General features: G+C 42.7%; 53 protein-coding genes, 1 tRNA gene and 1 riboswitch. Of the genes, 27 read left to right on the forward strand and 27 right to left on the reverse strand.

The window, feature by feature from the left end:
• On the reverse strand, positions 1 to 313 hold a 313-nt coding region (locus tag BLS28_RS30645; RefSeq protein ID WP_176844571.1), incomplete at its 3' end, for a transposase.
• A 156-nt stretch (positions 314 to 469) separates the two neighbouring features.
• On the opposite strand from BLS28_RS30645, the gene BLS28_RS26680 reads away from it, so the two are divergent.
• Positions 470 to 1,483, forward strand: coding sequence for a sulfatase-like hydrolase/transferase (locus BLS28_RS26680; RefSeq protein WP_256337546.1), 1,014 nt, complete (start codon positions 470 to 472; stop codon positions 1,481 to 1,483).
• Positions 1,480 to 1,857, forward strand: coding sequence for an alkaline phosphatase family protein (locus BLS28_RS31435; RefSeq protein WP_256337547.1), 378 nt, complete (start codon positions 1,480 to 1,482; stop codon positions 1,855 to 1,857). Before BLS28_RS26680 ends, BLS28_RS31435 begins: the two co-directional genes overlap by 4 nt.
• A gap of 228 nt (positions 1,858 to 2,085) precedes the next feature.
• Here BLS28_RS31435 and BLS28_RS26685 read toward each other — a convergent pair whose 3' ends face one another.
• Entirely contained in the window at positions 2,086 to 3,033 is a 948-nt protein-coding gene (locus tag BLS28_RS26685) for a polysaccharide deacetylase family protein (protein WP_091174961.1), read from the reverse strand.
• A 4-nt stretch (positions 3,034 to 3,037) separates the two neighbouring features.
• Positions 3,038 to 3,433, reverse strand: a complete 396-nt coding sequence (locus tag BLS28_RS26690) for a DoxX family protein (RefSeq protein ID WP_091175176.1) — start codon at positions 3,431 to 3,433, stop codon at positions 3,038 to 3,040.
• Between the two features lie 86 nt (positions 3,434 to 3,519).
• Here BLS28_RS26690 and BLS28_RS26695 point away from each other — a divergent pair, with 86 nt between their 5' ends.
• Positions 3,520 to 4,362 carry a helix-turn-helix domain-containing protein gene (locus tag BLS28_RS26695; protein ID WP_091174964.1) on the forward strand — a complete coding sequence of 281 codons (843 nt, stop codon included), beginning with the start codon at positions 3,520 to 3,522 and terminating at the stop codon, positions 4,360 to 4,362.
• 36 nt (positions 4,363 to 4,398) lie between these two features.
• Here BLS28_RS26695 and BLS28_RS26700 read toward each other — a convergent pair.
• Positions 4,399 to 4,470 (reverse strand) — tRNA-Arg (locus BLS28_RS26700).
• Positions 4,471 to 4,737: 267 nt separating this feature from the next.
• Here BLS28_RS26700 and BLS28_RS26705 point away from each other — a divergent pair.
• The 3 genes from BLS28_RS26705 to BLS28_RS26715 all read left to right on the forward strand — a co-directional run bounded on the left by BLS28_RS26705 (position 4,738) and on the right by BLS28_RS26715 (position 8,275).
• On the forward strand, positions 4,738 to 6,267 hold the full coding sequence (locus BLS28_RS26705; protein ID WP_091174970.1) for a glycoside hydrolase family 28 protein: 1,530 nt from the start codon (positions 4,738 to 4,740) through the stop codon (positions 6,265 to 6,267).
• Between the two features lie 293 nt (positions 6,268 to 6,560).
• Positions 6,561 to 7,430, forward strand: coding sequence for an inositol oxygenase family protein (locus BLS28_RS26710; RefSeq protein WP_090527975.1), 870 nt, complete (start codon positions 6,561 to 6,563; stop codon positions 7,428 to 7,430).
• A 251-nt stretch (positions 7,431 to 7,681) separates the two neighbouring features.
• Positions 7,682 to 8,275 (forward strand): RNA polymerase sigma factor, encoded by a 594-nt coding sequence (locus tag BLS28_RS26715; RefSeq protein ID WP_090527972.1) that lies wholly within the window; start codon positions 7,682 to 7,684, stop codon positions 8,273 to 8,275.
• A gap of 15 nt (positions 8,276 to 8,290) precedes the next feature.
• Here the strand turns inward: BLS28_RS26715 and BLS28_RS26720 are convergent, their stop codons facing one another.
• A complete protein-coding gene (locus tag BLS28_RS26720; protein WP_091174974.1) occupies positions 8,291 to 8,932 on the reverse strand; it encodes a class I SAM-dependent methyltransferase in 642 nt (213 codons plus the stop codon).
• Positions 8,933 to 9,140: 208 nt separating this feature from the next.
• Here BLS28_RS26720 and BLS28_RS26725 point away from each other — a divergent pair, with 208 nt between their 5' ends.
• The 3 genes from BLS28_RS26725 (at position 9,141) to BLS28_RS26735 (ending at position 15,298) form a co-directional block, all read left to right on the forward strand.
• Complete coding sequence (locus BLS28_RS26725) at positions 9,141 to 10,145, forward strand: FecR family protein (protein ID WP_091174977.1); 1,005 nt, start codon at positions 9,141 to 9,143, stop codon at positions 10,143 to 10,145.
• A 270-nt stretch (positions 10,146 to 10,415) separates the two neighbouring features.
• The gene (locus BLS28_RS26730; RefSeq protein WP_176844574.1) at positions 10,416 to 13,685 is read left to right on the forward strand and encodes a SusC/RagA family TonB-linked outer membrane protein; all 3,270 of its coding nucleotides are present in this window, start codon (positions 10,416 to 10,418) and stop codon (positions 13,683 to 13,685) included.
• Positions 13,686 to 13,705: 20 nt separating this feature from the next.
• Complete coding sequence (locus BLS28_RS26735; RefSeq protein WP_090527961.1) at positions 13,706 to 15,298, forward strand: RagB/SusD family nutrient uptake outer membrane protein; 1,593 nt, start codon at positions 13,706 to 13,708, stop codon at positions 15,296 to 15,298.
• A 76-nt stretch (positions 15,299 to 15,374) separates the two neighbouring features.
• Here the strand turns inward: BLS28_RS26735 and BLS28_RS26740 are convergent, their stop codons facing one another.
• Positions 15,375 to 16,262, reverse strand: a complete 888-nt coding sequence (locus BLS28_RS26740) for an AraC family transcriptional regulator (RefSeq protein WP_091174981.1) — start codon at positions 16,260 to 16,262, stop codon at positions 15,375 to 15,377.
• 128 nt (positions 16,263 to 16,390) lie between these two features.
• On the opposite strand from BLS28_RS26740, the gene ppsA reads away from it, so the two are divergent.
• The gene (gene ppsA / locus BLS28_RS26745; RefSeq protein ID WP_091174983.1) at positions 16,391 to 18,844 is read left to right on the forward strand and encodes a phosphoenolpyruvate synthase; all 2,454 of its coding nucleotides are present in this window, start codon (positions 16,391 to 16,393) and stop codon (positions 18,842 to 18,844) included.
• Between the two features lie 76 nt (positions 18,845 to 18,920).
• Positions 18,921 to 19,967, forward strand: coding sequence for a class 1 fructose-bisphosphatase (gene fbp / locus BLS28_RS26750; RefSeq protein WP_091174985.1), 1,047 nt, complete (start codon positions 18,921 to 18,923; stop codon positions 19,965 to 19,967).
• A 299-nt stretch (positions 19,968 to 20,266) separates the two neighbouring features.
• Here the strand turns inward: fbp and katG are convergent, their stop codons facing one another.
• Entirely contained in the window at positions 20,267 to 22,543 is a 2,277-nt protein-coding gene (gene katG, locus BLS28_RS26755) for a catalase/peroxidase HPI (protein ID WP_091174987.1), read from the reverse strand.
• 796 nt (positions 22,544 to 23,339) lie between these two features.
• On the opposite strand from katG, the gene BLS28_RS26765 reads away from it, so the two are divergent.
• A complete protein-coding gene (locus BLS28_RS26765; protein WP_091175178.1) occupies positions 23,340 to 25,295 on the forward strand; it encodes a sialate O-acetylesterase in 1,956 nt (651 codons plus the stop codon).
• A gap of 196 nt (positions 25,296 to 25,491) precedes the next feature.
• Positions 25,492 to 25,782 (forward strand): YciI family protein, encoded by a 291-nt coding sequence (locus BLS28_RS26770; protein WP_091174992.1) that lies wholly within the window; start codon positions 25,492 to 25,494, stop codon positions 25,780 to 25,782.
• Positions 25,783 to 25,854: 72 nt separating this feature from the next.
• On the opposite strand, the gene BLS28_RS26775 is transcribed toward BLS28_RS26770, so the two are convergent.
• From BLS28_RS26775 to BLS28_RS26790, 4 genes are all read right to left on the reverse strand, one after another.
• A complete protein-coding gene (locus tag BLS28_RS26775) occupies positions 25,855 to 26,292 on the reverse strand; it encodes a carboxymuconolactone decarboxylase family protein (RefSeq protein WP_091174995.1) in 438 nt (145 codons plus the stop codon).
• Between the two features lie 72 nt (positions 26,293 to 26,364).
• Positions 26,365 to 26,937 (reverse strand): Crp/Fnr family transcriptional regulator, encoded by a 573-nt coding sequence (locus tag BLS28_RS26780; protein ID WP_091174998.1) that lies wholly within the window; start codon positions 26,935 to 26,937, stop codon positions 26,365 to 26,367.
• Positions 26,938 to 27,046: 109 nt separating this feature from the next.
• The gene (locus tag BLS28_RS26785) at positions 27,047 to 27,391 is read right to left on the reverse strand and encodes a hypothetical protein (protein WP_129571323.1); all 345 of its coding nucleotides are present in this window, start codon (positions 27,389 to 27,391) and stop codon (positions 27,047 to 27,049) included.
• Positions 27,392 to 27,550: 159 nt separating this feature from the next.
• Complete coding sequence (locus BLS28_RS26790) at positions 27,551 to 28,042, reverse strand: hypothetical protein (protein WP_091175004.1); 492 nt, start codon at positions 28,040 to 28,042, stop codon at positions 27,551 to 27,553.
• A 193-nt stretch (positions 28,043 to 28,235) separates the two neighbouring features.
• On the opposite strand from BLS28_RS26790, the gene BLS28_RS26795 reads away from it, so the two are divergent.
• Positions 28,236 to 28,592 carry a nuclear transport factor 2 family protein gene (locus BLS28_RS26795; protein ID WP_091175007.1) on the forward strand — a complete coding sequence of 119 codons (357 nt, stop codon included), beginning with the start codon at positions 28,236 to 28,238 and terminating at the stop codon, positions 28,590 to 28,592.
• A gap of 56 nt (positions 28,593 to 28,648) precedes the next feature.
• On the opposite strand, the gene BLS28_RS26800 is transcribed toward BLS28_RS26795, so the two are convergent.
• Positions 28,649 to 28,936: a DUF3892 domain-containing protein gene (locus BLS28_RS26800; RefSeq protein ID WP_091175009.1), complete on the reverse strand. Its 288-nt coding sequence runs from the start codon at positions 28,934 to 28,936 to the stop codon at positions 28,649 to 28,651.
• A 288-nt stretch (positions 28,937 to 29,224) separates the two neighbouring features.
• Between BLS28_RS26800 and BLS28_RS26805 the strand changes: the two genes are divergently transcribed.
• On the forward strand, positions 29,225 to 29,710 hold the full coding sequence (locus BLS28_RS26805; protein ID WP_256337548.1) for a DUF4268 domain-containing protein: 486 nt from the start codon (positions 29,225 to 29,227) through the stop codon (positions 29,708 to 29,710).
• A 77-nt stretch (positions 29,711 to 29,787) separates the two neighbouring features.
• Here the strand turns inward: BLS28_RS26805 and BLS28_RS26810 are convergent, their stop codons facing one another.
• From BLS28_RS26810 to BLS28_RS26850, 9 genes are all read right to left on the reverse strand, one after another.
• The gene (locus BLS28_RS26810) at positions 29,788 to 30,177 is read right to left on the reverse strand and encodes a response regulator (RefSeq protein ID WP_091175012.1); all 390 of its coding nucleotides are present in this window, start codon (positions 30,175 to 30,177) and stop codon (positions 29,788 to 29,790) included.
• Between the two features lie 114 nt (positions 30,178 to 30,291).
• Positions 30,292 to 30,894 carry a TetR/AcrR family transcriptional regulator gene (locus BLS28_RS26815; RefSeq protein ID WP_091175013.1) on the reverse strand — a complete coding sequence of 201 codons (603 nt, stop codon included), beginning with the start codon at positions 30,892 to 30,894 and terminating at the stop codon, positions 30,292 to 30,294.
• A 27-nt stretch (positions 30,895 to 30,921) separates the two neighbouring features.
• A complete protein-coding gene (locus tag BLS28_RS26820) occupies positions 30,922 to 32,463 on the reverse strand; it encodes an MDR family MFS transporter (protein ID WP_091175015.1) in 1,542 nt (513 codons plus the stop codon).
• A gap of 80 nt (positions 32,464 to 32,543) precedes the next feature.
• A complete protein-coding gene (locus BLS28_RS26825; protein ID WP_091175018.1) occupies positions 32,544 to 33,281 on the reverse strand; it encodes an SDR family oxidoreductase in 738 nt (245 codons plus the stop codon).
• Positions 33,282 to 33,529: 248 nt separating this feature from the next.
• Positions 33,530 to 34,123, reverse strand: coding sequence for a LutC/YkgG family protein (locus BLS28_RS26830; RefSeq protein WP_256337550.1), 594 nt, complete (start codon positions 34,121 to 34,123; stop codon positions 33,530 to 33,532).
• Complete coding sequence (locus BLS28_RS26835) at positions 34,123 to 35,508, reverse strand: lactate utilization protein B (protein WP_091175022.1); 1,386 nt, start codon at positions 35,506 to 35,508, stop codon at positions 34,123 to 34,125. Before BLS28_RS26835 ends, BLS28_RS26830 begins: the two co-directional genes overlap by 1 nt.
• Entirely contained in the window at positions 35,508 to 36,245 is a 738-nt protein-coding gene (locus BLS28_RS26840) for a (Fe-S)-binding protein (RefSeq protein ID WP_091175024.1), read from the reverse strand. Before BLS28_RS26840 ends, BLS28_RS26835 begins: the two co-directional genes overlap by 1 nt.
• 436 nt (positions 36,246 to 36,681) lie before the next feature.
• Positions 36,682 to 37,326, reverse strand: coding sequence for an START domain-containing protein (locus tag BLS28_RS26845; RefSeq protein WP_091175026.1), 645 nt, complete (start codon positions 37,324 to 37,326; stop codon positions 36,682 to 36,684).
• Between the two features lie 136 nt (positions 37,327 to 37,462).
• Positions 37,463 to 40,132, reverse strand: coding sequence for an alpha-L-rhamnosidase (locus BLS28_RS26850; RefSeq protein WP_091175028.1), 2,670 nt, complete (start codon positions 40,130 to 40,132; stop codon positions 37,463 to 37,465).
• Positions 40,133 to 40,492: 360 nt separating this feature from the next.
• Between BLS28_RS26850 and argH the strand changes: the two genes are divergently transcribed.
• The 6 genes from argH (at position 40,493) to BLS28_RS26880 (ending at position 46,313) form a co-directional block, all read left to right on the forward strand.
• The gene (argH, locus tag BLS28_RS26855; protein WP_091175030.1) at positions 40,493 to 41,827 is read left to right on the forward strand and encodes an argininosuccinate lyase; all 1,335 of its coding nucleotides are present in this window, start codon (positions 40,493 to 40,495) and stop codon (positions 41,825 to 41,827) included.
• Between the two features lie 42 nt (positions 41,828 to 41,869).
• Positions 41,870 to 42,967, forward strand: coding sequence for a TlpA disulfide reductase family protein (locus BLS28_RS26860; RefSeq protein WP_091175034.1), 1,098 nt, complete (start codon positions 41,870 to 41,872; stop codon positions 42,965 to 42,967).
• 122 nt (positions 42,968 to 43,089) lie between these two features.
• A complete protein-coding gene (locus BLS28_RS26865) occupies positions 43,090 to 43,296 on the forward strand; it encodes a YwbE family protein (protein ID WP_091175037.1) in 207 nt (68 codons plus the stop codon).
• 56 nt (positions 43,297 to 43,352) lie between these two features.
• The gene (locus BLS28_RS26870; protein ID WP_091175040.1) at positions 43,353 to 44,051 is read left to right on the forward strand and encodes a DUF1345 domain-containing protein; all 699 of its coding nucleotides are present in this window, start codon (positions 43,353 to 43,355) and stop codon (positions 44,049 to 44,051) included.
• 216 nt (positions 44,052 to 44,267) lie between these two features.
• Entirely contained in the window at positions 44,268 to 45,902 is a 1,635-nt protein-coding gene (locus tag BLS28_RS26875) for an amidase (protein ID WP_091175042.1), read from the forward strand.
• 6 nt (positions 45,903 to 45,908) lie between these two features.
• On the forward strand, positions 45,909 to 46,313 hold the full coding sequence (locus BLS28_RS26880; protein WP_256337551.1) for a helix-turn-helix domain-containing protein: 405 nt from the start codon (positions 45,909 to 45,911) through the stop codon (positions 46,311 to 46,313).
• A 252-nt stretch (positions 46,314 to 46,565) separates the two neighbouring features.
• Here the strand turns inward: BLS28_RS26880 and BLS28_RS26885 are convergent, their stop codons facing one another.
• Entirely contained in the window at positions 46,566 to 46,775 is a 210-nt protein-coding gene (locus BLS28_RS26885) for a hypothetical protein (protein ID WP_091175047.1), read from the reverse strand.
• Between the two features lie 139 nt (positions 46,776 to 46,914).
• On the opposite strand from BLS28_RS26885, the gene BLS28_RS26890 reads away from it, so the two are divergent.
• Positions 46,915 to 47,628, forward strand: coding sequence for a YdcF family protein (locus BLS28_RS26890; protein ID WP_176844575.1), 714 nt, complete (start codon positions 46,915 to 46,917; stop codon positions 47,626 to 47,628).
• On the opposite strand, the gene BLS28_RS26895 is transcribed toward BLS28_RS26890, so the two are convergent.
• Positions 47,629 to 47,856 (reverse strand): hypothetical protein, encoded by a 228-nt coding sequence (locus tag BLS28_RS26895; protein WP_091175051.1) that lies wholly within the window; start codon positions 47,854 to 47,856, stop codon positions 47,629 to 47,631.
• Positions 47,857 to 47,924: 68 nt separating this feature from the next.
• Positions 47,925 to 48,926, reverse strand: coding sequence for a nucleoside hydrolase (locus tag BLS28_RS26900; RefSeq protein ID WP_091175053.1), 1,002 nt, complete (start codon positions 48,924 to 48,926; stop codon positions 47,925 to 47,927).
• 140 nt (positions 48,927 to 49,066) lie between these two features.
• Between BLS28_RS26900 and BLS28_RS26905 the strand changes: the two genes are divergently transcribed.
• Positions 49,067 to 49,804, forward strand: a complete 738-nt coding sequence (locus BLS28_RS26905) for a proteasome-type protease (protein WP_091175057.1) — start codon at positions 49,067 to 49,069, stop codon at positions 49,802 to 49,804.
• Between the two features lie 4 nt (positions 49,805 to 49,808).
• Entirely contained in the window at positions 49,809 to 50,657 is an 849-nt protein-coding gene (locus tag BLS28_RS26910) for a transglutaminase-like domain-containing protein (RefSeq protein WP_091175059.1), read from the forward strand.
• 75 nt (positions 50,658 to 50,732) lie between these two features.
• On the opposite strand, the gene BLS28_RS26915 is transcribed toward BLS28_RS26910, so the two are convergent.
• Entirely contained in the window at positions 50,733 to 51,134 is a 402-nt protein-coding gene (locus BLS28_RS26915) for a transmembrane 220 family protein (protein WP_091175062.1), read from the reverse strand.
• A gap of 253 nt (positions 51,135 to 51,387) precedes the next feature.
• Between BLS28_RS26915 and BLS28_RS26920 the strand changes: the two genes are divergently transcribed.
• From BLS28_RS26920 to BLS28_RS26930, 3 genes are all read left to right on the forward strand, one after another.
• Complete coding sequence (locus BLS28_RS26920; RefSeq protein ID WP_091175064.1) at positions 51,388 to 52,833, forward strand: DUF3943 domain-containing protein; 1,446 nt, start codon at positions 51,388 to 51,390, stop codon at positions 52,831 to 52,833.
• A 148-nt stretch (positions 52,834 to 52,981) separates the two neighbouring features.
• Positions 52,982 to 53,096: riboswitch (SAM riboswitch) on the reverse strand.
• 280 nt (positions 53,097 to 53,376) lie between these two features.
• Entirely contained in the window at positions 53,377 to 54,138 is a 762-nt protein-coding gene (locus BLS28_RS26925) for an SDR family oxidoreductase (protein ID WP_091175065.1), read from the forward strand.
• A 126-nt stretch (positions 54,139 to 54,264) separates the two neighbouring features.
• Positions 54,265 to 55,203: a DUF72 domain-containing protein gene (locus tag BLS28_RS26930; protein WP_091175066.1), complete on the forward strand. Its 939-nt coding sequence runs from the start codon at positions 54,265 to 54,267 to the stop codon at positions 55,201 to 55,203.
• Here BLS28_RS26930 and BLS28_RS26935 read toward each other — a convergent pair.
• Together BLS28_RS26935 and BLS28_RS26940 are read right to left on the reverse strand one after the other, a co-directional pair.
• Complete coding sequence (locus BLS28_RS26935) at positions 55,195 to 55,698, reverse strand: hypothetical protein (RefSeq protein WP_143020887.1); 504 nt, start codon at positions 55,696 to 55,698, stop codon at positions 55,195 to 55,197. The genes BLS28_RS26930 and BLS28_RS26935 overlap by 9 nt on opposite strands.
• 285 nt (positions 55,699 to 55,983) lie before the next feature.
• A complete protein-coding gene (locus BLS28_RS26940; protein WP_091175070.1) occupies positions 55,984 to 57,564 on the reverse strand; it encodes a GDSL-type esterase/lipase family protein in 1,581 nt (526 codons plus the stop codon).
• Positions 57,565 to 57,671 lie beyond the last annotated feature (107 nt).

Raw genomic sequence — 57,671 nt, forward strand, 5'->3', positions numbered from 1 at the left:
CTGTCTTACGATTGCATCCCAGATCCCTGCTTAACTGACGTGCAGATAACCCCTTTTTCGCATTCAGCATTAATGAAATAGCCAAAAACCATTGCGGCAAAGGAAGTTTGGTGCCCTCGAAAACAGTGCCGACCAAAACGCTATAGCTGCGGTTACAGCTATTGCAAATATGCCGTTGGCTTTCCTGGCGCTTGCTGCTCCGTTTGCTGTTGCAATACGGGCATTCTGGCAATCCTTGCCATCTTAATCCTTCAAGATAGTCTATGCAACTGGACTGATCTGGAAAACGCTTAATCGTCTCTATGATATTCATTATCATAAATATACAAATTATTCCTGCCTTTTCATGGGCTATTACTCTCAAGAGGGGATTTGAAAAACATTATTCAAATAGTTATTCCATTCCCCATTGTAAAAGTTAAGTTATCTTTAACGGTCATCCGTTATAAAAAACTATTTTCACCGGGTAATGAAACGTCTCACCAAATTAACCTGCAAAGGCCTTTTCCTTTTGGCTTTCATATTTTTAATTGTACCTGCTTCGGCACAAAAAAAGCAATTACCTAATATCATTTTTGTTTTGGCCGATGATATGGGGTACTCCGATTTAAGTTGCTATGGTAACCCGGTGATCCGTACGCCATTTTTAGATAAGATGGCGCAAAAAGGTGTGAGGGCAACTAATTACGTGGTAAGCAGCCCAACCTGTACACCATCAAGGGCTTCATTACTAACCGGGCGTTATGCATCAAGGATGAATTTGCCTTACCCTATAGGGCCCGGTTCATCGCTTGGGATTCCTGATCAGGAAGTTACCATTGCCGAAATGCTGAAACAAATTGGCTATAAAACAGCCATGATAGGCAAATGGCATCTTGGCGATCATGCAGCTTACAACCATCCCATGGCGCAGGGTTTTGATTCATACTATGGTTTGCTGTACAGTCATGACTACCGTTCGCCTTATGTTAAAACAGATACAACTATTAAAGTATTCCGCAATCATAAGCCCGAAGTTCTAAGACCTGCCGATTCATCATTGATTGAGTTATACAAGCGCGAAGCTATCCGCTTTATTAAGGAGCAGAAAAAGGGTGATAAGCCGTTTTTCTTATATCTCGCTCACAATATGCCGCATTTGCCGGTAGCCTTTGCATCATCAGCAAAAAATAAAAACAGAAGCGATGGCGGTCATTTAGGCGATGTGGTTGAGCAGCTTGATGAAAGCCTTGGCCAGGTTTGGAACGAGCTGGAAAAACAGGGACTGGCTGATAATACGATATTTATGTTTTCGAGCGATAATGGTCCGTGGATAGATTTCCCTGACCGGATGCTGGGCGATAGCGCCACCAAACATTGGGATGCGGGCACAGCCGGAGTTTTTCGCGGCAGCAAAGGCTTATCTTATGAGGGCGGTGTACGCGAGCCATTCATCGTTTACTGGAAAACCATACCCCGGTTGGCGCAAGCATTACCAGTATGATGAGCAACCTCGATGTATTGCCTACCCTTGCCAATTGGACTGGTGCCCCGCTGCCGAAAGGCCGTACACTGGATGGGCAGTCGATAGCTGATGTGCTGACCGGCAAAGCACCTAAACACCCGGAACACAAACCTATTTATTATTACAACAACAGCGTTTGCGAAGCCGTACGCCTTGGCGACTGGAAGTATCGTGAAGTAAAGGCAAATAACAACGTTGGTGGCGTAGCAGGTTCACCGCTACCTGCAAAAACCGAACTGTTTAACCTGGCTTATGACCCTAGTGAGCGTACTAACGTAATAAAAGAATACCCTGAAATGGCCCAAAAGTTAAAAGCTCTTTTTGACCAATATCCGGGTATGAAGGAGAATTAGGAATGAAAATAAAAATAAAAGTCATGTTGAACTTGTTTCAACATCCCAATAGTTAAGCAACCGTGCTAAGCAAATCGGCTACTTGTTATGTGGGGTGTTGAAACAAGTTCAACATAACCTGTTTATTTAAAATAGGCGTAATGCTGGGCCCGTCGAGGCATAGTGGGCGGGGCTCTACGCGCGAGTCTTCGACAAGCTCAGACTGACAGGCCTGCTTTAGTCAGAGGATTAACTTTCTTTTATCGTCGTTTTATCCTCCAAAGCCATTTTAGCGATCTCATCTTTGCGTTTAAAGCTTACGCCTTTGTGCTGTTGTATGTATTTGATCAGATCATTGGCGGCTTTAACCATTTGCGGGGTACCGCCAATGCGATCGTGGAAACTGATTGACATTTGGCGGCGTTTAAACTCAGCCTCGGCATAAAGCTGGTCGAATTCCATTTTTACCTGTGTGAGAAATTGGTCTGCCGAGAAATTTTTGCCTTCAATCAGCACGATATCGTTGTTACGGATGGTATAAGGCACCACCACGAAGTCTTTTTGATTTACCGGGATGATGAAAGGCTCATCGCGGCTCAAATCGTCAATATGGTATACGAAACCAAGTTCCTGTAATATTTTCAGCGTGTTTTCGCCGCGGCGCAGCCAGTTGGCATTGTAGCCTACGGGAGTAAAGCCGGTTACTTTTTTAATGGCATCGGCGCCATCTTTTATAAACTGCTTTTCCTGTTCATAAGGCATGGTGTACTGCGTTGCCCAGTTCATACCATGCGCTGCTGCTTCGTGCCCACGGTCAACAATTTCTTTGGCTAATCCCGGGTTCTTGAGCACAGCCGAACCAACCATGTGCGATGTTACTTTTATGCCCAGCTTGTCCCAGTTATCCAGCATGCGGGGGATCCCTTCTTTATAACCATATTGAAACCAGGTTGCACCGGGCAAATCAATAAAGCCTTTTTGCATGTTTTGCGGAAACGGGCTTTCGGCGTTATCCGGCTGACCGCCTGCTTCAAACTGCATGGATACTGAAACCACCAGTTTTGAACCATCGGCCCATTTTGAGGTGTTAAAGTTGTTTAAAGGTGTGCTTTGTTTAGCTGATGTTAAATTACTGCCCACAAGGCCGGCCAACCCTAAAAGCCCGCCTTGTTTTACAAAATCTCTTCTTGAGCTCATGATATTATTTATTGAAGAAAAGGTTATCTAATGAATAGGTATTGCTAGCCGCAAACTGAAGAAGTACGGCGAAGAAAGCAGCATGGATCAGTTGTGAAGGAAGGATCTCCCAATTCTCGATCAAACAGCTGCCTAATATTAATATGATCATTACCAGGCCACCGCCAATTAAAGCGGGTTTGGTAAACAGGCCTGATAAGAGCAGTATACCTATGGTAAATTCGGCAATTGGTAACAGGTAACTAAAAGGTGTTACCATAGCTTTAGGCAGCATTGATTTTTCAAATGTGCCAACCATCCACTGGCTAAAACCACTCAATTTAGGTAAGCGAACCAATCCGTGACCAAACATGCTGGCCCCAATAGCCAGTCTTAAAAGCAAAAAAGATGTAGTGTTCATTTCGTTTTGTTTTGATAAGTCAAAGTTCTGTATAATCAGTGCCTTGATCTTGTACATTCAGTGGGATGATCTGTAACTTTACGGGTATGGAAACCAAGAACCTGTACAGGCCTTATGAACTGGAGTTGCTTGAAACAAGCCAGTACACAGCTAAACCGCACCGCAATACTTTTTTTGAAATGGTATTTACGCTGGAAGGCAAGGGGATCCAGATCATTAACGGGCATGAACTGCCTTATGCTTCTAATAAATTCTTTTTGATTTTTCCGGAAGATCACCACGGCTTTGAGGTGCACGAGCTAACCCGCTTTTACTTCATCCGCTTTACTGATAGCTACCTGAAAACACAAAGCGAAAAGTGGGTTAAAAAAATGGAATACATTTTTCATAACCATAACCATTTGCCCGGTTGCATCCTTAAAACAGTTACCGATAAGCCGCTGGTAAGGGCTCTGATAGAAGCACTACAACGGGAAACTTCAAATGATTTTCCACAGCATAATGAGGTAGTTGAGCAATTGATGAATACTATTATAACTATTGCCGCCCGCAATATCACGCTACAGCAGCATGCCAATGTTTTAAAACAACCTTCAACAACTACGTTGCCGCTGCTTAACTATATCCACGAATATATTTACCAGCCCGACCGCCTGAAAGCCGAGTGTATAGCCTCCTCATTTAATTTTTCGCCCAACTACATCAGCGAATATTTTAAGAAAACCACCGGCGAAAGCTTGCAGCAGTATATCACAAGCTATAAACTGAAACTGATTGAAACCCGCCTGCAATACACCGATAAACGCATGAGCGAAATAGCCTATGAGTTTGGTTTTACAGATGAAAGTCACCTGAACCGTATTTTTAAAAAATATAAAGGAGAGAACCCTACGGCGTATAGGAAGAGATATGGGGAGATGAATAGATGACACAAAAAGAGACTTGCAACTTGCAAGTCTCTTTTGTGCTCCCGACGAGATTCGAACTCATATCGATGGTACCGGAAACCATAATTCTATCCATTGAACTACGGGAGCAGACAGGGGCAAAGATATAAAATTGATTTAAACCAAAAGCATTGTTTGATATATTAACGTGTAGTAATAAAGCGTAAGTTTAATAAGGGTTATTGTCAATATTACTGCTTTTACGTAAACGTTTACGTAAATAAAAGTACACCGCCACCGTTAATTAAATTGAAAGTTTAATAGTTTAGGTGTTTAATATACAATTAAACGCTTCATTGTTCGTAAACTCAATAAGCGATAAACCTGCTTGAATTTTTCTTTTAATTATAACTAATAATGAAAATCCTTCATTTTTTAATGCTGCTTATAACGCCATTTGCCTGTTTTGCGCAGCAAAAAGTATTTAACATTACCGATTATGGTGCCAAGGCCGATGGTATGACCAACAATACAATCAGCATTCAAAAAGCTATTGATAATGCAAGCGCACAGGGAGGCGGTACTGTATACGTGCCTGCCGGAAAGTTCTTAACGGCTGCTATCAGCCTAAAATCAAATGTTACTCTTAACCTTGCCAAAAATGCTGTATTGCTGGGCAGCGCAAAAAGAATTGATTATGGCGAAGGCCATGCAGCGCCATTGATAGCCGCCAATAACCTGCAGCATATTGCCATAACAGGTAAAGGCACCATTGACGGAAACGGTGAAGAATTACTGAAAGACCTTTTCGCGATGCTGAAGGCAGGGAAATTAAGAGATTCGTTATGGCAAAAACAAAACCCCTGGGGGCAAACCCAGCCCGAGGAACCTAACCGCCCTAAGCTGATCCATTTTTCCAATTGCACCGATGTGCAGATAAAAGGTGTAACCATGAAAAACGGTTTGGTATGGGTACAGGATTACACCAAATGCCGCGATCTGGTTATTGACAGTATAAAAGTAGAAAGCAATACTTATTGGAATAACGACGGTATTGATTTGGTCGACTGCCAAAATGTAAAGCTTACCAATAGCTTTTTTAATGCCGATGATGATGGCATCTGCCTAAAATCAAGCGACAGGAACAGCTGCTGTGAAAATATTTATGTAGCAAACTGTACCACCAGGTCAAGCGCAAGCGGCATCAAATTTGGCACGGCTTCGCGTGGAGGTTTTAAAAAGATAACGATAAAGAATGTGAAAATTTACGATACCTACCGGTCAGCCATTGCTTTGGAGTGTGTTGATGGTGGCGTGATGGAAGATATTGATATCAGTAATATCAATGCGGTAAATACTGGCAACGCCATTTTTATTCGTCTCGGCCATCGTAATAAGGATACTGTAGTGAGCCGCATCAATGGTATCCGCATCAGTAATGTAACTGTAGATGTACCTAAAGGAAAACCCGATAAAGGTTACCCGATGGAAGGGCCTTTAGTTAAAGGAAACCATAATACCTTTCCTTCGTCAATTGCGGGCTTGCCTGGTCACCCGGTTAAAAATGTAACGCTTGAAAATATTAAGATAGTGTATCATGGTGATGCCAGCAAAGCTGTGGCGAACGTTAGCCTCGATTCATTGACAAAGATCCCGGAAAACCCGCGTGATTATCCCGAGTTTTCCATGTTTGGAGAATTGCCGGCCTGGGGTTTTTACGCACGGCATGCAGAAGGGGTAACGTTTAAAAATGTAACTCTTAGCTGCCTGGGGAATGATTTCAGGGCTGCCGGTGTGTTTGATGATGTGGATAGGTTGACTATTAATGGCCTAAAAATACCGCAGGTTAAATCGTTGCCGGTGGTTGTATTTAACGGGGTAAGCAAATCTTCGGTTAAAGGCATTCAGATTCCCGGAACGAGTAAAAATAAGATCGTTAAGAGGTAATTTCATTTCACATCAGGAATCAGCCTTGCTAAATCAATTTAAGGGCTTTTAAGGTCGTGCGTGCGGCTTTTAACGTTAGTGTAACTTAATCGTTTACGTAAATAAATATTGCATTTAATATAAAAGGACCGTTTTTTTTATCAAAATTTAATCATTATAAAACTAAACGGAGCATTGAATTGCAGCTCCAGTAAAACGTAAAGCCGCAATAATTAATTGGATTTTTCTGTGGTATTTGGTTTGGGAGCGCAATAAATATCAAGGTGCTTAATATTTAATAAAAGCTTTACAGTATGGAAAAGTTAACTGAAAAAGAGATATCGCCATTGCCGAGTCTTGACGTATGGGAAGATGATGTATTGAGCAGGTACCCGGAACCAGGTACCGAAAAGGCCAAAGAGGAGTTCAGGGTTTATAACGACGATGAAAATAACCCGGTGCGGGAATTTTACAGGCTTAACCATACTTATCAAACCTATGGCAATGTATTGGCCAAAAAGGCCAACTTTTTACAGTTTGATAAAAAGGAGATGCCATGGTGGTCGGCAATGGAATACCTGAACACACTGGTTGATGAATCGGATCCGGATATCTCGCTTGATCAGCTGCAGCATTTACTGCAAACATCTGAGGCTATCCGCGCCGATGGACACCCGGATTGGTTTGTATTAACAGGCTTTATACATGATTTAGGCAAGGTACTTTGCCTTTTTGGCGAACCGCAATGGAATGTAGTGGGCGACACGTTCCCGGTGGGCTGTAAATTTTCGGATAAGATAGTTTACCCGGAATTTTTTGCCGCAAATCCTGATAGCTACGATGAGCGTTACAATACCAAATATGGCGTTTATACTCATCAATGCGGGCTCGAAAATGTGCATATGTCATGGGGACATGATGAGTACCTGTACCATATCACCAAAGATTACCTGCCCGAAGAAGCTTTGTACATGATCCGCTATCACTCATTTTACTCACAGCACCGCGAAAAAGCGTATGACCATTTGTTGAATGCGCATGACCAGGAGATGTTTAAATGGGTTGATAAATTTAATCCGTACGATCTGTACTCTAAAAGCCCGAAACCGCCAGTAGTATCCGAGTTAAAACCTTATTATGAGGATCTGATTGCCAAATATCTGCCTGCAACAGTTAAATTGTAATTTAACGGGCTGTAGTTTTAGTCCCGTTTTTATATATTGGTCATTCCAGTTACCTGTTTAGCCCAGGCTATAAAAAATAAGTTTATAGTCTGGGTCAAACTTTACAAAAGGCCATAAACCTCCTGCCTGTTACTAAATAAATAATTAATGGCGCTGCCATGGCGTGGCTTCGTTGATTGAAAAATAGTTGTACTTTTAACAATAATTCCTGCCTGTTGATTAAAGAATAAATAAATAATTATCAGTTTTTTATGGATTCAAATGGAGATAAAGATTTAGTGTTTCGCTTACACGATGATGACATCGGTGCATTTGATATGCTTTATCAAAAGTATCATCAGGCTATTTATCGTAACATATTCAAACTCACTAAGGACGATGATATCGCCCGGGATATTTTGCAGGATATTTTTGTTGCCCTATGGGAAAAACGGGCTGATATTAACCCCGATCAATCGGTAAGCGGCTGGTTATTTGTATTGAGCTTCAATAAATCCATCTCCTATCTCCGCAAAAAAGTACGCGAAACGGCTGTTGTTAACACCATGCCTTTTGCTGAAATGGAAACCGATAACGGCGACGTACAGTTAATGGATGAGCAATATTATTTATTACAACAAGCTATTAACCAATTATCGCCGCAGCGAAAAAAGGTATTTACCCTTTGCAAATTGGAAGGGAAAACCTATGAAGAAGCTGCCGAGAAATTGAACCTTTCTAAACATACTGTTAAGGAATACCTCGGACATGCGGTTGTGGCAGTTAAAAACCACATAAAAGAACACCAGGCCGAATGGAAAACCGCAGGAGTTATAATGGTTTGTTATTGGATTGGAACAAATTGATGATGGGGATTTATTTTAAACAATTGCTCCAACTAATTTCTTTCTTCCTACAAACCTGATAACCGAGCCTTGTCCGCTGTGATAAGGCCCTTCATTTAAATGGATCGCCGTTTCCAGAAGTTCTAAAATCTCGTAATTATTAAAATCTGTTTTAATTTCCTCTAAAGAAAATAGTGATTCGATATCTCTCGGACCGCCCATTTTTTCATCTTTTGCAAGGTAGTCAAGGTGACTTTTACTAAAAGCCTCAAAAATGATAAGCCCTCCGACGTTTAAATATTTATTAAGGCTTTGATGTACAAGTGATTTGATGTTGGGAGGAAAGTGCGCATAAATCAAGGCGATCACGTCAAATTGCCCCGCTGTATAGTTGAGCTCCTGCAACTCTCCAACCTGATAATCAATAGCTACCTGTTTTTGTTCTGCAAGTTTCAGGGCTTTCTTTTGTCCCTCAACACTTATATCGAATGCAGAAACTGCCCAGCCAAGCCCGGCGGCAAAAACAGCATTGCGCCCTTCGCCTTCTGCAGGGAAAAGAATTTTGCCGGGTTTTAAAAGTGACAGTTGTTGTTGTAGAAAATTATTAGGCTGTTCACCATAGGCAAATTCTTCTTCGGCATATCGTTGGTCCCATTTTTCTGTCCAGGCATTTTTCATACAGAGGTAATTATTTAGCTATTTATTGATGATAAAGGTAGTATTTAAGTAAGTTAACACAAGGGCTGCAGTACATTGATGACAATAATGTGGCTGTGAAAAAAAATTAAATGCAGCTCAATTTTATGAGTTTTTATTTTTCTTAAAAATAATTGTAAACCCATCCCCCCGTTTTAAAGCTCCCGGCGTATTTATATAAAAATAGCTTGTGGAAACTATAGTCAAACGCTTAGAAAGGCTTTATAATACCGAGAATTTAACTCCTGAGGACAGGCGCTGGCTTGCCGAATACCTGCAAGGAGATGTTTCAGAATTATATCTTATAGCGCTTGAAGGTTTCAGTAAGGATGCTCTGGAAAAGAAGATCTCTCTGAGTGGAGAGGCATCTGATCAGATACTTAACAATATCCATCAGCGTATAATTAAGCCTCCGCCCAGAAAGGTGTTTCCTCTTTGGCGTTTGCTGGTAAAGCTGGCCGTTGCCGCCTCTGTAACCGCTATTTTTAGTGCCGGCTATATCTTCAGAAAACAGTTGGACAACTGGTTGAACCCTGTTACTTACCAGGAAACGGTGGCACTAAACGGCGAAATTAAACTGATCACTTTACCTGATGGTACGAGCATTTGCCTTAATGCCGGCAGTAGTTTAAAGTACCCGGATAAGTTTAAAGAGAAAACGCGGGAGGTTACACTTACAGGCGAGGCTTTCTTTAAAGTGGCGCACGATAGCAGTAAACCGTTTGTTATTCACTCGGGTAAAATTAAAACCACTGTTTTAGGTACCAGCTTTAATGTTAAAGCTTATACCGAAGATAAATCGGTTAAGATCACCGTGGTAAGCGGAAAAGTAGGAGTTGTTCCAACGGCCTCAAAACATCCTGCTGTATTACTCACAGCGAATATGCAAATGGTTTATAACAAAACCAGCCAAACAGTGCTTACCGAAAAAATAAATGATGCCTCGTCGGTGGTCAGCTGGCAGCAGGGTAAGCTGCAATACCATAATACCCCCCTGTTTGATGTTTTGGCCGATGTGCAGCGAAAATATAATGTAACAATCAGAGCCGACAAAAATTTATTGAACTGTACGTTATACGCCGATTTTAACAATATGCCATTAGAAAAAGTATTGAAGCTGACCGAGGCCCTTATAAATGCCCATTTTAAAAAGGCAGGCGATGCTTATACGTTAAAGGGCAAAGGCTGTAATTAATGTACCTGATATACCAATTATAAAAACAAATAAATGTTTGACAACCTAAAAAAATGAAATTGCTATGAGTTGAACCAAGGAAAAAGAGAAATGATCCTCCAAAATGGCCGGGCCAGTTTTGGAGGAATAAAATGTAAAGATTTTTTAATGGACCATGCACAGGGCCTCTCACAACCGCAGCACGTTCCAGCTTGACCTATAACACTTTAATATAGCAAAAATATGAAAATAAACATACCCGAAAGAGTCTTTCGAGCCATAACATTTGTTATGAAAATTAATGCGATCATTTTATTAGTAGTCTGTTCCCTGTCAACCATTGCCATGGCTGATAATTCATACGGACAAAGCGTGCTGGAAAAGCCAGTTACCGTTAAATTAAAAAATACCCCTCTTGCTGATGCACTGGAGCGGATTTCAGCCAGTACCGGCGTACGGATCATGTACACCGGGAATAACATTGAAAGCGATGTTAAAGTAACCCTTACAGCTCATAACGAAAAGCTGGAGGCTGTTTTGAAAAAAGTTTTATTAGATAACCAGTTTACTTATACCGAAGTTGAAGGAAGTTTGCTGGTTAAACCCGCCCCAAAGCCACCGGTAGAGAAGAAGATCGAGCTCCCGCCGCCTGTTATTGTTACCGGATCTGTAGTAGATGATAAAGGCCAGCCCTTAATAGGTGTTTCTGTTAAAATAGAAGGCCTTGCAACAGGTGCGGTAACCGATATAGATGGTAAATTCAGGGTGCAGGTTGCCAACGAAAAAGCTGTACTGGTGTTTTCTTACATAGGCTTTGAAACTCAAAAAATAGCCGTAGGCAAACAAACATCTATAAAAGTAATTTTACTGCCTTCGGCAAACTCGTTATCTACCGTTGTAGTAATTGGTTATGGTACTACTACCAAAAAGGAATTGACCAGCGCTATTGCAACTGTAAAAGCCGAGCAATTTAATGCCGGTGTTGTTGCAACTCCTGCTGATCTGTTAGAAGGTAAAGTAGCCGGTTTAAATATCACCAACGATGGTAACCCTAATGGTAAAGCTTCGGTAACACTGCGCGGTCCATCTTCAATAAGGGCTGGCGCAGCGTCTGTGCCTTTTTATGTAATTGACGGCGTGCCCGGCGCCGATTTTAACCTATTGGCTCCATCAGATATTGCTTCGATAGATGTGTTGAAGGATGCTTCGGCAGCGGCAATTTACGGAACCAGGGCTACCAATGGTGTAATTATCGTTACTACCAAAAGGGCAAAAGCAGGTCAGTTAAGGATGACTTATAACGGATACGGATCATTTGAGAAAGTATCTAACCAGTTTAAAGTTGCCAGCGCCGACCAGTTAAGGGCCTATGTAAAAGCTAACGGACAAAGTTTTACCCCTGCGAATGACAACGGTGGCAATACCGACTGGCAAAAAGCTGTTGAACGTGGTACAGGTTTCTCTCAAAACCATAACCTGTCTTTTGGCGGCGGTACCGATAAAACTACTTATAACGGAAGCATAAACTACCTGCAAAATCAGGGTATCGTTAAAAGCAGCGATATGAAGCGTGTTATAGGTAGGCTTAATATCACCCAAAAAGCGTTGAATGATAAACTGAAACTGGACTTTTCATTAAGCAATTCGGTAACTAACGCCAATTTGTTAGTTAATGATATCCCGCTGTCATCTGCAAACGGACAAAGCCCCGGCTTGTTTAAATCAATAGTTCAATATTTACCAACACGTACTATTTATAATCCTGATGGTACTTTTTACAACGATCCTACTTTAAAATTAGGTTATAACCCGGTAGGGCTTATTACTAACGATAGCTACAAACAAAAAGTTAACTTGTTGCTGGGTAATATACGCGGTGAGTTGATACTGCCTGCCGGCCTGCTTTACAATTTTAACTTAGCTTACCAGGAAACAAATACCGACAATAATACTTATTACAACTCTGCATCAGAGCTGGCACCTGGCCTCAACGGCAAAGCCATCCGTTCAACTTATGAGGATAACAAAAAGTTGTTTGAAAACTATTTGACCTATGCTCATAAATGGGGCGATAAACATGATTTTAAAGCCCTGTTTGGCTATTCAATAGATCAAACTACCACCGGGAATGGCTTTCAATCAACCAATCAAGGATTTATTTCGGATGCTACGGGTTCAGACAATCTTAGTTTAGGTACGCCTTCCGGGAACTACCGGGTTGATTATGGTAACGTTAACGTCGAAACTTTACGTTTGATATCCTTTTACTCTCGTCTTAATTATAGCTACAGGGGTAAATACCTTTTACAGGCATCTTTACGACGTGACGGTTCAAACGCCTTTGGTACTAATAAACGCTGGGGGTATTTCCCGGCTGCTTCGGCCGCATGGCGGGTTATCGACGAGGGCTTTATGAAATCTCAATCCTTATTTGATGATTTGAAATTGCGCGTTGGCTATGGTAAAACCGGTAACTCATTAGGCTTCTCGCCTTATACGCCCCTCACGCTTTATGGCACTACCGGTAGCTTTTATTACAATAACGCTTATATTGGTGCAATTGGTGTAACTCAAAACCCAAACCCTGATTTGAAATGGGAAAGTACGGCTACGTTAAACGGCGGCGTTGATTTTTCCTTATTTAAAGGACGTTTGGGCGGCTCGGTTGATATCTACAATAAAAAAACAACCGATATGATCACCACGGTACCGGTGTCGCTTATTAACAACTTTGTAAATACAAAAGTTGAAAACGTAGGTAGTATGACCAATAAAGGTGTTGAGATAGCCCTTAACGGAACGCCAATAAAAACAAAAGATTTTACCTGGAGCAGCTATGGCAATATCTCATTTAATAAAAATAAGATCACTGCACTGGCGCCAAACCTTTCAAAAATATATGCAGGCGATCCGGAAGGTCCCGGACAAAGCGGTATCAAAACATCAATCATTGAGGCCGGTTATCCGCTTGGCGAATTTTACACCCTGAAATACCTTGGTCGCACCAATGGTGTATCTACCTTCATGGGTGCTAATGGCCAGCCAACAACAACACCTCAAAGTACCGATCAAACTTATGCAGGCAATGCCCAACCTACATACACATTTGGTTTTGGTAATGATCTTACCTATAAAAACTTCAGCCTTAACTTCTTTTTCAGGGGACAGGGTGGGAACAAGATCATGAATGCATCATTAGCCAGCTTTAACCAGCCTACCCAGGCTTCGGTACATGGGGTACCTGCTTTAACATTAAGCGAGCCGGGTACCGATGTTAATGCCTATTATTATTCAACACGTTATCTCGAAAGCGGTGCATTTATCAGGTTAAGTAATGCTACACTGGCTTATAAAATAAATGTTGCGGGTAATTATGTACATGGCATCCGGTTGTATGTTACCGGTACCAATTTATTCATCATCACCAAATACAAAGGCGTGGACCCTGAATTGAACTTAAACATCGATAACCAGGCAAGCGGCCAGTTTATCGGGGTAGACAGCAATAATTTTTATCCAAAAACAAGGAGTTTCCTTGCCGGCGTACAAGTTGATTTATAATAGATTTTAACCTAACAGACATGAATAATTTAAAAAGATATATAAAACCTGGCCTCATTGCCATGTTTATAGGAGCAATTTACCTTTCAGGTTGTACTAAATTGGATATCACGCCAAAATCGGCGCTTACAACGGCTAACTTTCCTACTACACCAGCGCAGTATGTAGCTGCTACCGGGCCTATCTATACCTCGTTTCGCGGGGCGCCGGGCAGGCAATACTGGTTGTTGCAAAATTTAAGTACCGATGAATGCGTACTTGTTGCACGTGGTGGTAACTGGCTTGACGGCGGTACCTATTCAACCGTAAACCTGCACACTGTTACGCCTGATAACGGCATGACCGAAACTTGCTGGTCGGGAGGTTACGGAACCATCAGTTTATGTAACCAGGTATTGTCGTTATTGGCACCTACGCCCGAAAGCGATTCAAAAAAACAAACCATTGCCGAAATTAAAACCATGCGCGCCCTGTCATATTTTTACCTGATGGACCTGTTTGGTAACGTGCCTATCAGCAAAACCTTTGGCGATACCACCAACCTGGGCACCCAGCCAAGGGCGGCAGTGTTTGCATTTATTGAAAGTGAATTGCTTGCCCAAATTCCTGATCTGAGCGGGACAGCAGGGGTAACTACTTATGGCAGGCCGACCAAAGGTTTGGCTTATGCAATACTTGCCAAAATGTATTTGAACGCGCAGTACTATATCGGCACTCCAAGATATCAGGATGCTGTTACTATGTGCGATAACGTTATAAAAAGCGGTCAATATGGTTTAGATGCAGATTATTTAGGCATGTTTAAGCCTAATAACGGCCCGGGTGTTAAAGACTTTATTTTTGCCATACCTTATGACGGCATTTTGGCACAGGGGCAGTACTACGCACGCTGGACGCTGAACCCTAACCTGAAAAGTAAGTATAAAATGCCGTACACGCCAGATGGGCCGGTGTACACTTACAAAGAATACTATGCCTTGTTCAATGACGCGAACGATATCCGTAAAAAACAATTTTTAGTTGGCAAGCAGTACAACAATGATGGCTCTCCAATATTAATTACAACAACTAATATCGGACTGGATGCAAGTTATTCCGGCCCTAAGCCAAATGATATAGTGATCCACCAGTTAGAGTTTACACCTGATATTGTGTGGAAAAACCCGGCAACTTTTGACATCGGTAATGATGAGCTTGCTAATGAAGAAGGTTACAGGAACAATAAGTTTTATCCGGATAGCTTAAGTAATGACCGTAACCAGGGCAATGATGTGCCTATGTTCAGGTATGCTGATATTTTGCTTGAAAAAGCCGAGGCTATTTTACGCGGCGCATCAGCAACCAATGGCGATTCGCCTTTATCATTGGTTAACCAGGTGAGGGCGCGTGCAAAAGCTTCGCCTTTAACTTCGGTAACACTGTCTGATATTTTAGATGAACGGGGCCGCGAATTTTCTATGGAAACGTGGCGTCGTAATGACCTGATCCGCTTTGGTCAGTTTGAGAAAAAATGGGGTATAAAAACAGATGCCGATCCTAATAAACGCATTTTCCCGATCCCAAGACCGGAAATGCAGTTGAACCCGAAACTGGTACAAAATCCGGGTTATTAATTTAGTTCTATTATTTATTTAACAAACGCAGGCCCTAAAAAGCCTGCATTTGTTTTTTAGAAGGGCTTTAATGATCCTAAAACTCCCTGAATTTTCTCCGGTATTCCATTGGTGTGCTCCCGGTAGCTAATTTAAAATACCTGTTAAAGTTTGAAAGGTTGTTAAACCCCGAATCGCGGCTGATTGAATTTATATTTTCATTGGTCTCCCTGATCAGTTTACACGAGTTTTCTATTCTTACGGTCAGTAAAAAATCAAAATAGGTTTGGCCGGTACGCAATTTAAAATAATGGCAAAATGCTTTCGGTACCATGTGTATGATGTTTGCTATTTCCTTAAGCTTAATGTCTTTGTAAAAATTGTCCATGGTATACAGATAGATCTTCGTTAGCCGCACTTCATCTATCCTGTTAAAGATCTTCTTCTCCGTTTCACCGGCAAGGTTTGAGACCTGTTCCCCCTCGGCAATTTTATTTAACAGTTGAAGCAATAACGGAAGCTGTTCATACCTGGCCGAATTTTCTATTCGGTGGATAAAGTCGACCGCAACAGCTTTAGAATTTTCATTGATCAGTAATCCATTCTTGGTGCCATTTAAAAGATTGTTTATCAGGTTGTTTTCTGGCAGCGTCATGAAAGTACTTCCCAATTTATTGGGATCAAAATGAAGGGTAAGCAACTGTAGCGGTTTGGGTATTTTACCGCTTTTCATGGAGTAATCATAGTAGCGGTTAGTTTCAAACTTAAACATATGGGGCACGTTACAGCCTATGATGATCATGGTATCCCCTGAAATTCTTTTTGAAGTATTTCCTATCGAAAAAGTGCCTTCACCACTTATAATATAAATAAGTTCCAGCTCGGGATGGTTGTGGAAGTTATTGATAGCATGGTAGGTTTTTGCTTCGGCTATTGTAAAAGCTGAATTGTCGACTTTCAGGACCTGCTCAAAGAAATCTTTCATTTTTATACTATAGTGATATAAAAAGCTAAAAATAGTCAATATGTTATGAATATAGTATTACTTGTTGTGAATATTTAGGCATTGGGCAGTTTGTTAAGCGCCTAACTTCGTTTTATAAAATTTAAGCCATGAAGGAAAAGAAGTTTACTATGAAACTTATTGAAGCTTCGATAAGTGACATTGAGTTAGTAGGAGGTAAAAATGCATCGCTTGGAGAAATGATGCAGAACATATCGCAGTTTGGTATTGATATTCCTGATGGATTTATCATAACAAGTAAGGCTTATTACCAGTTCATTGCAGACAATCAGCTTGATAAAATGATCAGGGATATCCTTGAGGATAAAGACCTGTCCAACTTGCAGGTTCTGTTATCCTGTGGCAGTAAAATACGAAAGCTTATCCAAAACGGCCGGTTTTCTGTTGTTATGGAGAATGAGATCCTTGAAGCTTATAAGGATCTGCTGATCCAATATGCAGATAACGCAGCCGACGTTGCAGTCCGCTCATCGGCTACTGCTGAAGACCTGCCCGATGCATCATTTGCCGGCCAGCAGGATACCTATTTAAACATAAGAGGGGAAGAGAGCTTATTAACAGCGATAAAAAATTGTTTCGCCTCATTATTTACCGACAGGGCAATCAGCTACCGGGAATCATTTAATTATGATCACTTTAATGTCGGCCTTTCTGTTTGTGTTCAAAAAATGGTGCGCTCAGATAAAGGCGTTTCGGGGGTTGCATTTTCGTTAGATACAGAAAGTGGTTTCAAAGATGCCGTAATCATTAACGGATCGTACGGCTTAGGCGAAATGCTGGTACAGGGATCGGTTAATCCCGATGAGTTTATCGTTTATAAGCCGCTGCTTGAAAGCGGTTTCAGGCCCATCCTTGAAAAGAAATTAGGCAAAAAGCACATAAAGATGATTTACGGCAATTCCGTAGAAGAGGCTGTAAGAGTCGTTGATACTCCTGTTGATGAAAGCTCAAGATTTTGCCTGTCGGACGATCAGATCATCCAATTGAGTAATTGGGTAATTATCATTGAGGCCTATTACACTAAATTGAAGGGTAAATGGTGCCCGATGGACATTGAATGGGCTGTAGACGGGATCACCGGCCGGCTGTTTATAGTGCAGGCAAGGCCCGAAACTATTCACTCACGCAAGCAGGTAAACCTGCTTACCGAATTTCGTATTAATGACCCGGACAGAACGGATAGGATCTTGCTGAAAGGTATTGCTGTTGGCGATAAAATAGCGACAGGTAAAGTGCATAATCTCACCGGTATCGGGAAGCAAAATATCCACGAAATCAACTTTTTACCCGGCGATATCATGGTAACCGACATGACCGACCCTGACTGGGAACCGGTAATGAAAAAAGCATCAGCTATCATCACCAATAAAGGAGGGCGAACCTGCCATGCTGCCATTGTTGCCCGGGAGTTAGGCGTTCCGGCTATAGTTGGCTGCGAATGCGCTACCACTATCCTAAAAACCGGTGATGAAATAACCGCTTCATGCGCCGAAGGAGATGCCGGAATTATTTACAGCGGCATAGTAGCATTTACTAAGCGGGAACATGATCTTAATGACCTGCCTGAAATTGAAACCCCGCTGATGATGAATATCGGATCGCCTGAAATAGCATTTAATTATGCGCATTATCCAGGAAAGGGTGTAGGCCTTGCCAGGGAGGAATTTATTATCAATAATTATATAAAAATTCACCCGTTGGCCCTGCTCGAACACCGAAACCTGAATGATGCTTCGTTGACCGCTCATATTGAGGAAGCTATGCTGGGTTATGAGAGTGAAGAAGCTTATTTTATTGAAAAGTTATCCTACGGAATAGCTAAGATAGCCGCTGCATTTTATCCCAATAAAGTAATTGTACGTTTCTCGGATTTTAAAACCAATGAATACTATAATATGCCCGGCGGTAAGTATTTCGAACCGAATGAGGAAAATCCAATGATCGGTTGGAGGGGAGCATCCAGGTACTATTCTAAAGTATATAAAGATGCTTTTGGGATGGAATGTAAAGCTATTAAGAAGGTACGCGAAATGATGGGCCTTGATAATGTGGTGGTGATGATCCCTTTTTGCCGCACAGTGAATGAACTTTCATTGGTATACGAAACCATGAACGAGTATGGCCTGAAACGCGGTGAAAACGGGCTTGAAGTTTATCTGATGGCCGAAGTTCCGTCGAACGTGATCCTGGCCGAACAATTTGCCGATCATGTAGATGGTTTTTCAATTGGCTCTAACGACCTAACCCAGCTTGTACTGGGGCTCGACCGTGATTCGTCTTTAGTGGCGGGCTTATACAACGAGCGTAATGATGCGGTAAAGTTCATGATCTCATCGTTAATAAAAACTGCAAAGAAAAAAGGCGTGAAAGTGGGAATCTGCGGGCAGGGGCCATCCGATTATCCTGATTTTGCCCAGTTCCTGGTAGAAGAAGGGATTGACAGCATCTCCGTTACTCCCGATTCGTTTTTTAAAACCGTGATGGCTATCAAGAAGATAGAAGATGAAATTGAAGAGGCGAAACGGCTGTGCCTATCTGCCTGATACGAACGATTTATTAACTAACGCTAAAGCCGCTACTCAATCCGGGTAGCGGTACTAATCTTAAAACTTTATTTATATGAAAGCGGTAAAAACTTTAGGCCAATTTATCATCGAAAAACAAGCAGAATTTCCATACGCCAAAGGCGAACTTTCCAGGCTGCTGAGAGATATAGGTATTGCGGCAAAAATTGTTAACAGGGAAGTTAACAGGGCTGGATTAGCTGACCTGACCCATGATAACGGTTCGGTAAATATACAGGGAGAAAGCCAGAAAAAGCTGGATGTTTTTGCCAATGAACAGTTTATTTCGGCCCTACAGCACGGCGGTGAATGTTGTGTGGTAGTATCCGAAGAAAGTGATGAATATATTGATATCGACAGTGAGATCTCAAAAAATGCTAAATATATCGTTGCGATAGATCCCCTGGATGGCTCGTCTAACATTGATGTAAATGTGAGCGTAGGCACTATTTTTTCCATTTACCGCAGAAAAACAGCAGACGGGCGGGCGTCGATTAAGGATATTTTGCAAAGGGGCTCGGAGCAGGTGGCAGCGGGGTACGTAATCTATGGTTCATCAACCATGTTGGTTTACACTACCGGGAAAGGGGTGAATGGTTTCACCTTAGACCCCTCACTCGGTGAATTTTGCCTCTCGCATCCCAAAATGCAAATCCCTGATGATGGGGTAATTTACTCTATAAATGAAGGCTATTATTCTCATTTCCCTGACGGAGTAAAAAAGTATATCAAATACTGCCAGGTAGAGGATGTAACAACAAACAGGCCGTTTAAGGCAAGGTATATCGGATCGATGGTGGCCGACCTGCACCGGAATATGATAAAAGGCGGGATTTTTATTTACCCGGCAAATGCAAGCGATCCAAAAGGGAAACTGCGTTTAATTTATGAGTGCAACCCTATGGCTTTCATCATTGAACAAGCTGGGGGAAAAGCCAGTAACGGGTATCAACGCATTTTAGATCTTGATGTTACCGAGCTGCATCAGCGTACAGGCATCTTCATCGGCTCAAAAAATATGGTGACTAAAGCAGAAGAGATGATGAGACGCTTTTCGCCAATTACAACCAATGTTGACTATAGTTATATGGAATTAATATAATGAAGCTCAAAGCAGAAAGCACAACGCTAAAAGCGATAAATTGATTTAAAGACAAACCGGGGGCGCTATTTAAGTTTACCCGGATTTTTAATTAAAAAACTGTGGGCTATTATTTACATGTATTACATGTGAATAATAGCCCAACAGTGTATTCATAAATGACATTAGGTGTAGAGGGACTGCCATCCTGAGCTTGTCGAAGGACGTGCGCAGAGGCCCTACCCGCCATGCTTCGACAGGCTTAACATGACACCCATTTTTTTTCCAACACTGTATTTGTTTACAGCATCACTTTGATATTAAGCCAGATCAAACCTGTCAAGGTTCATCACCTTGGTCCAGGCAGCTACAAAATCTTTTACAAATTTGTCTTGTCCGTCGGCACTTCCGTATACTTCGGCAATAGCTCTTAATTCAGCGTTGGAGCCCAGCACCAGATCGGCACGGGTTGCTGTCCATTTTACTGTACCGGTAGTACGGTCGCTGCCTTCGTAAAGTTCTCTATCGGCAGCCGTAGCTTTCCATGCAGTGCCCATATCAAGTAGGTTTACAAAAAAATCGTTGCTAAGCACACCTTCGCGCGCGGTGAATACACCATGTTTCGATCCGTCAAAATTAATGTTCAATACACGCAGACCACCTAACAATACGGTTAACTCAGGAGCGGTCAGGGTGAGTAGGTGCGCTTTATCAATCAGCAATTCTTCGGTTGATACGGCAAATTTTGACCTGCGGTAGTTGCGGAAGCCATCGGCTGCCGGTTCAAGATAGCCAAATGATTCTACATCGGTTTCTTCCTGCGAAGCATCGGTTCGGCCCGGAGTGAACGGAACGGTGATGTTATGACCCCCATCTTTCGCTGCTTTTTCAACGGCAGCACTTCCTGCCAGCGCAATCAGATCGGCCAGTGAGACTTTCTTACCATCGGTTTGAGCACCGTTAAACTCTTTTTGGATGCCTTCAAGCACGCTCAATACTTTTTGCAACTGGGTAGGGTTGTTTACCTGCCAGTACCTTTGCGGGGCCAGCCGAATGCGGCCACCGTTTATACCACCGCGTTTATCAGTACCGCGGAAGGTAGAAGCAGAAGCCCATGCTGTTGAAACCAACTCAGGTACACTTAAGCCTGATGCCAAGATCTTTCCCTTTAAAGCAACAATGTCACTTTCAACTATCGGTGCATAATCAGCAGCGGGGATAGGGTCTTGCCAAAGTAGTACCTCTTCAGGCACATCGGCACCAAGGTAACGCGCTCTTGGGCCCATATCGCGGTGTGTTAATTTATACCATGCGCGTGCAAAAGCATCAGCAAACTGATCGGGGTTTTCCAGGAATCGCCTTGATATCTTTTCATATGCAGGATCAAATCTTAAAGAAAGATCGGTGGTGAGCATGGTTGGTAAATGCTTTTTCGAAGCATCATAAGCATCGGGGATGATAGCTTCTGCGTTTTTAGCTACCCATTGGTGAGCACCTGCAGGGCTTTTAGTTAGTTCCCACTCAAAGCCAAACAGGTTTTCGAAAAAGTTATTGCTCCATTTGGTAGGGGTTGTGGTCCAGATTACTTCCAGGCCACTGGTAATAGTATCTGCTCCTTTCCCAGAGCCGTAACGATTCTGCCAGCCAAAGCCCTGCGATTCAATGTCAGAAGCTTCAGGCTCTTTACCTACGTTATCTGCAGATGCAGCACCATGGGTTTTGCCAAAAGTGTGGCCGCCTGCAATTAGCGCAACGGTTTCTTCGTCATTCATCGCCATCCGGCCGAAGGTATCCCGGATATCTTTAGCTGCCATGATAGGATCGGGATTGCCATCGGGGCCTTCGGGGTTTACATAAATTAGGCCCATTTGCACGGCTGCAAGCGGTTTTTCGAGGTTCCGTGTATGAACATCGCCATCAGCATCATCGTCTGATACCAGTACACCATCACCTTCCTTCACACCCGGTGAGCCATGTGCATAACGCACATCGCCGCCAAGCCAGGTAGTTTCTGAACCCCAGTAAACAGATTCATCTGCTTCCCAGGCATCTTCACGGCCACCGGCAAAGCCAAAAGTTTTAAACCCCATTGATTCAAGCGCTATATTTCCGGCAAGGATCATCAGATCGGCCCACGAAATTTTGCGGCCATATTTTTGTTTAATGGGCCAAAGCAGCCTGCGGGCTTTATCAAGGCTCACATTATCGGGCCAGCTGTTGAGCGGGGCAAAACGTTGTAAACCTGCTCCGGCACCTCCGCGGCCATCACCTACGCGATAGGTGCCGGCACTGTGCCAGGCCATGCGGATAAACAAGCCGCCATAATGGCCAAAATCTGCCGGCCACCAATCCTGCGAATCGGTCATAAGCGCGTGTAGGTCTTTTTTTACAGCTTCAAGGTCGAGGCTTTTAAAGGCTTCAGCATAATTGAAATCTTCATCCATAGGGTTTGATAATGAAGAATTCTGCCGAAGGATATTAAGCTTTAACTGATTAGGCCACCAATTTTGGTTGCGTGTACCGCCGCCGCCAACGTTGTGCTTCATTGTACCGTTGTGAAACGGGCATTTACTGATGTCATTTGATCCGTTTTCCATAATTATAGTTATAAATTGAATAGACTGCTTAAACCGTCGTTGGGTATTAAGTTTTATAAAAGTAGGATGTTAATAGCAACAATCACAATCAATTAATTCTATAAGCGGATAGCTAAAAGCTATAACGTGGTTAATGATGGCCGGGCTTTTAAAGAGGTAAAAAGATGCGGTTATATCCGCCAAATTGCATGGGCCGGTAACAGTAATTTATAACCTTTATATTAATTAATAGGTAAAAAACACCTTTTTTACATCCTTCTTAATCTTTTTATTAACGAAATGTTTAGTTTTGCATCAACCCTAAACTTATCAGTATTGAAAAAAATATCCCATCCTGTAACAATAACCCTATCAAATTCGTCTTCTTGAAATATGAAGATGTTAACGGCTGTGTCCGGTTGATTGGTTTAACGATGTTTTTTGCTGAAAAATTTACGGTATAATTTAAACATAGCAGGCAGCGTTTAATGCTGCCTAACGATATTCCCGATAGTTCTTTAATGGGTATTTTCATTGTAAAATACAGTTTTAGTTAAAAAACAATGTGTTAGCCAGGGATAGCACATTGTTTATTCCCCTTCCGGGCCAACTTATTTTATCCAGGCGCTTTCTCACATTATTCTTCGAAACTTATAAATGCAAATCGCTTTTTAGGTATTTTATATGCTGCGTTCATAGCCTTACAGAATTGAATTGTTTGTTAAATGTTGCCAGGACGGTTTTTAATTTGTCAATTACAGCACTTAACTTTAGGGCCAGTCAATTCATCAAAAACTATAGTATTAAATCTAAATTAATGAACCTCAAAAAGTGTTTATCCATACTAATCGGAAGCTTATTGCTTAATGCCGGTGCATTTGCCAAAGTGATCATGCCGGGTGTTTTTAGTGATAACATGGTTTTGCAGCAAAAAACCATGGCTGGTATATGGGGCACGGCCGATGCCGGTAAAACGGTATCCATTACCTCGTCATGGAACAACAAAACCTACACAACCATTGCCGATGCTGATGGTAACTGGAAAACGAAGATCAAGACGCCGTCGTACGGAGGGCCGTACCAGGTTACTATAACTGATGGTAGCGAGCCCGTAGTTTTAAATAATGTATTGATAGGGGAGGTGTGGATTTGCTCCGGCCAGTCGAACATGGAAATGCCCGTGGCCGGTTGGGGCCAGGTAAATAATTATAAAGAAGAAATAGCCAACGCAAATTATCCGGAGATCCGTTTGTTACAGGTATCGCAGGCAACGAGCCTTACCCAGCAAACTAATATAAAAGTTGCCAATAACGGCTGGATGGTATGCTCGCCTCAAACTATCGGCGAATTTTCGTCGGTAGCATATTTTTTTGCCAGGGAGATCAATAAACGGGTTAAAATTCCTATCGGCCTCATCAGTTCAAATTGGGGTGGTACTATGATCGAAGCCTGGAGCGATGAAAACACGCTTACTAATAACCCGGTTTTCAGCGCACAGATCAAGCAGCAGCAGGAATCTGCTAAAACAGAAACGCCATTAACCTTTGCACAAAAAATGGATGCTTGGAACAAACTTGCCGCCGCTGCCGATTTGGGGTATACCAATAATAATGCGTTTAATCCTGATACCGCCGGCTGGCGGAGCATGCTGCTGCCCCAGTTTTTTGAAAAAGGCGCTTTAGGAGATTTCGATGGCGTTGTTTGGTTCCGAAAAAAGATCACCATTCCTGCAGCCTGGGCCGGGCAGGATGTAAAGATTAGCCTGGGTAAGATAGATGATAATGAAATAACATTTTTTAACGGTGAAAAGATAGGCGCTACGGATGGTTACACACAGTCGCGTAATTACATTATTCCTGCTCCAAAGGTTAAGGCCGGGGAGTCGGTGATCACCGTGCGGGTTTTTGACAGCGGTGGTGGTGGCGGCCTGTATGGCGCCGACGAAATGCAGTTGGTATCAGCATCGGGCGAAAAGATCTCCTTAGCCGGTAACTGGGATTATAAAGTAGGTTTTAATATAAAAAGCCTGCCGCCAATGCCTGTTGCCAATAACCCGAACCGTTTGGCTGTGTTGTATAATGCGATGATTAATCCGCTTACACCTATGGCTATCCGTGGCGCTATCTGGTACCAGGGCGAAGCCAATACAGGCAGGTCGGGCCAGTATAAAGAATTGTTTGAGGGCATGATAAACGGCTGGCGTAACATTTGGAACGAAGGCAATTTTCCGTTTTACTTTGTACAATTAGCTAACTGGCAAAAACGTGATACCGAACCTGTTCCTTCCGGCTGGGCCGAATTACGAGAAGCTCAAACCCAAACACTTGAACTGCCTAACACCGGCATGGTCGTAGCTATTGATCTTGGTGAGGCCGATAATATCCATCCTAAAAATAAGCAGGAAGTGGGCCGCAGGCTGGCATTGGTCGCGCTTGATAAAACCTATCATAAAAAACAGCCCTATTCCGGGCCGATGTACAAATCACAAAAAATTGATGGTGATAAAATTGAATTAAGCTTTAATTATACCGATGGCGGTTTAAAAGCGCAGGGAGGCGACAATATGCAGGGTTTTGCCATAGCCGGTGAGGATATGAAGTTTCATTGGGCTACCGCAGTTATAAAAGGTGATAAGGTTATTGTGGGCAGCCCGGATGTTACAAACCCCGTTGCCGTAAGGTACGCCTGGGCCAATAACCCGGTAAGTACGTTGTACAATGGCGTTGGATTACCAGCTTCGCCTTTCCGTACGGATAATTGGGAAAGGAAGTAATTAACATAATACAACGTAACCATCTTCTAAAATCCAGACTTACGAAGCTTTTAAAGCTTCGTAAGTCTTCAACCGCTCTGTCAGTTATAACAATGGCCTCGGATCAAATATTACCCTGATGGAGTTTATCTTACTATCAACCACATGATACCACCCGCAGCTGCATCATTCAGTAATAATTATTAAATTTATTAGGATGAAAAAGCATTTCGTAATAAAGCTGGTGGGTAACCGCCCAACGTTTCCTAACGATATGACCGATGACGAACGCGTTATTATGCAAGCTCATTCCGAATATCTGAAAGGGAAAATGAAAGAAGGCCTGGTGCTTATCTTTGGCCCGGTTTTCGATCCGAAAGGCGTTTATGGTCTCGGGATTTTGGCTGTTGATGACGAAGCCCAGGTCGGCGAAATTATAGCTAACGACCCGGCCAATGTTTTAGGCACTTATGAAGTGGCGTTAATGATGGCCTCGGGCGCAGATTAGTTATTAATTTAACAACAAAGCCGCCCGGTACTACGCAGGCGACTTAAAATCAAAACAACAAAATTAAAAGGATTAATTAAGCGGTGGCTGAAGTTGGGTAGTTACACCAATGCGGTTCCAGGCATTAATGGTGATGATAGCCATAATTACTTGCGCTAAATATTTTTCGTCAAACAACTCAACAGCTTTTTTATAGGTTTCGTCAGATACGCGGCCAGTGATCAGTGTTACTTCTTCGGTAAGGGCCAGGATAGCGCGTTCCTGCTCATCAAAAAAAGGTGATTCGTGCCAAACGTTGATGTTATAGATGCGGCGTTCGGTTTCGCCGGCTTTGCGTGCATCTGTAGTGTGCATATCCACGCAGTAAGCACAGCCATTAATTTGTGAAGCGCGGATCTTGATCAGGTCTTTATGACGGGTGGTTAACTCGGTGCTTTCAATGTATTTTTCAAGGGCAATCATGGCCCTGTATCCAGCTGGTTCGGCGGTGTTTATTTTTAAGCGGTTCATGTTTTTTTCTTTTTTGTTAATACAAAGTTGGGGATAAACACGCCCTAAAAAAATGAACTGAGTTTAAGAAAATCAGATTTTTTTAGCCCTTAACCTGCTCAAAAATTGTGGGGTGAAGCCTAAATAGGAAGCAAGCATATATTGGGGTACCCGCTGTACAAAGGCCGGAAAAAGGCTGGTGAAATGCCGGTAACGCTCCTCGTCGTTTTGATTAAAAATGTATCCAATACGCCGTTGCGATGCAACAAAGGCTTTTTGCATCATGACGCGGAAATAGCTTTCCATCTGTGGAACCGCTTCAAATAATGCTATACGGTTCTTTTCGGTAAGCAACAGCATTTCTGAAGCCTCAATGGCTTGGATATAGGTTGTGGCGGGCTGGTGATTAAGAAGACTGTCTTGATCGGCTATCCACCAGTTTTCCAAACCGAACTGGATGATCTGCTCATTGAGCTTGTTATTAACAAAGTATTGCCTCACCAGGCCTTTGGTTACAAAATAGTTACCAGCACAAAGTTTGCCGGGTTCTAAGATGAATTCCTTCTTTTTAAAGTTCTTAGGCTCAAAATGCCGGCAAATGGTTGTCTCATCGGCCTCAGATAACTGGACGTATCTTTTAATGTGGTTGATGAGTTCGGGATACATATATCAGGCTTGAGTTGATCGACACAAATCTCTCGAATTAGATTGAATTGGCCAATTAGAGTTATATCTCCGGCAAAATAAATGTTATTTATATTAAAGCCCCAATTGATTATGCAGTGAGATGTTTCCAAATCGTCCAACGTTCGTTCGCCAAATTTTCGATCTGATGCTGAACTATAGACAGCTTTAGTTCTTGATAGTTTTGGTGGTAATAGGTTGATAGTTTCGCTACCTTTTCATCGCCTGCAATCAGGTATAGATATTCGTTCGCATTTTTCTTGCCAGATATCGAATAGGTCAAAAATCCTTCAATATCACTTGTTTTATAAACTTTCTTCAAACCAAATCCAAAGTTGCGGACCCTGATTACCGTGTCACCATTAATAATGATTTTATGTGCTTTATGATTTAGTTGATGCCCTATCAAACTACAGATAGTCCAGTTAAATATCATATAAGGAAATATTAGGAAATGAAGGGGCTTACCGTGAGCAAAAAGAATATCGAAATTAATGAAAACATAAATAAACATCAGGCAGCTCAAAAACAGGCACATCAGTATAAGGAATTTAGGCCAAAATTTGAACTTGGATCTCATTTGTCTAATACATCATCAATAAACTTTACCTGTACCATCAAGTTCTGCCTTTTCCTCATACCCTAAATTTAAATCATCTTCAATTTTTTGCTTTGTCGGGCGCAGATAAATAAAGTAGGCTATGATAGCTCCGGATATGCCCAAAAAAATCAGGTTGCCGGTTAGCATGAAGCTCACAATAGCAAAAAGGGAAGGCCCCTCTAATAAAGCAAACCTCACGATCAATGCAGATTGATAAGCAGCGAGTTTAGTCTTCAACGGACTTTGGCCGTCAATTTTGCTCACCATTGTTTTAAATAATATGTTGCTTACGGCAAGACCAGTAAAGGCCATTATGGGTACAACATAAATAAACACGTTATCGCGCTGCCCAGTAGTGGTTTTGTTAGTTATCATGAAAGTTACTGCGGCAAACATAATTTGTCCGGCTATCAGAGCGAGGTGGATTATTGATATAGTTTTCAGGAAGGTATTGGGGCTTTGAACTACCGGCTGTTTATTGATCATGTTAAGGTTGGTTATCTTGAGGCAATATAAATAATAGAAATGATTTGAAGGTTATTTGCAATGGAATAATATCAATTGAAGAATTGTACTTTTTGAATCATATAAGTCATATAGCACCCCGATAATGGCATTTTTGCCCCTCTTCGCCAGGCCATATTAGGCTTAACTTTATCTTAAACAAAATCAAACTATCATGGCAACTAAAGAAATTGTACAGCATGTTATCGACGCGTTTGATAATAATGACGTTGAAAAGATCCTAAGTTTTTTTGCCGATGACGTAAAATGGACTATGAAAGGCTCATCCGTAACTATTATGAACGGGAAGAATGAAGTGGAGCAATTTTTAGGCGGAATGGAAGATGTAAAAATGGTTTCATCAACCAAAGATCATATTGTAGTAGAGGGTAATACAGCTGCTGTTGACGGTCTTGTTCAATGCAAAGACAAAGATGGCAAAGACATGGCTATGTACTATGCCGATTTTTATGAGCTGGAAAATGATAAGGTGAAAAGGGTTACTTCGTACATTGTTGATAAAAAGGAATAGATTTTTTTGAGGCGAAAGGGAAAAGGTTAAAGGAGAAAGGTTTTAACCGTTGCTATCTAAACTTCTTCGAGCGTCAGCAGGTTATCGATACCGGCCCTGTCAATTAGAGATTGGAGATGTTTTTTGCCACCGTTTTCGGGTTTTACTACGGTAAGATAGGTTTTGCCTCTTTCGGTGCTTACATAAAAAGCCTGGCTGTTGACTTCGATACGGGCTATGGCTTCGGCAACGGAAATCACTACCCTTGGCCGGTCTAATGATTCATAATAACCGATGTGGGTTATTTGCTCGTGTGTGCTTGATGCTTTGGGTTTGTCAATACAGTTTACCTGGTAGCTTGCCATAAAATATTAGTGTGGTATGGGTAAAGATAGGGTTTAATAAGTAATAAGAAGGTTAGAAGAAAGTCATTAAAAGCGTTATGCTTGGGGTGTCAGCGTGCGTCTTTCGAAGGTCACATGCGAAAAGATTAAAATTGGGTGTCATGGGTAGCCTGTCGAAGCATGGTGGGCAAGGCCTCTGCGCACGAGTCTTCGACAGGCTCAGACTGACAGCCCTTCCTTTGTTATATCGCCTTCAACGTTCACCCTGTTTCAAACTCAGGATGACGGTTTATTTTAAAAACCTTACTTTTGCCCCTCACCAATCCCGGTAAATTGTACTCAAAAGAACAGGCAACTCAACTAAAACAGGCGTTCTGGACAGCGTTTGGGCAATACCTCAAGCCCCAGCTTTCGGCCGATGGCCTGCGCACTAACTGGGTTAACTATAAAACAGGTATCAAGTATCTGTATTTTAAAATGGAGGCTGATAAAAAATCTGCTTTTATAGCCATTGAAATGAACCATCCCGATGCTGATATCCAGCAATTGATGTTTGATCAGTTTGTTGAGCTAAAGAATGTCCTGAGCAGCCAGCTTGAGGAGGAATGGGACTGGGATTTGCATACTACCGATGAGTATGGTAAAACAGTGAGCCGCGTTATTAAAACCCTACCCCATGTAAGCGTATTTAAGCAGGAAGACTGGCCTGCATTGATTTCTTTTTTTAAACCCCGCATCATTGCGCTTGATGAGTTTTGGAGCGTAGCGCAGTATAGTTTTGATTTGTTTAGATAAAGTATGAAATAGAGCGGAGAGGAAAACTTACGAAGTTTTCAAAACTTCGTAAGTTTAAAATCCTCAAGCAGAAAATCTCAGGCCATATGAGCCACATCATCGCCGGCCGTTAAAAAGCAATGGTTAACCGTGTCAATAACGTCGCTCAGGTTAAAAGGCTTGGCAATAAAAGCATCGGAGCCATAATTGCCTAAGGATTCCAGCACACGCGGATAAGCCGATACCATCACCACCGGGATGTGCGCAGTCGCAGGGTTGGTTTTTAGCATATGGCAAAGTTCACCACCGTTTATACCGAATAAAATGTAATCCAAAATCACAAGGTCGGCATTGGCTGATAGCGCCGCCTTGCATATGTCATCAGTATAATTCAGTACCTCAACTTCATAGTGCTCCATTTCCAGAGCATCTTTCATCACTTCCAAAATATCCTCGCTATCATCAAGGATCAAGATCTTTTTCGACATAATTAATAATTGGTAAAGAAGATAACACGGGGAGCGTTTCTTTTGTTTTCAAAGTTATATCCAATTATTGTAACAATCAAGTAACAACCTGTAGCTCTAAGATATAGTTATTATTTACAGCTTCAGGTTATCTACGAGGTTATGAACAGATGCCAAAATGATATCCAAATTTGCAGGAGAATCTGTCACTTTTGAGATCATGATACCGCCCTCAATAAGCGCTATCATGCTTAAGGCCGTTTCTGTAGTATTAATATCAGGCTTCAGTTCCCCTGCTTCAATGCCTGCCTTAATGAGGTTTTCAATACCCGTTTTCCAGCGGATCACTGCCCTGGCAGCTTTATCTTTCAATAATGGGTTAGTATCGTCGGCATCAACAGCGGTATTCAGGATAGGGCAACCACCGGGAATAAAATCACCCCGGGTAAAACTGTGGTATACCTGGGCATAAACCAATAATTTATCATGATAGCTGGTGGCCCGCTGAATCCGTTCCTGGATCTGCTTGCGCACCTTGCCCGAGTTGTATTCAAATACTTCGGCAGCTACTTCTTCCTTGTTTTTAAAATTACCGTAAATACTGCCTTTGGTTAGTCCGGTAGCTTCGGTAAGGTCGGAAAGGGATGTGCCGGCATACCCCCTTTTATTGAACACGGGTGAGGTACGCTCAATAATGAATTGACGTGTACGTTCGGCTTTTGACAATTCGTTTTCCATATTACAAATATACCAATTGGTATTTAATTAGTGGTCATTTATGATAACAACAGCCCGGGCTTGTTTTTTACGGTTGATAACAAGGAATAAGAGCGGCATAGCCAGTAAAAATATCAAACCCGAAAGTAGGTAGGCATCCAGGTAACTTAATAAAAATGATTGCCTGTTAATGGTATTATCAATAACCGCAATGGCCTTTTTATGAGCGTCAAATGATGAAAAACCCCGGCTGCTGAAATAGTTGCTAAGCTTGGCGATCCTTGCTGTAGTTTGATCATTGAAAATATTGATATTGGATAACAGGTCATTGCGGTGTAATCCGAAACGTTGGGCTACATATGTATTAATTACGGCGATACCAAATGAACCACCTAACTGCCGCATCATATTATTTAAAGCAGTTCCCTGTGGAATGTCTTTAGGTTCGAGCCCCGATACTGCTAAAGCGGTAAGGGGTACGGTTAATAAGGCAATACCCATGGCACGGTAAATTAGTGGGCCAACCAAATCACCAGGCGCTGCCTCCAGATTCATGTGCGACATTTGCCAGGTAAAGCTGATGAAGATAACGAACCCCGCAGTAATGATGATCAACGGAGATACACCTTTTTTTAACAATGTGGCCGAAAATAACAAGCCCACAATGGCCAGTACCGCGCCTGGCAACAGAATAAGCCCCGTAATAGTTGGCGGGAACAGGAGCACTCTTTGGGCAAGCACAGGTGTGAGGAATACAGACGTAAACAAGCCAAACCCGGTTACAAATGTCAGTATAGCCGCTACAGCGAGCGACTTGCTTCTCAGTACCCGTAGATCAATAACCGGGTTAGGGGTTGTAAGCTCCCACCAAATGAAAGTACTAAGACTTATAATGGCTATTATAGTAAGCACTATAATGTAACCGGCGGCAAACCAGTCGTCAGTTTCACCGCGTTCTAATACAGTTTGAAGCGAGCCGATGCCTATAATCAGCAGAAGGATGCCCCACCAGTCCACACTTTTTACTTTGGCTTTGATCTCCGGTTCGGTAACCAGCAATAAACTTGATATGGTTACAGCAATACCGATTGGGATGTTGATGTAAAAGATCCATGGCCAGCTATAATTTTCGGTAATGAACCCACCCAGGGTAGGGCCGATGGTTGGACCTAGAAATACACCTACGCCAAATAGCGCGCTGGCTATACCTACGCGGTCTTTACCATAAACTTCAAACACAATGGCTTGAGATACTGATAACAGCGCGCCACCGCCAATGCCCTGTAAAAAGCGAAAAGCAACCAGTGTCCATATGTTTGACGATAGTCCACACATGGCCGAAAAGAAAGTAAACGCGATGATTGAACCGATATAATAATTACGACGGCCAAGCTTGGTGGTTAAAAAGCTGGTCATCGGGATTACGATGATATTCGCTATAGCGTAGGCGGTTATCACCCAGGAAGTATCTTCGAGCGTGGCGCCAAGGTTACCGCTCATATGCGAAAGGGCAACATTTACTATTGAGGTATCTATCAGTTCCATAATAGCGGCTGCTATAACGGTAATGATTAGGATGCTTTTTTTCATTGAAGTATGAGTTAGAAACTAATAATTGTCATAAAAAATACCAATCGGTATTTTTTATGACAAAAAAACTAAACCAGAAATTATCTCTGGTGCAGAGCTTTTAAAGCTTCGGCTGGGTTTGACAGGAACAGACGGTAGAATGGTTCGGTACCACCAACGCGGATCTCAAAGTTGTCGGTTTCAAAGCCTGCTACAAATTCATCAGCAACCTGCGACGCCGGGATACCGTTATGTCCGCCAATTTCTGCCGAAAATTCGGTATCGACCAATGGAGGCATTAGCTCAAATACTTTAATGTTAGTGTCTTCTAAAGCAGCTCTCAATGAAATGGTGTAAGAGTGCAGAGCGGCTTTAGTTGCTGAGTAGGTAGCAGTTTGTTTGCCAGGCAAAAAGGCAACTATTGATGATACGTTTACGATAGCCGCTTCGCTTTGCTGCTGTAAAACCGGAAGCAGTTTTTCGTTAAGGCGGATTACTGAAATATAGTTGGTAAACATTTCAGTTTGTGCGTTTTCAAAAACGTTGGGCGTAGTAAGCAGATCGTTAATTGAAGCTGCACCGGCGTTATTGATCACCACATTTAGCTGAGGGAAATCTTTTTTCACTTTTGCGGTTAGTGCCTCTACATCATCTGCATTTGAGATATCGGCCTTAATAGCGGTTACATTTTGTAATTGGGCGGCTGCTTTGTCCAAGCGATCCTGGTTGCGGCCTATAATAATTACGTGGTTATTTTTAGCTGATAGTTGTTTAGCTATTTCAAAACCTATTCCGGCGCTGCCGCCGGTTATCAATACTGTATTTTGTGAAATTTTCATGTTGTTGAGTGTCATTTAGTTTTGACAGTACAAAAATATACCAATCGGTATATTTTTGTATCATTCATTTGTCATTGTTGTAAATTGTTGATTTTTAGGAATAGAAGAAATTTGCACTCATTTGTAACGAGCAGAAAAAATGTCATAGCGAGGAGGAACGACGAAGCAATCGCATGCTATACAGGGCGGATATGCTTTCGTGCGATTGCCGCGCTGCGCTCGCAATGGCATGAACTTTTAAGTGGTTTTTACGAAAGTATAAAAACCGATAAACTCCTTGGCCCATGCGCACCAATCACTAATGACTGCTCAATATCCGCTGTTTTTGAAGGGCCGGAGATAAACGAGCCATAGCCATAATCAGCATCGACAATTACCTTGTAAGCTTGCGCCATGGTAGGTACAAAATCATCTTTACCGATCACTACCGCCAGATGCTGGGCAATAAATGGCAACACCCGGCTACCCATATCCTTTTCAGTAAGCCAGAGGGCCCCGTTTTCGGCAACACCAAGTTTAGTACTAAGTACGGTTAGCTCCACATCGGCAAAGTTGTGGCCGTCTTCGTGTTTCACGTTTTCTGCATAAATGTAATCGCTCAGTTCGTTAAGGGCAGATATGATTTTTACACCGGGTTTAAATTCATTGTTGATGATGGTTTTGATCTCATCAAAGCCGCTAACCTCATAAACAAAGCTGCCGCCTGCTGTAGCTATGGTTTTGTATTTTGACACAAGGTCTGTTCTAACATCGGTTAAGGTATTCAGCACTTCCATATCAGGCAGCGGGTTTGCTGCCGGCTGATTAAATTTTACAGCGGCTAATATCTTTTCGCGACTCATTAGTTTTTTGCTCCTTTCCTTTTGGCATACCATTCGCCAAACGATTCATCGGGTGCTTTTGGCATTTCGCGTTGGTTGTACCAGGGATTTAATTTATTATTTACCGCAAATGGGGCATATTTAAACACCAGTCGACCGGTTTTTCCCCCCATACGGTATAAAGTTGGTGAGGCCAATGTTAAAGCCATAGCCTTCATAGCCATAGTTTTGGCTTTGGGCGAATAGCCTTCCTTAACAATTACCTGCCGCCATTTATACAGCTGGTCATGAATATCTATTTTAACCGGGCACACATTGCTGCACGAACCGCAAAGAGTAGAAGCAAAGGGCAGGTCGGCATATTTTTTCATGTCGAGGTTAGGGGCGAGGATTGAGCCTATCGGCCCTGCGACAGCAGTATGGTAGCTGTGCCCGCCGCTTTTGCGGTAAACGGGACAAGTGTTCATACAAGCCCCGCACCGGATACATTTTAATGAATTGCGAAACTCCTCGCGACCCAACTGAATGCTGCGCCCGTTATCAACAATAACAATATGAATTTCGGTACCATCCTGTGGTTTGCTGAAATGGCTTGAGTAAGTAGTAATTGGCTGGCCGGTAGCGCTGCGGGTAAGCAGGCGCAGAAACACACCAAGATGCTTCCTTTCGGGGATGATCTTTTCAATACCCATCGACGCAATATGGATCTCAGCCAGGTGCGCCCCCATGTCGGCGTTACCCTCGTTGGTACAAATCACAAACTCGCCGGTTTCTGCCACGGCAAAATTAACCCCCGTAAGCGCCGCGCGACGGGTTAAAAACACCTCGCGTAAATGTTGACGGGCAGTTTCAGTCAATATTTTAGGGTCTGATTCACCTTTGGCCGAACCTAAATGCTCGTGGAAAATATCGCCTATTTCTTCTTTCTTTTTATGGATACATGGCAGTACGATATGACTTGGCGGTTCATTGGCCAACTGTACGATGCGCTCTCCGAGATCGGAGTCAATTACGTCGATGCCCTGTTCTTTCAGGTATTCATTTAAATGGCATTCCTCGGTAAGCATCGACTTGCTTTTAACCATTTTAGTAATGCCCCTTTGCTCGAGCAGGTTGTGTACAATCTGGTTATGTTCAGCCGCGTCTGCAGCCCAGTGTACTATGATGCCATTTTTAATGGCGTTAGCCTCAAACTGTTCCAGGTAGGTGCTCAGGTTTGAGAGTACGTTAAATTTTATTTGTGATGCCGTTTCGCGCAGCAGTTCCCATTCGGGGAGTTTATGAGCGGCAATGTCCCGTTTGGCACGTACCCACCACAGGGTTTCGTCGTGCCAGTTTACACGTGGCTCGTCGCGGTTAAATTCGGCAGCTAAATGCGGGTGATCTTTGGTAGTTGCGGTGCTCATTACATGCTGTGGTTTAAAATTTCGGCTACGTGAATTACTTTAACATCGCTGTTTTGACGGCGCAGGATGCCTTCGAGGTGCATCAGGCACGAAAGATCGGCCGAGGTGATGTACTGTGCCCCGTGCGATATGTGATCGGCCACACGGTCTTTCCCCATTTTGGCCGACACTGCCTCCTCGACTACACAAAACGTTCCTCCAAAACCGCAGCAATCATCCTGGCGGCTAAGTGGTACCAGTTCCAGTCCATTCACCAGATCCAGTAACTGGGCCGGTTTGCTGAATGGTTCGGCAACAAGCTCACTCATTTGGGCTATGCGTAAACCACGCAAACCATGGCAGCTCTGGTGTAAACCAACCTTGTAAGGGAAACTGGCCGAAAGTTGTTTTACTTTTAAAACATCAACCAAAAACTCAGTAAGCTCATAAACTTTTTTGCGGATCTCGGTAGCCTGTTCTTCTTTCCCATCGGCATATAAATGCTCTTTGATATGCAGGGTGCAACTCCCCGAAGGGCAAACGATATAATCGTATCCCGAAAAATTATCGACAAATAAATTATTGCAGCCACTGGTTAAATGCTCATAGCCCGAATTGGCCATAGGCTGTCCGCAGCAGGTTTGATTTTTAGGGTAGTGGACTTCACAGCCAAGTTTCTCCAGTAACTCCAGCGTGGCAATAGCCGCTTTGGGGTAAAACTGGTCAACATAGCAAGGAACAAACAAGGCAACTCTCATCGTTTACACGTTTACTTTATTGGTTAAAGCAATATTAACGTTTATAATTTGCACAACTATCCTTTGGTATCCTGCCGGCAAATTAAACGGTTATATACTAACATCGAAAGTACAGCTAAGTGTGATACGAGTTTTCAATTTTATTTGCAAAATGCTGACGTTTATTTGCAAGTTGTCTGAACCTGGATTTGGGGGATTTTTTGGAAGACAGGATTTTTGAATGTGGAGTGAATTGAAAGGGCGCAATTAAAATCCAATAAATCTCTTAATCCTAAAAATCCCGGTTCAGAATTTAGGGCGTTGCATTCGGCCAGGCTTTCCGCTCATACTGCGCAGGCTTTAGTCACAGGCGGGTATCCGCTGCAATCCTTAACGCGAAATTTGTTTTCAATTATAAATTCGTTGCTAAACGCTCCCCCTTTAGGGGGCTGGGGGGCTACTGCACATATGCCAGCTTCACATCCCTATAAGCCGGTTTCTGCAATTGTTTTTTTAAACCTTTAAAACTTTCGGTAGGGCCTTGTGCGGCAAACATATTGATAAGCCAGGCAGGTACAGAGCCCCCCGGATCAAGGTGCAGGGTGTAAACGATACTTACATGATTGCTATCAACGGGAGTGATAACCCACCTGCCGGTTGAGTTTTCAACTCTTACGATGCCATCTTTCGCGGGTACCATATTTGAGATAACCGGCGCGTCGATGGTAACAATTTTGGTTTTGGGATCTTGCGTAACTTTTAAATGAGCCACAAAATCGCGGTTGTGTACCGGCCATGGTATGTTTACCTCCGAGTAATAATAAATATCTGACGGAGACACCTGCTTAATAATAGTAGCCGATTTGGTATGGTAAACCCACTCGCTGCAGGTTTTGATATCCATTAGCACAGCTACCAACTGTGCTGCTGAAGCATTAAATGTACATTCAACTTTTATGGCTTTGATTTTTGAATCTGCAATATGGCGGGTGTAAACCCTGATGCCTTCCTTGTCGGTGCTTAATGACCATGGCTCTTCCGGGCCAGCTACGGCAAACTTGGCAACAAATAATAAGAATACGATAGATAATATCCTGCGCATGATAATCAGTGACTGTAAATAAGGTGAGGCAAATTTATATACAAAAACAGGCCGGGGTTGCCCCGGCCTGTCAATTAAAGGTCATTTGATATGCGTAGATATTAAAATATGAAAGTGCTATGGCATTTCCAGCTTATTATTTCACCTCGAATACATAGCTGCCTGCATTTACCTTGTACAACGCTGGGTTGTTAATTGTTTTGCCGCCAAGATAAACTTTACCCGCAGGGAAGGTGATTGTAGCAGTTGAATTAGCCGGCACAGTAACTTTATAGGTTACACCATTACCAGTACGCTGCCATGAGGAAACAATGTTGCCAAAAGGCCCTTTATGAGTAGCCGTAAACTCATTTAGGTTTGGTACAAAGTGTGGTTGAAGCAGCACGTTTTTAAAACCCGGATGCTCAGGATCAGGGTGGAGGCCCGCAATGCCTTTGTACAGCCATGCACCAATTTCGCCAAACATGATATGGTTAAGGGAGATATCGGATTTGGCATCTATCTGCCAGTTTTCATACAGGGTAGTAGCGCCGTTCACCATCCACCAGCCCCATGAAGGGAAGGTTTCCTGCGATGCTATTTTGTAAGCAACATCCGGGTAGCCATTATCGCTCAAAGCGCTTAAAATGGCTTTGGCCCCAAGGATTCCTACATCTAAATGGAAATTATCTGCCTCAACACGTTTGGCCAGGTTAGCTGCTACTTTAGTTTTCATGTTTTCGGGCACAACACCCCAATAAAGCGGTACACTTAGCTCTGTTTGTAAGCCTTTGCCGTAAATGCCGGTTGTAGCATCCAAATATTTAGCGTTAATAGCGTTCTTGATCTTATTGGCCAGTGCCGAATATTTTACGTAATCGCCTTGTTTGCCTAATATTTTAGCTGCTTTGGCCAATATGCTGGCATCGGTATAGTAGTAAACAGACGAGGTAAGCTCAACAGGCGAGACTGATTTCACCGGAACCCAATCGCCCAGGCCCCAGGTGGTGAGACCGGTTGGATAAAGCTCATCAATATGGTTCACGTATTTTTCAATGGCTGTATAGTTATCGGCGAGGAGTTTGCTATCGCCATAGAACAAATAAATATTGTACGGAATAATGGCGATGGTGCTGGTCCAGTCGGGCCCGTTACCCCACTCGTAGCCCCAGCCGCCGGTTGGGATAATTGAAGGGAGTACGCCGTTGGGCTGCTGCTCATCGCGGTGGTCGGCCAGCCATTTTTCGTAAACAGTGATGCCGTCAAAATTATAGAGGCCGGTTTCGCTGGCAATGTGGGCATCGCCGGTCCAGCCATTCTTTTCGCGCTGAGGGCAATCGGTAGGGTAGCCGAAAAGGTTGCTCAAATAGCTATTGTTGGTAGCAGTCCAGATTTGGTTAATAGTTTGATTGGATGCTTTAACGCTACCGATAGGTTCTACATCGCTGTGCATAAAAAATGCTTTGATGTTCTCTTTGCCAATTTGGATAGGTTTGTTGCTACTTACTTCGATATATTGAAACCCTTTGTAGTTAAAACGCGGCGAAAATGTTTCTTCGCCCTTGCCGCCTAAAATGAAAATATCGGTCTGGAATGGATCTTTATCATCAGTAGGGCGGTAATGCAGATCGATGTTTGATTGATCAACATGTCCGTTTTTGTTCAATCTTTCTGCATGTTTAAGACGGATCACCGTGCCCGAATCACCTTTAACAGTGATCTGGCTTATGCCCGAAATATTTCGACCCATATCAAAAACCCAAACATCGCTGTCGAGTTTTGTGATGCTTTTGGTGCTGATAGTATCAACCGCACGGATAGGCTGCATAGCCTGAGATACTATGTTCATAGATGGAGCCGAACGGTTAATGACTGGCTTCCATTTGCTGTCGTCAAAGTTGGCAGTGTTCCAGCCCGGCTGCTCTAACCGCCCATCGTAGTGTTCGGCGGTATAAATGCTGTTGAAAACGATGGGGCTAAGTGAAGTTTTCCAGTCGGTGCCGGATTTTATGGTTTCAACCGTACCATCGGTATACGTGATGCGCAAATCCATACAAAACGTCGGGTGACCGCGCCATGGTGCCTGGTGAAAAAACCAAACAGCCGTACTTTGATGGTTATACCAGCCATTGCCCAGTAACACACCAACTGCATTTTTACCGTTTTGCAATTGAGTTGTAACGTCATAAGAAACATAAAGCGTACGCCTGTCGAACCGGGTATACATCGGGTCGAGCCTGTGATTGCCTATCTTTTTGCCGTTGATATAAAGTTCATACAAACCGGCAACTGCAATATAAGCCCTTGCCGAGCGGATTTGCTTGATTATCTTAAACGTATTGCGAAAATAAGGGGCAGGGTTTACTGCTATCCCTTTATTATCGCTGATCCATGAGCCTTTCCAGTTTTGCATGCCCATCATGCCGGTTTCAAAACTATTTATAGCTGATGGGGCAAGTTTTTTACCTGCCCGGTCCCAAAGCTGGACCTTCCAGAAATACTTAGTAAAAGGTTTTAGTTGTTGACCACTATAAATAATAAGATTATTTGATGAAGCAATTTTGGATGTAGCCCATGCGCTGCCGTTGCTTGCTGAAACAGCAGCCGAATCAGTACCTACATAAAGCTGGTAGGCACTCTGAGCTGCCCCCTGGGCTTTATCATTCATCAACCAGGTTAAACGGGGATGGGCATTGTCGATCCCGATCGGGTTTACAAGATATTCCGATTTAAGACCTGCAGCCCCAGGCGTTTGGGCATGTGTTACCGAATAAAAGCAAAATGATAAGGCAATGCTAAGCAATGGCTTACATAAAGGGTGTTTCATGTGGTTAAGATAGCGGTTTGTACGTTATTGGCAAATGACTATGATATATTGTCACAATCAACAATATTAACCGGATAGATTGGGATTGGCATCCTGAACTGTCTGAACCGGGATTCTGACCGTTGATTTTTTTGATTACATTGATTTCGCTGATTTTTTGTCTGAACTCGAATTTATTGAATTAAGGTATTAACAGAATGATTAGCAAATTCAAAAAAATCATTAATTCAATAAATTCGAGTTCAGACAATCTGCGTTGCGCTTGTATCCACAAATTCCCCTAATCCAGGTTCAGACAAAAAATCCTACTAATCCTTAAATCCCATAAATCATGGTTCAGATAATTTATACATTTGCACCATGAGCAAGCTATGGCAAAAAACTACCAACGTTAACGAGCTGGTTGAAAACTTTACTGTTGGTCGCGACCGCGAATTTGATGAGCAAATGGCTGCGTTTGATGTTTTGGGGTCACTGGCCCATACCCGCATGCTGCAAAGCGTTGGGCTGATGGACAGCACCGACCTTGAGCTTGTTCAACGCGAGTTAAAAAATATTTACGCCGATATTGCCAAAGGCGGTTTCCGTATTGACGAGCATGTGGAAGATGTACACTCACAGGTTGAGTTGCTGCTTATCCAGCGTATTGGCGATGCCGGCAAAAAGATCCACAGCGGCCGTTCACGTAACGACCAGGTTTTGGTCGACCTTAAGCTTTTCTTTCGTCATCAGTTGCAGGAAGTTGTTGAAAGCACCGAAACCTTGTTCCGCCAGCTTATTGAATTGAGCGAAAAACACAAAGATGTTTTATTGCCGGGTTATACCCATTTGCAGGTGGCCATGCCTTCATCATTTGGCTTATGGTTTGGCGCCTATGCCGAAAGCCTGGTTGATGATCTTGAACTGGTTTTGGCTGCTTACCGCATTACCAATAAAAATCCGCTGGGTTCGGCTGCCGGTTATGGCTCGTCGTTCCCGCTTAACCGTACTTTAACTACGCAGCTTTTGGGTTTCGATAACCTGAATTATAATGTTGTTTACGCGCAAATGGGCCGTGGTAAAACCGAGCGTATCATTGCACAGGCTATCTCAACCATTGCGGCTACACTGGCTAAAATGGCAATGGATCAAACGCTGTATTTGAGCCAGAATTTTTCATTTGTAAGCTATCCTGATGCATTGACTACCGGCAGCAGCATCATGCCTCACAAAAAGAACCCCGATGTTTGGGAAATTATGCGTGGTAAATGTAACCGCCTGCAGGCCCTGCCAACCGATGTGGCAATGATGACCACTAACCTGCCATCGGGCTATCACCGTGAGTTGCAATTGTTAAAAGAGCTACTGTTCCCGGCTTTTTCCGATTTGAAACACTGCCTTCAAATGGCAACCTTCATGCTGCAAAATATCATGGTAAAGACAGATATTCTGGACGATGCCAAATATGCTTACCTGTTTAGTGTTGAAGAAGTAAACCGTTTAACATTAAGCGGCACACCCTTTCGCGATGCTTACAAACAAGTTGGTTTAGCTATTGAGGCCGGTAATTTTAATCCTTATAAAACGGTGAACCATACTCATGAAGGCAGCATCGGTAATCTGGGTAATGAGCAGATAGCTGCCTCATTTGATGGGCTGATCAATAATTTTGATTTCGGAAAAGTAGAGCAGGCAATAAAAGGATTGGTTGAATAGTTATAATGGTATCAGGAATTTTAGCAGCCTGATACTAAACCAATGAAAAAACCTTATTACACCATCCTGCTGATGCTTATCAGCCTGTTTTCCTGTAAACATGATAATACCGTAATTATTAAAGGCGATATAAAAGGCCTTAAAAGTAAATGGGTGTATTATAAACCCGCTTATTCATTTTTTAGTAAAGCCACAGACTCTGCCAAAGTTACTGATGGAAAGTTCGAAATTAGATTTAAACGGGATACCCCTTTTTTTGCCGATCTTGTTCAGTTAAATTATCTCGACGAAAAAGGAAAACAGCAATTTATAGATGTTGCCAATCCGTATGAGCCTTCAAAAAATCATTCCAGGTATACTTTTTTTGTTATAAGTTCGGGAACGACCACAATAACCGGAGACCTCTCAAAAACTGAAGGGGCGATCTTAAAAGGTGGGCCACAATCCGAGTCGTTTTTGAAGAATATAACGCCGCCTTATATCCGTATAAGTAAAGATGGTATTAGGAGAACCGCGCAGGCAGAAAGGATAAAAAAAATTATCAGTGAGAATCCCGACTCTTATTGGAGTTTACTTGCGTTGCATGGTTTTAGATTTTACGTAGATCACGCCCAATTGAAAGAATTATTCAACTCTTTTGGCGATGAAGCAAAAGCATCGTACTATGGGAAAAAACTGAAACAGTTTATAGAGGAACAACCTGCAGATAAAAATCAGTTTGCTAATAGCGTTTTCAATGATGCTGATGAAAAGCCGGTGAACCTGGTGGATAATACAAAAAAGTTAAATATGGTGATATTCTGGGCAAGCTGGTGCAGTCCATGTCGCCAGGAAATCCCTTCGTTAAAGCGGATAGCAGCCCAGTTTAATAAAGATGATATCAGATTTGTTAGCGTATCAATAGATGCAAAGAAAGAGAACTGGTTACCGGTTATGAAAGCTGAAGATATGCCCTGGCAGCAACTCATCATACCTCAGCAGGTGTTTTCTAAAGCACAGGCACAGTACAATTTGGGGTTCATACCACAGGTATACCTGGTTAATAATAAAAATATAGTAGTGAAAAAAATTGATGGTTTTGACAATGGCAACGAAGAACGTGTTAAAACTTTTATAGCCGATTATCTTGCGAAAAATTGATATTTGCCTGGTTTTTTCGATAAGACTATTGTCGATCTAATCAATCGGTGAAATCAAATCAATCAGACAAAACCAAGAAAATAAAATCAGCAAAATCAACTTAATCAAACAAATCAACGGTCATGAATGGACAAAACAGAAGCGATATATACCCGGGCCTTGAGGTTGACATCATCCTAAAAAAAGATCAGCGCACAGGTGCGCTAACCCGCGGCTTTGTAAAACGGTTGCTCACCAGCGCAGCTTACCATTCGCGCGGAATAAAAGTGCAGTTGGATGACGGGCAGGTAGGCCGTGTTGCCTGGATTGTTGAGGAAGACGATTTTTAGTATCTTCATTTAATCTACATCAAACATTATCATATTTATGGTGTAGCTTAAATTATATGCCTCAAAAAGCCAAAACAAAAACCAAAGTCTTTTTTAGTCTTGATGCTCATCACCGCCTCCTAATCTCGTTAGGAGCCGCAGCAATAACATTATTTTTCTCCTGGGCCCATTTTTCTGCGCCAACGGTGGCATTAGTAACCTGGATAGCATTTGGTTTATGCATCATTATTATGGATTGGATCATTATCCTAACGGCTAACCCCGCCGAGATCCGTAAAATAGCCAGTATCGAAGACTCAAGTCGTACGCTGATATTTTTGTTTGTGATAGTATCATCGCTGATGAGTTTACTGGCGATAGGGTTCCTGTTGTTATCCGCAAAAAACCAATCGGATGCGATAGTTACAGCACGGGTTTTACTGGCCATGGCTTCGGTAATTGTTTCGTGGTGGCTGGTGCATACCATATTTACGCTGCGTTATGCCCATATGTATTATACTACAGACCCCGATGATGATAAAAAATTGAAGCACCTTGGCGGTCTCGAATTTCCGGGCGATGAAAAGGAGCCGGATTATCTCGATTTTGTATATTTTTCGTTTGTAGTAGGGATGACTTTCCAGGTATCTGATGTGGAGATCTCTGCCCGCTCTATCCGCAGGCTGGCCTGGCTGCATGGGCTGATTTCTTTCGCATTTAATACAGCTATTGTGGCGTTGAGTATTAATGTGATCTCGGGGATGGTATCGAAGTAAGGGTAAATAAATAAAAATAGGGTGTCATGGGTAGCTTGTCGAAGCATGGCGGATGGGGCCTCTGCGCGCGCCCCTTCGACAAGCTCAGGGTGACGGGGCTTTCTCCGTATATGATAATATACCACCCCATTGTAACATTTAACTATCTACCCACTCCACACCTTTCAAAGTAGTTAAATATTTTGTTACTTGTAATGCCTTTTATTTTAAACATTTATGCACAGAAGAAATTTCCTCAAAACCGGTTCATTAGCTGGGTTAGCGATCTCCACTTTAGTAGCAGCATCCTGCAATCAGCCATCTGCCGAAAATAAAGCCGATGAAACTGCCGCTGCCGATATCAGTAAGGACGATATATTTGAATTGAGCGAAATAACCATTGCCGATCTGCAGCAAAAAATGCAGAGCAAGCAGTTTACTGCAAGGCTGATTACCGAGCTGTACCTGAAACGCATTGATCAAATAGATAAAAAAGGCATCATGCTTAACTCGGTTATCGAGCTTAATAAAGATGCCTTGAACATGGCCGATGCGATGGACCGGGAACGTGAAAAGGGTAAAGTGCGTGGTCCGCTGCACGGTATACCGGTGCTGATAAAGGATAATATTAATACCGGCGATAACATGCACACCACGGCGGGCTCATTGGCTTTGGCCGATAATTTTGCCAAGCAGGATGCTTTTATAGTGCATAAGCTTCGTGAAGCAGGTGCTGTGATATTGGGCAAAACCAATTTAAGTGAGTGGGCAAACTTTCGCTCCACACATTCAACCAGTGCCTGGAGCAGCAGGGGAGGGCAAACTAAGTGCCCTTATATTTTAGATAGGAACCCCAGCGGTTCAAGCGCCGGTACCGGAACGGCTGTAGCAGCCAATCTTTGCGTTATTGGCATTGGTACAGAAACCAATGGCTCGATAGTGTCGCCGGCATCGGTTAACGGTTTGGTGGGCATTAAGCCAACTGTGGGCTTATGGAGCCGGTCGGGCATTATTCCGATCTCCAAAACACAGGATACTGCCGGGCCGATGGCTCGTACGGTTAAGGACGCCGCCATACTGCTTGGTGCGCTGACCGGTATTGATACGATCGACCTGGCAACGCTTGGTAGTAAAGGCAGGATTGAGGCGGATTATACCAAATTTTTAGATGTTAATGGTTTACAAGGTAAGCGCCTGGGCATTGAAAAAACAGCGTTTGACGATAAGCCGGACGTTGTTGCATTATTACAGGATGCCATCAAAACCCTGAAAAGTAAAGGTGCTGAGGTGGTTGAGATAGAACTGAACAAAGAGCTGAAGACTATCAACAGCAACGAATTTACAGTGCTGCTTTACGAATTTAAAGATAGCCTTAACCAATACTTCAACAATGCCAACAGCAAAATAAAAACGCTGGCAGATGTTATTGCTTTCAACAAGCAGAATGAAACTAAAGCAATGCCTTTTTTTAAGCAGGAGATACTGGAGCAGGCTCAGGCCAAAGGCGATTTGAACAGTAAAGAATATCTTGACGCGGTTAAGCAAACCAATATGGGTACCCGTAAAGTTATTGATGGTATGCTTACCAAATATAAACTTGATGCCATCATAGGCACTACTAATGGCCCGGCTGTATGTATCGACCTGGTAAATGGCGACTATGATAATGGTTTCAGTTTTTCAGGCCCTGCCGCTATGGCGGGGTATCCGCATATTACAGTGCCCATGGGGTTGGCCCATGGCCTGCCGGTTGGGTTATCGTTTTTTAGCACAGCCTATAAAGAGGGCGACATCATAAAATTGGGATATGCTTATGAGCAGGCATCTAAAAAGCGGGTAGCACCGCTGTTTAAGCCCGATCTGTTTGCTTAATTTTGTATGATGGAAGCAACGTTTACTGTTCCGAAAAAGATACTGGCCCGTCAGCATGAAATTACCGCCGACTATCTGAAGGCCATTGACAAACACCTTGAGGATGTGCTGAACAACCGCGTATTGGACATGTACGAGATCCGTGATTTTGCTGATGAAATGCATATCCATCCTACCCATTTGAGCAATACTATTAAACTCACCACAGGCAAACATCCCTGTTTCTTTTTCGAGGAAAAAATCATGGGGATTGCCAAAACCATGCTGCAGGAAAACAAGGTCAGTGTAGCCGAAATAGCTAACCGGCTTACTTTTGATCCATCAAACTTTACCAAGTTTTTTAAGCGTTTTGAGGGAATTACACCAAAACAGTATCGTGAACAGTGGCTGGTAAGGAACCTTGATTTATAGGACTGGAGGATTAAAGGATACGTACATATTTATAAAACCGATCTCCAAAATATGCTTAATAATCAATGATCTATAAATGTATCATTATAAGCATGGCATAGCAATCGCATACTATACAGAGCAACTATACCTCTATGCGATTCCCACGCTACGCTCGCAATGCTATATTTTCTCTATTCTATGACGGTTTTTTAAAGCGGGAGATAAAGCTGACTAATAATATATTATGGATAAAATATAAAGCAAATTTTATTAACGCCTGCTGTTATCCCTGAAGTTTTGAGTACGTACGGCAATTTGTTCTAAAGTAAGTTCGCCGTATTTTTTAGCGCGATCTGCCCATTCGGGGGCGTTGTCAACCAGGTTATCGATAATTGATTTACCGTCGGGTCCTTTTTTGGTTACGTAATTTATTCCGTAAGCAACTGCAGCACCTATAGCAAGAGTTTTGATAAAGCCCATAATTTATTTTTCTTTTCTGATATATGACAATGATAATGCCAGTTTGTTACTTCACCTGATAAAAGCTTCTATATTTGAAGTACTTAAACACCATAACCGCCATATGTTTTTTATTTTTTCAAAAGTTCTTTCGTTTTTAATGAATTTGCTTCTATGGGTATTCGCAATTTTATTGATCGCTCTTTTTTCAAAGAACGTAAAACGTAAACGGAAATTTTTGCTTGCAGGTATTATTGTGCTTTATATTTTCTCTAATTCATTGTTACTTAACCTGGTTAGCTGGTGCTGGGATATCAGGGATATTGCTGTACCAGCCGATAAAAAGTATGCTTGTGCTATAGTGCTGGGTGGTTTTAGCTCGGATGATGGCAATGGCGGCGGTTTCTTTAACTCTGCTGCTGATAGGTTTATCCAGGGTGTTCGTTTGCAAAAAACAGGTAAAGTTAGCCATCTTCTTATCACAGGAGGAAACGGGCTTTTGAGGCCATCGGGTTTTAGGGAGGCCGATTGGGTAAGGGAGCAACTTAGGGAAATGCAGGTTCCGGACAGTTGCGTACTAAGCGAACCGAAATCCCGCAATACCATTGAAAATGCTGCTTTTTCAAAAGAGCTATTGCAGCAGCATAAACTTAAAGCGCCATATTTACTGGTTACCTCAGCATTTCATATGCGGCGTTCCCTGATGATATTTAAAAAACAGGGAGTTGACGTGGTTGCATACCCCTGCAATTTTTCCAGCCGCAGGTTTTCGGCATCTGCCGATGATTTCCTACCTAATGCAGGTGCTTTAGCAGGTTGGGGGACCTATATAAAGGAAGCCATCGGCTACGTGGTAACCCGTTATTTTAAGTGATCAGCCTTGTTTAAGATGCCCTATATTTGGGGTAAAATCAGGCTCCCGGCGGTTATGTTTATTCCAATTGGCTATATCCACCATTCCGGGCGGCGTTTGATAATGATTTGGGTTGGCACCGCATCTTACAATAAATTTACCTTTAGCCTGTGCAATTACAGGCCTGCTGCCGCAGATAATGCAAGGCTCGCAAAAGATGGATACCTGAATTTTAATGGGTTCGCTCATAATTAAACTAAGGTGCTATCTATCTCGTGAAAATTCAATACCAAGTAGTTGGTATTTTTACCGGTATATTACCGTTGTTCTTTAACAGGCTGGTGCATCATCAATTGTTCAATATCCTTTGCAATATCCCCCGGCTGCATTGCAAATTGAAGATATAAAAACCGCTCTCCCGGTACCACTACATCGGTACCGTTGTCCTTTATTTCCATGTTAAGTTTGCGATAGGTAAAATAAGGTTTGAGCCCCCTGATGGCTGTTAGTACGGCTGTTTCGTCCCAACTGTTGCGGCCGGTTGTGTTGTTGTCTTTTGTAAGCGCTATCTGGAAGGCGTCTTTTACCGGGCTATTTTTTATTGATGTATTATTGATCAGGCGAATCCCTGTCAAGATTTTTTCACCTATTTCAAAACCGCTCAGAGTAATGGGAGTGGGCCAGTTTTTAAATACTTCCTGTGCCGAAGCGGCATCTACATTTACATTGTATTCGCTAAACGTTTTACCGTCGGTACCTATTCCTGTAGCCATGGATACCAGTTTTTTTACTTTCTTTTTCACCAGTTGTTCTCCATCCAGTTTGCTGTATTTATCAGCTCCCGACCGGAGCAGATCGGCCAGGTTGGTGAAAAATCCAACCGAAATAATAGTTACGCTGCCATCGGCTTGCTTTGCCAGCAACTTGCGGTAAAGTGCTACCGCTTCAACTGCCTGGCTGTTTGATTTTACGTTATGCGGGTATTTGGCAATAATAGCCTGGGCCCATTGCTGTGCACAGTCTTTATTGGGCTTGTCTTTTTTTACAATACCTATGGGAATATTAGGCCTGCCAAAATAGGTGTTGATCACACTGATGGTTGGTGCGGTAGTTTCAAAGGCGTTGCATGATATAGTAGCTAATATTTGGGCCTCACCCTTGTCTGCAAAGGCATGCAGCATAGCCATGGCACCAACATCGTCATAATCTCCGGCAATATCCGTGTCGAAAATAACAGGAACAGGGCTGTGTTTTTGCGCTTTGACAAAGTTGAGGTGAAAAATGAATGCCAGGATGAGTAATGCTGATTTGAATTTCATTGTATGCAATAAAATAAAAGGCAGTTAGGCCCAAAAAAGATGTATCGGCAAATAATTGGTTTATGAATGATCGGTAATTAAATCTCGCATTATTTAATTACTTTGGCAAGTATTAATTTATAACGAACGACGCTAATCAAATGACTTATTGCCTGGGAATTAAAGTTAAAGAGGGCTTATTGGCCATTGCCGATACTCGTATAACTTCGGGGACGGATACCACTGTAAAAAAGAAGATCACTATAGAACAAAAGGATCATTTTTCGCTGTTTATCATGACCAGCGGTTTGCGCTCGGTGCGTGATAAGGCCGTGATATATTTTAATGAATTATTGGAGACAGCCGAGTTTAATAAGATGTACAAGGCTGTGAATGCATTTGGCGAACAGGTAAAGCGTGCAGCACAAGAAGATAAAGTGTCGCTTGATGCCGCCGGGTTACGATTTGACCTGAATACCATTATTGGCGGACAATTGCGCGATGACGATGAACACAAGCTTTTTTTGCTATATCCCGAAGGGAATTGGGTGGAATTAGGGCAAGGGGCGCCATACGTGGTTATCGGTAATTCGGGGCATGGTAAAGCTATCCTTAATCGCATCCTTAATGAAGATTCGAGCCTGAAACTGGCGCTTAAAACAGGTTTTCTTTCCTTCGATTCAACAAGGGTAAGCTCGAACAATGTCGATTTTCCGATAGATGTGGCTGTTTATAAAAAGGATAGTTTCAATATTGTTGAGCAGCGTTATAACAAACAGGACCTTGAACATATCTCAATCCAATGGGCCGAGGAACTGAAACTGGCACTTGACCATATTTCGGAGGATTGGATGGATGCCACATTTAACAAATTAGAAGAATTAAAAACAGGAAGCTGATAACATGAAGTTCGATGTGTTTACCCAAATGGAATATGTAGTACGGTCGCCGGGCACATTGATTTTAAACATACACGCATTACGCAGCCCAAATCAAACGGTAATAAGTGAAGAATTTGGCCTGGAACCCTATATCAAGTTTGAAGAACTGCAAACTCTGCAGGGCGAAAATCGTTTGGTGCGCTTTGATGTAAGTGCCGATACGCCCAATGTTAAAGTTACCTACAAAGCTACGGTTGATAATTGTTATGAAATAACCGATTTCGGTAATTTACAGGAAACCCACGTTTCTGAGCTGCCCTCGCCGGTGCTGCCATATTTAAATCCAAGCCGCTATTGTCAGTCGGACAAATTATACCGCCTTGCACATAATATGTTCGGGCATGTTACCAACCCTTTTGAGCAGGTGGTTGAATTGACCAACTGGATCAATAAAAACGTACAATATTTAAGCGGATCAACCAATTCACAAACATCAGCTTTTGATACCGTTACCGAACAGGCCGGCGTTTGCCGCGATTTTGCACACTTAGGCATAGCCCTTTGCCGTGCGCTTACCATACCTGCCCGCTATTTTACAGGTTATGCCTATCACCTTAAGCCAGCCGATTTCCACGCCTGCTTTGAGGCTTATCTTGGTGGTAAGTGGATACTGTTTGATGCAACACGGCTGGTACCTTTAAACGGCCTTATTAAAATAGCTACCGGCCATGATGCTGCCGACTCGGCCATAGCCAATATTTTTGGCGATGTTACTTTTACCACCATGCAGGTAAGTTGTGAACTTGCCGAAGACGGTTTTGTGCCCTTTTATTATATTGATGGGGAATTTAAGGGATTGTCATATTTGTAGCTTAGCCTGACCTTAACCCCTATGAAAAAGATATTTTTACAAGTCTCCCTTTCCCGGGGGAGATTTAGAGGGGGCTTATCGTCTCCGCTTTTTTACCGGTACTTTTTTGTTTTCTCTTATAGCATAGATCCAGTTAATCGCCAGTACTGCTACACAGATCAGTAACCCGAAAAACTCACGCACTTCTTCAATCCAGGGCTTTTCGGCTTTCATGGTTTGCACAAGACTTTCGGCATGATGGAACTTAAACCAGTCGATCAGGCCGTTGTTATCAAATATCTTATAAATGGCATAACCTGTAAAAATGATTATGCCGGTTGCATAGCCAATGGGGTAAAATTCTTTTTTTGCTGCCAGGTAGCAAAACCAGGCACAATAAAGGTAAATGGGCATCCAAAGGTAAGGATCTGGATCGTTATACTGTAAACCTGCAAATGTGACAAAAAGTACAACCCATATGATATTGAAGATCTTCATAAGTAAAAAGCAATTGCAATAATTTATACTGGTTATGGTGCTTAATATACAGGTTAAGCAATGTTAAATATATGAAAATATGTTTCAGTACTTAAATAAGGAAATAACAATTATTGGTACCCAGTACCGCCCAATGCATTATCAAAATTATATCCGCCTTAACATTAATTAAATATTGCTCAAACATTTTTTAACCTAATTCACTTCATCCTTTATAACTTTCGTAGCTGTATCTTTTAAATTGTTAGTGTATATGACTTTAACGCTTTACCATTTTACCAGAAAATACTCCGGAAGGTTAAGGATTATACTGCCGCTTTTACTGTTCATACTTTTCTGCAGCCAGCAAGTAGGGGCCCAGGTTAATATTTTTGACCTGCGTAAGCAAAAAGATACCATAACACGATTTTCAGATCCGCCGGTAAAACAGAAACGTTTTGGAAGGGCTGCTTTAGAGCTTGGCCTCGCCGAGATTGCGCCCTGGACATATGATCGCTATATAGTCAACGTTGATTACGCCCGGATTTCCTGGAAAACAACAGGTCATAACCTGAACCCGGGCAGTTGGACCTGGGACAATGATCCGTTTCAAACCAACCAGTTTGGACATCCATATCACGGCAGCATGTTTTACAGCGCCTTCAGGAGTAATGGTTATAGTTTTTGGCAATCAGTACCGGCTACTATGGTGGGCAGTTACCTGTGGGAAACATTTGCCGAAAACCAGGCACCCGCCCCTAACGATTTTATCAACACCAGCTTTGGCGGCATAGTATTGGGCGAAATGACCTATCGACTATCAAATAAGATTATTAATAACCACCGCCGCGGTTTTAAACGGCAAGCCAGTGAGGTGCTGGGTTTTTTGGTTAACCCGATGAATGGCCTTAACCGCATTATTGATGGAAAATGGGGAAAGGTTGTTGGGCCGGCAAATAGGTCGCAGGATGATTCATCAAAAGTGAGTGCAGAATTTGATCTGGGCGCGCGTAAGTTTAACAGCGGCAACCAGGGACTGTTGACCCACGGACGGTTTGGTTGGTTTGGCAGGGCGAAGCTGCTTTACGGCGCTTCAAACGAAAATTTGCACACACCTTTCAGCAATATTTCCATCACAGCCGAGTTTGGGAAAGACGATAGCAGTGCGGTTAATGTGATCAGTGTTTATGGATCTCTTGCAGGATGGGACGTTTCGTTATCGGATAGCGTGGAGAACCTGATCATCATATCAGCTAATTATGATTACATACGCAATGCTGCGTTCTTTTACGGAGGGCAAAGCGTAAAGGCTAATCTACTATCTGAATTTAAATTATTGAATGGCTTTAAAGTGAATACCGCGGTGGGTGCGGGGCTTATCATTTTAGGAGCCGCTCCCGATCCCTACCTGTATAGAGGGCGCAATTATGATTACGGCTCGGGTTTTGCCATAAACGGCAGAGCTGGTTTTAATATAGGTAACAGATTTTATTATAGCATTAATTATCGCGGTAGCTGGCTCATGACTATTAATGGTAATAAGTCGCATTATTTTTTACATACCATAACCAATGAGATAAGTTACCGCGTGTTAAAAGATCTCTCGATAAGTGCCGAACCCGGATATTTCAGGCTGGAAGGAAACTATAAAAATCACCCGGATGTAGACAAAACTTACCCGTACCTGCGGATCTCAACAAGGTACAGAGTTAACCTGTAAGCTAAAAAAAAAGGATTGGAAAAATTTGATGTCGCGGGCAGATTCGAACTGCCGTTTAGGGTATTGCGGACCCCCACCTATCCTCTCGGTCACGCGACTTGAAAACCATAAAAATTCACTTAATCAGATCGGTTGTGGGGTGTAGATATAATTATCTCTCTCCCGTTTTGCACAGGAGCAGGAATTAGCACCTTTTACATTATGCGGATGTACAGGTTGCTAAGACGTCTTTGGGCCTTTCCCTCAGTCTTTCTTGATAAGTTATTAAAAGAACACTTTGTCGTTGTTGACAATGCAAATATAACAATAAATTATATAATTCCTATAGTTTTAGTAGTTTAATTGATATTTATTTCTTTTCCGTTCATTTTGAGGTAGATAAATTTATTAATGCTGTCTCAGTCCATACTTTCTGGGAGTTTTCCGATAGAAATATTTTGAAAAAAAACTGAAATGGTCACCATTTAATCTGAAGTAGTCACCATAATTTTCATTCCTAACTATTGCACCTTTGTATTGTTAAAACATTAAAAAAACATCACAATGGGAACAAATAAAATTGCACTGATAACCGGTGGAAGCCGCGGGCTGGGTAAAAATGCTGCATTGCACCTGGCTAAAAAAGGTATTGATGTAATAGTTACTTATCGCAGTAAAAAAGAGGAAGCTGAAGCTGTAGTTGCAGAAATTGAATCGGCAGGACAAAAGGCTGCTGCTTTACAACTGGATACAGGTATCGTATCCACCTTTGATGCTTTTATTACAAAACTGAAAGCAACCCTAAACGAAAAATGGAACCGTGATACCTTTGATTTTCTGATCAATAATGCAGGTATCGACGCTGCCTCGCCATTTGCACAAACCACCGAAGAAGATTTTGACAGCCTGTTTAATGTTCATTTTAAAGGTGTTTACTTTTTAACCCAAAAAAGCTTACCGGTAATTGCCGACGGCGGCCGGATCATTAATTTTTCGACCGGGCTGGCCCGTTTCTCAACTCCGGGGTATGCCGTTTATGCATCCATGAAAGGCGCTATCGAGGTATTCACCAAATACCTGGCGAAAGAATTGGGCAGCCGTGGTATAGCCGCAAATGTGGTGGCTCCGGGTATTATTCAAACCGATTTTACCAAAGCGGCATTTGATTCGCACCCTGGTTTGGAAGAAATGATGTCGAAGTCAACAGCTTTGGGCAGGGTAGGCCAGCCGGATGATATTGGTGGCATAGTAGCTTTTCTATGCACTGAGGATGCCCGCTGGATCAATGCTCAGCGTATTGAAGCTTCGGGCGGGATGTTCTTGTAGTTGATTGTCTGAATCAGAATTTTTAAATTAACAGAATGTAATGCAAATAAATTATTTATTCTGAAAATTCATTAATCCTGTAAATTCTGATTCAGACAATTTCCTATCTTTCGCACAAAAAAGCACATGGAATTTGGTAGAGTAACGGACGAAGAATTATCCCGGGTTGATTTTACCTTGCCGGCCGACCCGCAGATAACTGTTGAAACCCTTGCCGCTGCAAAAAATGATGTGCCTTTGCAGGTACATGTTGGCTGCGCAAAATGGGGGCGCAAAGAATGGATTGGCAAAATTTATCCGCCAAAAACCAAGGACGCCAATTTTTTAGATGAATACGTTAAGCATTTTGATTGCATTGAGCTTAACGCTACCTTTTACCAGGTTTACGGTCCGGATACCATTTCCAAATGGAAACAAAAAGCCGATAGCAATCCCGGTTTTAAATTTTGCCCTAAATTTTCTCAAAGCATTAGTCACATTCGCCGGTTAAAAAACGCGGAGGATATCACGACCACGTATTATGAAGGTATTTTGGCTTTCGGCGATAAGCTTGGTCCGCTGTTTTTGCAGTTGAGCGATAATTACACACCAAAGAGTTTTCCGGAGCTTAAGGCCTATCTTGAACAACTACCAAAAGATATTCCCGTATTTGTTGAGCTGCGCCATAAAGACTGGTTTGCCGTTGCCGAAAACCGCGACAAGGTATTTAATCTTTTCCGAGATCTGAATATTGGCTCTATCATAACTGATGCCAGCGGCCGCCGCGATGTGGTGCATATGGCATTGCCTACACCACACGCCTTTATCCGCTTTGTAGGCAACAGTCTGCACCCAACAGATTATGCCCGCGTTGATGAATGGGTTGAGCGGATCAAAAACTGGAAAGATCAAGGCCTTAAATCGGTATGGTTTTTTATGCACCAGCATGATGAGCGTTACTCACCAGAGCTTGCTGATTATGTGGTTGAAAAACTAAATGACGCTTTGGGCACCCAATTAATGCGCCCTCAATTTATCCAGAGAGACAATAATAAGCCAACCGCCCAAACCTCGCTGTTATTGTAATGGCTCTGTAGTAGCCGGCGGAATTTTCATAGCCGGGTTAAAGTTGGGGATCAGTTGCCTTAACTTATCCGCGGTTGAATTGTTCATATCCAGGAACGACCAGTTTTTGCCACCATCGCCGCTAACCGCCAATAAGTTGCTGTGCATGGCCATACGGCCTTTTGGGCTTGCCATAATGATAGTTTCGGGCAGCAGGCAATGGATTTCCTTCCCGGCTTTATAAAATTTACCAGGGGTGCCAACTGTAATGTTTTCAAAGCTGATGCCCGCAGTTTTCATTTGCTGCATAGCTGTACCAATCATATCGGCCATTTTTTCTTTGCCCCCGGCCATTTGCACCGCTTTGGGATAAGTATAACTAATAATAGTCTTATAATCTCCTTTGGTCATGCTTTGGGCCATCAGGATTGCCTGTTGTTTTACAACTACCGGATTTTGAGCATGTAATGCCAGCGGCGATAATATGATGATCAGGAGCCTGAATATATTTTTCATGGGATGTTTCTGTTTTTTTATGAGGATCTCATCGGCAAGTTGATCGGTACCATCAACCTTGCTGCTGCATTTAAGCCCCAATATGCAATTTACTAAATTAAAAACACCAACATTTTTAAAAGAAGGTATTTGCTTACCGGTTTTAAAGGTGTGTCCTCAGGCCATGTTGTATAAGGCAGACTTGCGAAGTGTTTAAAACTTCGCAAGTCTGTCCCTGCTTATCATCGTACCTCGAAAGTCCGCCGGATTTCAAAATTCTGCAACATCTGCTAAAGTTTATCTGGCCTACTTCCTCTTCAACGCTTCCGCAATACCCTTTTCAACCAATGGCTCCATTAACCTGTATCCTTCAACAGTAGGGTGCACACCATCAGCGGCTAAATTTTTCGGCAAACCTTTGCGCTCGTCGGCCATGGCGCTATGGTAATCTACATAAACCATTTTATTGGCATCGGCAAAAGCTTTGATCATGGCGTTAAGCTGCACCACTTTTTGCGCAGGTTCCATACCCGGGCGCCATGGAAAGGCATAGGCGGGCAGTACTGAACATAATACTACTTTAATATTGGCGGCCTTAGCCAGCAATGCCATGGATTGAATATTGCCAAAAATATCTTCAATAGCTATCGGGCCGTTATTTTGGGCGATATCATTTATTCCTGCCAGGATCACCACGGCACCAGGTTTCAGATCTATCACATCATCACGAAAACGCACCAGCATTTGGGTGGTGGTTTGTCCGCTGATGCCGCGGTCAAAATATGGTTTATCGCTCCAGAAGGTTGAATCCCTGCTGATCCAGAAATCGGTAATGGAATCGCCCATATAAACTACACTTTTAGGGTTTGGGGCTGATGCTTTTACCTTTTCATTATCGGCCTGGTAACGGGTCATGTTTGCCCAGTCTTTATGAAATGCATCTTCCCATTGCTTATGGTAGGCTTCCCATTGATCGGCTCTCTCTTTAACTGTTTTTACTTTAGGGTCTATGGGTTTTAAAAAACCTTTCAGATCGAGCCACTCGTTAAAGCGGTCTATCCAGTTGTCGGTAGGCAGGTTTTGTTTGCGCATGCCAAAACCGTGGCCTCCTTTAGCGTACATATGCAGCTCGGCGCTGTGTTTTGATGCCAGCCATTTGCTATAAAGCTCAATGCTGTGCGGAGCAAGGCCAAGCTGATCATCAGTAGCTGCAGCTATAAACATCGGCGGCGCGTCGTCAGGGATTTTTGAGATCAGTTCTGGAGGCACGTATGCATAAATAGGCGCGTCAAAATCGGGTTTGTTAGCTGCTGTGTAATTGAAAGCTGCGGCACCGGCCAGTGTGCCGCCTGCCGAAAAGCCCATGATCCCGATTCGTTGCGGCGAAACATGGTATTCGGAGGCATGTTCACGCACATAAGTCAGCGCTGCACGCGCGTCAGCGATAGCTAAGGGAATGATAGGCGCTACCTGTTTAGGGAAATCCTTCTGACTCATTTTGGCTACCAATTCTTTTACCGGGTCGTTAGTTAAACTGTGAGCCAACCTGTATTTCAGTACGAAGCAGGCTACCCCCTGTTTGTTGAGCCATTTAGCTACGTCATACCCCTCGCTGTTGATTGACAGGGTATGGAAGCCGCCGCCGGGACAAATAACCACCGCGGTGCCGGTAGCGATGGATGAATCGGGCAGGAAAACACCCAGGGAAGGGCGCGTAACGTTGTAAACAACTTTGGTATTAAAAGCGTTGTTGTCGCTTTCGCCCTCGTTCCAGATCCAGTTTTCGGAACCGGGAGCCGCGCCGGGGTAAAGTGGGATAACTTTTTGCTGGGCCTGTACGCAAAGGGCCGACAATAGGAGTAAGGTGCCTATCAGTTTTAATTTCATGGGAGGTTAATTCAGGTTAAATGTTGATGTACAAAAATAACAGCATAAAGCTAAACTACAAGGTGCCTAAACGTTTTAGCAAAGACAAATTCCATTTTTATTATAAC

The sequence above is a fragment of the Mucilaginibacter gossypii genome (assembly GCF_900100945.1).
GTDB lineage: Bacteria > Bacteroidota > Bacteroidia > Sphingobacteriales > Sphingobacteriaceae > Mucilaginibacter > Mucilaginibacter gossypii.

What these genes read in the sequence shown, in the direction of transcription:
- katG (WP_091174987.1), bottom strand. Translation starts at nt 22,543, where the DNA reads ATGGAAAACGGATCAAATGACATCAGTAAATGCCCGTTTCACAACGGT.
- BLS28_RS26780 (WP_091174998.1), bottom strand. Translation starts at nt 26,937, where the DNA reads ATGTATCCCGAACTCATCAACCACATTAAAAGATACGTCCAGTTATCT.
- BLS28_RS26845 (WP_091175026.1), bottom strand. Translation starts at nt 37,326, where the DNA reads ATGCGCAGGATATTATCTATCGTATTCTTATTATTTGTTGCCAAGTTT.
- BLS28_RS26850 (WP_091175028.1), bottom strand. Translation starts at nt 40,132, where the DNA reads ATGAAACACCCTTTATGTAAGCCATTGCTTAGCATTGCCTTATCATTT.
- BLS28_RS26705 (WP_091174970.1), top strand. Translation starts at nt 4,738, where the DNA reads ATGAAAATCCTTCATTTTTTAATGCTGCTTATAACGCCATTTGCCTGT.
- BLS28_RS26800 (WP_091175009.1), bottom strand. Translation starts at nt 28,936, where the DNA reads ATGGCAAGCTACCAGGTAAACTGTATTGACAAACCCAAAGCATCAAGC.
- BLS28_RS26835 (WP_091175022.1), bottom strand. Translation starts at nt 35,508, where the DNA reads ATGAGCACCGCAACTACCAAAGATCACCCGCATTTAGCTGCCGAATTT.
- BLS28_RS26790 (WP_091175004.1), bottom strand. Translation starts at nt 28,042, where the DNA reads ATGATCAATAAACAGCCGGTAGTTCAAAGCCCCAATACCTTCCTGAAA.
- BLS28_RS26720 (WP_091174974.1), bottom strand. Translation starts at nt 8,932, where the DNA reads ATGAAAAATGCCTGGACAGAAAAATGGGACCAACGATATGCCGAAGAA.
- BLS28_RS26785 (WP_129571323.1), bottom strand. Translation starts at nt 27,391, where the DNA reads ATGATATTTAACTGGACTATCTGTAGTTTGATAGGGCATCAACTAAAT.
- BLS28_RS26685 (WP_091174961.1), bottom strand. Translation starts at nt 3,033, where the DNA reads ATGAGCTCAAGAAGAGATTTTGTAAAACAAGGCGGGCTTTTAGGGTTG.
- BLS28_RS26870 (WP_091175040.1), top strand. Translation starts at nt 43,353, where the DNA reads ATGCCTCAAAAAGCCAAAACAAAAACCAAAGTCTTTTTTAGTCTTGAT.
- BLS28_RS26740 (WP_091174981.1), bottom strand. Translation starts at nt 16,262, where the DNA reads ATGAAAGATTTCTTTGAGCAGGTCCTGAAAGTCGACAATTCAGCTTTT.
- BLS28_RS26770 (WP_091174992.1), top strand. Translation starts at nt 25,492, where the DNA reads ATGAAAAAGCATTTCGTAATAAAGCTGGTGGGTAACCGCCCAACGTTT.
- BLS28_RS26765 (WP_091175178.1), top strand. Translation starts at nt 23,340, where the DNA reads ATGAACCTCAAAAAGTGTTTATCCATACTAATCGGAAGCTTATTGCTT.
- BLS28_RS26900 (WP_091175053.1), bottom strand. Translation starts at nt 48,926, where the DNA reads ATGAAATTCAAATCAGCATTACTCATCCTGGCATTCATTTTTCACCTC.
- BLS28_RS26940 (WP_091175070.1), bottom strand. Translation starts at nt 57,564, where the DNA reads ATGAAATTAAAACTGATAGGCACCTTACTCCTATTGTCGGCCCTTTGC.
- BLS28_RS26925 (WP_091175065.1), top strand. Translation starts at nt 53,377, where the DNA reads ATGGGAACAAATAAAATTGCACTGATAACCGGTGGAAGCCGCGGGCTG.
- BLS28_RS26930 (WP_091175066.1), top strand. Translation starts at nt 54,265, where the DNA reads ATGGAATTTGGTAGAGTAACGGACGAAGAATTATCCCGGGTTGATTTT.
- BLS28_RS26775 (WP_091174995.1), bottom strand. Translation starts at nt 26,292, where the DNA reads ATGAACCGCTTAAAAATAAACACCGCCGAACCAGCTGGATACAGGGCC.
- BLS28_RS26735 (WP_090527961.1), top strand. Translation starts at nt 13,706, where the DNA reads ATGAATAATTTAAAAAGATATATAAAACCTGGCCTCATTGCCATGTTT.
- BLS28_RS26730 (WP_176844574.1), top strand. Translation starts at nt 10,416, where the DNA reads ATGAAAATTAATGCGATCATTTTATTAGTAGTCTGTTCCCTGTCAACC.
- BLS28_RS26915 (WP_091175062.1), bottom strand. Translation starts at nt 51,134, where the DNA reads ATGAAGATCTTCAATATCATATGGGTTGTACTTTTTGTCACATTTGCA.
- BLS28_RS26710 (WP_090527975.1), top strand. Translation starts at nt 6,561, where the DNA reads ATGGAAAAGTTAACTGAAAAAGAGATATCGCCATTGCCGAGTCTTGAC.
- BLS28_RS26905 (WP_091175057.1), top strand. Translation starts at nt 49,067, where the DNA reads ATGACTTATTGCCTGGGAATTAAAGTTAAAGAGGGCTTATTGGCCATT.
- BLS28_RS26795 (WP_091175007.1), top strand. Translation starts at nt 28,236, where the DNA reads ATGGCAACTAAAGAAATTGTACAGCATGTTATCGACGCGTTTGATAAT.
- BLS28_RS26920 (WP_091175064.1), top strand. Translation starts at nt 51,388, where the DNA reads ATGACTTTAACGCTTTACCATTTTACCAGAAAATACTCCGGAAGGTTA.
- BLS28_RS26910 (WP_091175059.1), top strand. Translation starts at nt 49,809, where the DNA reads ATGAAGTTCGATGTGTTTACCCAAATGGAATATGTAGTACGGTCGCCG.
- BLS28_RS26825 (WP_091175018.1), bottom strand. Translation starts at nt 33,281, where the DNA reads ATGAAAATTTCACAAAATACAGTATTGATAACCGGCGGCAGCGCCGGA.
- BLS28_RS26810 (WP_091175012.1), bottom strand. Translation starts at nt 30,177, where the DNA reads ATGTCGAAAAAGATCTTGATCCTTGATGATAGCGAGGATATTTTGGAA.
- BLS28_RS26895 (WP_091175051.1), bottom strand. Translation starts at nt 47,856, where the DNA reads ATGAGCGAACCCATTAAAATTCAGGTATCCATCTTTTGCGAGCCTTGC.
- argH (WP_091175030.1), top strand. Translation starts at nt 40,493, where the DNA reads ATGAGCAAGCTATGGCAAAAAACTACCAACGTTAACGAGCTGGTTGAA.
- fbp (WP_091174985.1), top strand. Translation starts at nt 18,921, where the DNA reads ATGAAAGCGGTAAAAACTTTAGGCCAATTTATCATCGAAAAACAAGCA.
- BLS28_RS26695 (WP_091174964.1), top strand. Translation starts at nt 3,520, where the DNA reads ATGGAAACCAAGAACCTGTACAGGCCTTATGAACTGGAGTTGCTTGAA.
- BLS28_RS26935 (WP_143020887.1), bottom strand. Translation starts at nt 55,698, where the DNA reads ATGAAAAATATATTCAGGCTCCTGATCATCATATTATCGCCGCTGGCA.
- BLS28_RS26715 (WP_090527972.1), top strand. Translation starts at nt 7,682, where the DNA reads ATGGATTCAAATGGAGATAAAGATTTAGTGTTTCGCTTACACGATGAT.
- BLS28_RS26860 (WP_091175034.1), top strand. Translation starts at nt 41,870, where the DNA reads ATGAAAAAACCTTATTACACCATCCTGCTGATGCTTATCAGCCTGTTT.
- BLS28_RS26690 (WP_091175176.1), bottom strand. Translation starts at nt 3,433, where the DNA reads ATGAACACTACATCTTTTTTGCTTTTAAGACTGGCTATTGGGGCCAGC.
- BLS28_RS26680 (WP_256337546.1), top strand. Translation starts at nt 470, where the DNA reads ATGAAACGTCTCACCAAATTAACCTGCAAAGGCCTTTTCCTTTTGGCT.
- BLS28_RS26865 (WP_091175037.1), top strand. Translation starts at nt 43,090, where the DNA reads ATGAATGGACAAAACAGAAGCGATATATACCCGGGCCTTGAGGTTGAC.
- BLS28_RS26880 (WP_256337551.1), top strand. Translation starts at nt 45,909, where the DNA reads ATGATGGAAGCAACGTTTACTGTTCCGAAAAAGATACTGGCCCGTCAG.
- BLS28_RS31435 (WP_256337547.1), top strand. Translation starts at nt 1,480, where the DNA reads ATGATGAGCAACCTCGATGTATTGCCTACCCTTGCCAATTGGACTGGT.
- BLS28_RS26820 (WP_091175015.1), bottom strand. Translation starts at nt 32,463, where the DNA reads ATGAAAAAAAGCATCCTAATCATTACCGTTATAGCAGCCGCTATTATG.
- BLS28_RS26885 (WP_091175047.1), bottom strand. Translation starts at nt 46,775, where the DNA reads ATGGGCTTTATCAAAACTCTTGCTATAGGTGCTGCAGTTGCTTACGGA.
- BLS28_RS26830 (WP_256337550.1), bottom strand. Translation starts at nt 34,123, where the DNA reads ATGAGTCGCGAAAAGATATTAGCCGCTGTAAAATTTAATCAGCCGGCA.
- BLS28_RS26840 (WP_091175024.1), bottom strand. Translation starts at nt 36,245, where the DNA reads ATGAGAGTTGCCTTGTTTGTTCCTTGCTATGTTGACCAGTTTTACCCC.
- BLS28_RS26890 (WP_176844575.1), top strand. Translation starts at nt 46,915, where the DNA reads ATGAATTTGCTTCTATGGGTATTCGCAATTTTATTGATCGCTCTTTTT.
- ppsA (WP_091174983.1), top strand. Translation starts at nt 16,391, where the DNA reads ATGAAGGAAAAGAAGTTTACTATGAAACTTATTGAAGCTTCGATAAGT.
- BLS28_RS26875 (WP_091175042.1), top strand. Translation starts at nt 44,268, where the DNA reads ATGCACAGAAGAAATTTCCTCAAAACCGGTTCATTAGCTGGGTTAGCG.
- BLS28_RS26815 (WP_091175013.1), bottom strand. Translation starts at nt 30,894, where the DNA reads ATGGAAAACGAATTGTCAAAAGCCGAACGTACACGTCAATTCATTATT.